Consider the following 54,319-nt stretch of genomic DNA (forward strand, 5'->3'; position numbering starts at 1 on the left):
CCGGCATGCCGCGGGAGTCGCCGTCATCACCGCGCGGGGGGCCCGGCCGGCCGGCTTCACCGCCACCTCGCTGACCTCGGTGGCCGCCACGCCCCCGCTGGTCTCCTTCGGGGTGGGCACCGGCTCCTCCAGCTGGCCGGTGCTCGCCGGGGCGAGCCATGTCGGGGTGCACATACTCGGTGAGCACCAGCGGGAGCTGGCGGCCACCTTCGCGCTCAGCGGCGCCGACCGCTTCGCCCCGCCCACCCGCTGGCGCACCGGCCCGGAGGGGGTCCCGCTGCTGGAGGGCGTGCTGGCCTGGATGGTGTGCCGGGTGGTGGCCCGGGTGCCCGCCGGGGACCACCGGGTGGTGCTCGCCGAGGTGGTGGCCGGAGACCCCACCGGCGACGGCCGGCCCCTCCTCTACCACCAGGGGCGCTTCAACGGTCTGCGGGACTGATATGTCCCTGCTCCCCGCGTTGGGCAGATCACAGCTCACCGGCCTTGCAATCGACGTACCGGCTGTATGTACTGACGAGTAACATTCCGCTCGGGGCCGAGCCCTCCCCCAAGGGAAATCACCCACCGGAATCCGCCCCCAAGGCGCCTATGCTGCCTGCCAAGGCAGCTACGAAGAGACGATGCAGTAGGAGAGCCGGCGTGAGCTTGAGGATCGTTGTCTGTGTGAAGTACGTGCCCGACGCCACCGGCGACCGGCACTTCGCCGAAGACCTGACCGTCGATCGTGACGACGTGGACGGCCTGCTCTCGGAGCTCGACGAGTACGCGGTCGAGCAGGCGCTGCAGATCGCCGAGGAGGCGGACGACGCCGAGATCACGGTGCTGACCGTCGGCCCCGAGGACGCCAAGGACGCGCTGCGCAAGGCGCTGTCCATGGGCGCCGACAAGGCCGTCCATGTGGAGGACGACGACCTGCACGGCACCGACGCGCTGGGCACTTCCCTGGTGCTGGCCAAGGCCGTTGAGCACATCGGCTACGACCTGGTCATCTCCGGCATGGCGTCCACCGACGGCGGCATGGGCGTGGTCCCGGCGATGCTGGCCGAGCGCCTGGGCGTCCCCCAGGTCACCCTGCTCTCCGAGGTCGCGGTGGCGGACGGCAAGGTCACCGGCCGGCGGGACGGCGACGCGGCCAGCGAGCAGCTGGAGGCCTCGCTTCCGGCGGTGGTCTCGGTCACCGACCAGTCCGGGGAGGCCCGTTACCCCTCCTTCAAGGGGATCATGGCCGCCAAGAAGAAGCCGGTGCAGACCCTCGACCTGTCCGACCTCGGCATCGAGGCCGAGGAGGTCGGCCTGGAGGGCTCCTGGACCAAGGTTGACGAGGCCGCGGAGCGCCCGGCCCGTACGGCAGGCACCGTCGTCAAGGACGAGGGCGAGGGCGGCAAGCAGCTCGCCGCCTTCCTCGCGGAGCGCAAGTTCGTCTGAAGCGCCTCGCGGGCCAGAAGTTCATCTAAGGCCCGTTTCCCAACCGCCCTCAAAATTCCCGCAGGAGAGCAACGCCATGGCTGAAGTCCTCGTCTACGTCGACCACGTGGACGGTGCCGTCCGCAAGCCCACCCTCGAACTGCTCACCCTCGCCCGCCGCATCGGCGAGCCGGTCGCGGTGCACCTCGGCGCCAACGCCGAGGAGGCCGCCAAGGTGCTCGGCGAGTACGGCGCGGTGAAGGTACTGGCCGCCGATGCCGCCGAGTTCGCCGACTACCTGGTGGCGCCCAAGGTGGACGCCCTCCAGGCCGCCTTCGAGGCCGTCTCCCCGGCCGCCGTGCTGGTCCCCTCCTCCGCGGAGGGCAAGGAGATCGCGGCCCGCCTGGCGGTCCGTATCGGCTCCGGCATCATCACCGACGCGGTTGACCTGGAGGCCGGTGACGAGGGCCCGGTGGCCTCGCAGTCCGTCTTCGCGGCCTCGTACACCACCAAGTCCCGGGTCACCAAGGGCACTCCGGTGATCACCGTCAAGCCCAACTCCGCCGCCCCCGAGGCCGCTCCGGCCGCCGGCACCGTGGAGCAGCTGGCCGTCACCTTCGGTGAGAAGTCCACCGGTACCAAGGTCGTCTCCCGCACCCCGCGCGAGTCCACCGGCCGTCCCGAGCTGACCGAGGCCGCCATTGTGGTCTCCGGCGGCCGTGGTGTCGGCGGCGCCGAGAACTTCCCGCTGATCGAGTCCCTGGCCGACTCCCTCGGCGCGGCCGTGGGCGCCTCCCGCGCCGCGGTGGACGCCGGCTGGTACCCGCACACCAACCAGGTGGGCCAGACCGGCAAGTCGGTCTCCCCGCAGCTCTACATCGCGGCGGGCATCTCCGGTGCCATCCAGCACCGGGCCGGCATGCAGACCTCGAAGACCATCGTGGCCATCAACAAGGACGCCGAGGCCCCGATCTTCGAGCTGGTCGACTACGGCGTGGTGGGCGACCTGTTCACGGTCGTCCCGCAGCTGACCGAGGAGATCAAGTCCCGCAAGGGCTGACCCCGTTCGAACATTGCGGCCCCTGCCTCCGGCGGGGGCCGCGGTGCGTTGTGGGGGTGTTGACCGCCCGCCACGCCGCTCGCTAGCTTCCTTCAACGAATTGTTGATTCCAGGACACTTGAACGGCGGTGGCCATGGGCACGGCGAGGCGGACCCTGGACAGCATGGTGGCCGAGCGCATAGGCGTCTTCCTGGCCCCGGCGGACGCCGAACTGGCCCGCCGCTACCCGGGCGAGACGGGCGGCCGCCAGCCGGTGCACACCGTCTATGTCCCCGCCGATGCGGTGCACGCCGGCACCGTCCGCTCCTGGGGCGAGCAGGCACTGGCGGCGCTCGACCAACATGCCCCGAGCGCGGGCGAGTTCGCCGCCGTCCTGGGCATCCCGGCCGGACTGGCCGAACCGGTCTGGCAGCGGGTACGCGCCAAACTGGCCGCCGAACCGGTGGAGGACCTGCGCATCGACTTCGAGGACGGCTACGGCAGCCGCCCCGGCGCCGAGGAGGACCAGGCCGCCCTGCACGCCGCGGAACTGGTGGCCACAACGGCTGTGCCCTTCGCGGGAATTCGCGTCAAAAGCCTGGAGGCACCGGTCCGTGACCGCGCCATCCGCACCCTGGACATCTTCCTCACCGCCCTGCTCACCGCCGGCGGACTCCCGGCCGGACTGCGGCTCACCCTGCCCAAGGTCAGCCACCCGGACCAGGTGACCGCGATGGCCCGCCTCACCGAGGAGTTCGAGAGGGCGTACCACCTGCCCGGCGGCCGGATCCGCTTCGAGGTGCAGATCGAGACCACCCAGGCCATCCTGGGCGCCGACGGACGGGCCACCGTGGCCCGCCTGATCGAGGCGGGCGAAGGGCGGGTCTCCGCCCTGCACTACGGCACCTACGACTACAGCGCCGCCTGTGGCGTCGCCCCCGACCGGCAGTCGGCCGACCATCCGGTGGCGGACCACGCCAAGGCGGTGATGCAGGTGGCGGCGGCCGGCACGGGGGTGTGGCTCTCGGACGGTTCCAGCAATGTCCTGCCGGCTGGTGACACCGCGCAGGTGCACCACGCCTGGCGGCTCCACCACCGCCTGGTGCGGCGGGCCCTGGCCCGCGCCTACCACCAGGGCTGGGATATGCACCCCGCCCAGCTGCCCACCCGCTATGCGGCCGTATTCGCCTTCTACCGCGAGGGACTTGACCGGACGACGGCCCGGCTCGCCGCCTACACCGGCGGCCGCGGCGGCACGGTCCTGGACGAACCCGCCACCGCCCGCGCCCTCAGCGCCCACTTGCTGCGCGGCCTGGACTGCGGCGCCCTCACCCCCGCCGAGGTCCCCCTGCCCCGCCCCACCCTGGAACAACTCGCCGGCCACCGCACACTTCCCTGACGGCTCCGGGCGCCCCAGCCAGCGGCCGACCGGCCCGCACTCGAACTCGAAGCGGAGCGCCCCACCAGGGGCGCGGGGAACTGCGCGACCGGCCCAGACCGGCCCGCACCCGGAATCGAGGCGGAACGCCCCACCGCGCGAACGACCGCCGGCGGCCCGCAGCCGAAAGGAACCCCCCGCCGCGCATCATGACTTGGCGCGGGCCGCCTTGGGCTGGTCGCGCAGTGCCCCGCGCCCCCAAGGGGGCACCCCCAGCAGAACGCTACGGCGGCAACTCCCCGGACCCCCGCACAATCAGCTGCGTCGGCAACTCCACCCGCCGGGGTACCCGTTCCGCCCCGCCCAGCCGGCGAAACAGCAACCGTGCCGCGGTACGGCCCAGCCGCGCCGGATCCTGGGCGACCACCGTGATCGCGGGCGAGAGCAGATCGGCCAGCTCCAGGTCGTCGAAGCCCACCAGGGCCACCCGCCGCGGGAGTCCGGCCAGGACCCGTATCACCGTGACGGTCACCCGGTTGTTGCCGGTGAACAGCGCCGTCACCGGCCGCTCGCCGCCGAGCATCCGCTCCGCCTCCGCCCGTACCCGCTCCGCGCCCGTCCCGCCCAGGGACACCCAGGACTCGTCCACCGGCAGCCCGGCGGCCGCCATCGCGGCGCGGTAGCCGCGCAACCGCTCCACCGCCGTATGGATATGCGGCTGGTCGCCGATGAAACCGATCCGGCGATGGCCATGGGCGATCAGATGGGCCACACCCTCCCGCGCACCGCCGAAGCCGTCCGAGAGCACCGCGTCGGCGGCTATCAGCCCGGCCGGCCGGTCCACGAAGACGGTGGCCACCCCGGCCGCCATCTCCGGTTCCAGATAGCGGTGGTCGGCACCGGCCGGGATGACCACCAGCCCGTCCACCCGGCGGGCACAGAAAGCCAGCGCCAACTCCCGTTCCCGCTCCGGGTCCTCCGCGCTGGAGCCGTTGATCAGCAGGGCCCCGTGCTCCCGGGCCACCTCCTCCACGGCCCGGGCCAGCGGGGCGTAGAAAGGGTCGGCCAGGTCCTCCAGGATCAGGCCGATGGAGGCGGTGCGCCCCTTGCGCAGCATCCGCGCGCTGTCATTGCGCCGGAAGCCCAGCGCGGTGATGGCCTCCTGGACCCGGCGCTCGGTGTCCGGGGTGACGCCCGGTTCGCCGTTGACCACCCGGGAGACGGTCTTCAAGCCGACTCCGGCGCGGGCGGCGACATCCTTCATGGTGGGACGGGTGCCATAACGGCCCTGCGGACGGCGGGAGTTCTGGGGCACGGCGGTAAGTCCTCTGCGGTCCGGGCGCGTTGTGGGGCGCGGTGTACGGGGACGGAACGCGCGGGGCGTGAACTTCGAGCATAGGCCCTGGACAACGTTGTCATCGCTAGGGAGACTGGCGGAAAACGACCACCCCGAACAGGAGAGACCGCACCCATGCACACCGAGGTGGACGCCCTGGTCGCCGCACTGGACATCGGCGGTACCAAGATCGCCGGAGCGCTGGTGGACGCGCGTGGCCGGCTGCTGGCCCGCGCCCGGCGGGCCACTCCGGCGCAGGGCGACGCGGCGGATGTGATGGACGCGGTGGCCGAGACACTGGCGGAGCTGGCCGGCTCCGCCCACTGGCCGCGGACCGTCGCCGTGGGCATCGGCAGCGCTGGCCCGGTGGACGCCGCCGCCGGCACCGTCTCCCCGGTCAATGTCCCTGCCTGGCGCGGCTTTCCGCTGGTCGCCGAGGTGGCCGCGCGGGCCGGCGGACGGCCGGTGACCCTGGTCGGCGACGGGGTGGCCATGGCCGCCGCCGAACACTGGCAGGGCGCAGCCCGCGGCCGGGCCAACGCCCTGGGCATGGTGGTCTCCACCGGAGTGGGCGGAGGACTGGTACTGGACGGCCGGCTGCACCCCGGCCCCACCGGCAACGCGGGCCATATCGGCCACATCACGGTGGACCTGGACGGAGATCCATGCCCCTGTGGTGGCCGGGGCTGTGTGGAGCGCATCGCCAGCGGTCCCAATATCGCCGCGCGGGCAAGGGAATCGGGCTGGCGCCCGGGGCCGGACGGCGAGGTGAGCGCGGCGGCGGTGGCGGCGTCCGCCCGGGCCGGGGACGAGGCCGCGCTGGCCTCCTTCGCCCGGGCCGCCCAGGCGCTGGCGGCGGGGATCGCCGCCACGGCGACCCTGGTGGAGATCGAGATCGCGGTGATCGGCGGCGGGGTGGCGGGCGCGGGCGAGGTGCTCTTCGGCCCGTTGCGCCAACGCCTCGCGGACTACGCCACGTTGTCCTTCACCGGCGGGGTGGAGATCGTCCCGGCCCGGCTGGGCTCGGACGCCGGCCTGGTGGGCGCGGCGGCAGCGGCGGCACAGGCGTCGGGGTTGTGGGGGTAGCGGGTCACCGTGTGGGCCCGCTGGCCCCGCAGCCGGTAGGACAGCGCCAGGTCGCGCACCTCCACCGAGCGCACCGGGCCCCCGTCCGGCTCATCGGGCAGATAGGCGTCGAGCAGCGCCAGCACCGCCTCGGACAGCCGGGCCTTCCGGCCGTCCGGACGCCCCCGCAGCAGACCGATGTCCACATGGACGAAGGCGGCCTCTTCCCGGCCGCCGACAAAGGTCTCGGCCGCGGGCCGGAAGAAGATCTTGCAGACGCCGGGTGAGTCAACCGCCCCGACCACCAGCGGGTGCAGCTCCTCCGCGAAGGCGCGGCGGTCGAAGACCGCGTCCAGCTGGACGGAGTAGTCGACGGTGATGTGTGGCATGGACGCTCCGGCTACCGATGGGCAATGCAACCATTTTTGCCGATGGGCGGGGAAGGCGAGCAGCCGGGGCCCCTTCGCCGGCCTGCCCCTGGTTTCGCAGGCCGTGGCAGGTGGGGCGCCATGCCGCTGGCAGGTACTTCCGTGGCAAGGTGTTCCGGGCAACTTTTGGGGCGCCTTGCGGAGAAGGGGGGAACCGTGATCGTCTGGCTGAACGGTCCATTCGGTGGCGGAAAGACCAGCACGGCAAGGGAGTTGACCGCTCTCATCCCGGACAGCCATATCTACGATCCCGAGGTCACCGGCGGGGCGCTGCGCCATCTGTTGCCGCCGGAGCGGATGGCGGGGGTGGGCGACTATCAGGACCTGCCGATCTGGCGGCGGCTGGTGGCGGACACCGCGGCGGCCATGCTGGCCGAATTGGGCGGGACACAGATCGTGCCCATGAGTCTGCTGCGGCAGGAGTACCGGGACGAGATCTTCGGAGCACTCGCGGCTCGCCGGATACGGGTGAGCCATGTGCTGTTGACCTCTGAGGAAACGATACTGCGGGCGCGGATAGAGCAGCGGGTGGAGGTGGCCGGCGACCCGGTGGCCAGTGAGCGCTGCCGACAGTGGGCGCGCGAGCACATCGCCCCCTACCGGCAGGCCCTGGACTGGCTGCGGCAGGACGCCTTCGCCGTGGACACCAGCCGGCTCACCCCCCGCCAGGTCGCCGAGCGGGTGGCGGAGGCGGTGCGCGACGGGAGCGCCGCCGCCTGCCCCATCGTCCAGACCCCGGAACCCAGGGCCGAGACCCTCGCCGCCGGGGTACTGCTCTTCGACGAGGAGGACCGGGTGCTGCTGGTGGACCCCACCTACAAGCCCGGCTGGGAGTTCCCGGGCGGAGTGGTGGAACCGGGCGAGGCCCCGGCCCGGGCCGGAATGCGTGAGGTGGCCGAGGAGACCGGCATCGAACTCACCGAGGTCCCAAGGCTGTTGGTGGTCGACTGGGAGCCGCCCAGGCCGCCCGGCTTCGGCGGGCTGCGCCTGCTCTTCGACGGCGGGAAGCTGACCCAGGCCGAGGCCCGCCGGCTGCTGCTGCCCGGTGCGGAACTGCGCGGCTGGCGCTTCGCCACCGAGGAGGAGGCGGCCACCCTGCTGCCGCCGGTCCGGCTGAACCGGCTGCGCTGGGCCCTGCGGGCCCGGGAACGGGGACGTCCGCTCAATCTTGAGGCGGGCGTCCCCGTCGGCTGACCGGTGGGCCCGGCTCAGCCCCGCTTGCCCGCATAGTCCAGCAGGAACAGGGCCTCGGCGAGCGAGAGCCGCTCCAGTTCCCGCGGGGAGACGCTCTCGTTGACCGCGTGGATCTGGGCCTCCGGCTCGCTGAGGCCGATCAGCAGGATCTCCGCCTCGGGGTAGAGCCCGGCAAGGGTGTTGCACAGCGGGATGGAGCCGCCGACCCCGGCGATCTGCATCTCCTGGCCGTCATAGGCGGTGCTCAGCGCGGCCGCCATCGATGCATAGGCGGGGCTGGAGGTGTCGGCGCGGAACGGCTGCCCCTGGCCGACCTGCTTGGTGGCCACCCGGGCACCCCAGGGCGCCGCCGACTCCAGGTGCGCGCGCAGCAGCCGGGTGGCCTCGGCGGCGTCGATGCCCGGCGGCACCCGCAGGCTCACCAGGGCCCGGGCACTGGCGTGCACCGAGGGGGTGGCGCCGACGACCGGCGGGCAGTCGATGCCCAGCACCGTCACCGCCGGGCGGGCCCAGATCCGGTCGGCGACCGTGCCGGAACCGATCAGGCCGACGCCGTCAAGCACCTTGGCGTCCGCCCGGAAGTCGTCCTCCGGATACTGCAGTCCCTCCCAGCTTCCTTCCGAATCAAGGCCGTTGACGGTGGTGGAGCCGTCCTCGGCACGCAGCGAGTCCAGGATGCGGATCAGGGCGCCCAGGGCGTCCGGCGCGGCGCCGCCGAACATTCCGGAGTGCAGATTGCCCTCCAGGGTGTCCACCTGGACCTGCACCAGGGTCATACCGCGCAGGGTGGCGGTGACGGTGGGCAGACCCAGCCGGAAGTTGCCCGCGTCGCCGATCACCACGGCGTCGGCGGCCAGCAGCTCGGGGTGCGCCTCGGCGTAGCGCTCCAGGCCGCCGGTGCCCTGCTCCTCGGAGCCCTCGACGATCACCTTGACGTTCACCGGCACTCCGCCGTGCGCCTTCAGCGCCCGCAGGGCCGTCAGATGCATGATCAGGCCGCCCTTGCAGTCGGCGGCCCCGCGCCCGAACCAACGGCCGTCCCGCTCGGTCAGCTCGAAGGGCGGCGAGATCCAGGCGGCCTCGTCCAGCGGCGGCTGCACGTCGTAGTGGGCGTAGAGGAGCACGGTCGGGGCGCCGGCCGGGCCGGGCAGCAGACCGTAGACCGACTGAGTGCCGTCCGGGGTGTCCAGCACCGCCACATCCGTGAAGCCCTCGGCGCGCAGCGCCTCGGCGACCCAGTTGGCCGCGGCCTCGCACTCACTGCGGGGGAACTGGGCCTCGTCCGCCACCGACTTGAAGGCGACCAGCTCCGCCAGCTCCGTCCTGGCCCGGGGCAGCAGCGAGGCCACGGTGGCCGCCAGCTCGGCGGAGGCCGGCTGCGGGGTGGGGGACGATTCCATAAAACGCTCCTTGGTGCGCGACTGAGCGATCCGTACATACGGCCGATTGCTCCTCCGATCCTGCCATGGACCCCCGAGCCCGCTCGCGGGGCTTCCCGCGGCCGGCGGGCCGGGGTGCGGGCCGTAGGATGCGGGCGGTAGCCGTAGCCGGTGATCGAGCGGGAGTAGAAGCACAGGTGAGCAGCGACAACGCAGCCCAGGACGCGGGCCGGGGCGCCCCTTCGGACAGCGGGCCGGAGTGGGACGTCATCGTGGTGGGGGCGGGCCCGGCCGGAGCCTCGGCGGCCCATGCCGCGGCGGTCGCCGGACGCCGCGTCCTGTTGCTGGAGAAGTCGGAACTGCCGCGCTACAAGACCTGCGGCGGCGGGATCATCGGCCCCTCCCGCGACGCCCTGCCGCCCGGCTTCCAACTGCCCCTGCGGGACCGGGTACATGCTGTCACCTTCTCTCTCAATGGAAAGCTCACCCGCACCCGCCGCTCCAAGCGGATGCTCTTCGGACTGATCAACCGGCCGGAGTTCGACGCCGCCCTGGTGGAGTCGGCCAAGGGCGCCGGCGCCGAGGTGCGCACCGGGGTGACGGTCTCCCGGGTCGAGCAGCACGGACCCGAGGTGCCCGACCGCCGCACCGTGGCCGTGGTGCTCGGTGACGGCACCGCCCTGCATGCCCGCGCCGTGGTCGGCGCCGATGGCAGCGCCGGGCGGATAGGCGCCCATGTCGGGGTCAAGCTGGAGCAGGTCGATCTCGGCCTGGAGGCGGAGATCCCGGTGCCGGCCACCGTCGCCGAGGACTGGGCGGGACGGGTGCACATCGACTGGGGCCCGCTGCCGGGCAGTTACGGCTGGGTCTTTCCCAAGGGCGACACCCTGACGGTAGGAGTGATCTCCGCACGCGGGGAGGGCGCGGAAACCAAGCGGTATCTGGAGGACTTCATCGCCCGGCTGGGGCTGTCGGGCTTCGAACCGGCCATCTCCTCGGGCCACTTGACCCGCTGCCGGGCCGCCGACTCCCCGCTGTCCCGAGGCCGGGTGATCGTCTGCGGTGACGCCGCCGGACTGCTGGAGCCCTGGACCCGGGAGGGGATCTCCTACGCACTGCGCTCGGGACGGCTGGCGGGGGAGTGGGCGGTGCGCATCGCCGAGGCCCAGGACGCCGTGGACGCCCGGCGCCAGGCCCTCAACTACGCCTTCGCCATCAAGGCCGGCCTGGGAGTGGAGATGGGCGTCGGACGGCGGGTGCTGGCCCTGTTCGAGCGCCGCCCCGGCCTCTTCCACGCCGCGGTCACCGGCTTCGGCCCGGCCTGGCGGGCCTTTGCCGAGATCACCCAGGGCAAGACCTCCCTGGCCGAGATCGTCCGTACCCACCCGGTGGCCCGGCGCGCCCTCTCGGCGATGGACCGCCGCTGATCCGCCGCCTCATCCCGCCTCCCTCGCCATCCGCCGTGCTCCCTGCCCGCCCCTGAGCGGGCCGGGTGGCGCGGCGGAACCGCTCCGCCCCTGCCGAGCCCCTCGCTCAGGCGGCATCGGATATCCGGAAGACCGGGTGCCGGGAGGCGATCCTCAGCAGCTCCGCATCGCCGGACCTGGCATCGACCCCATCGAAGAACCGCCCCACCTGGCGACCCCAGCGCTCCAGATAGGCCCGCAGCACCGCGGGCTTCTCCTCGTCCGGCAGCTCGGTGGCAGTGAACCGGCGCACCGTTGAGCCCACTTGGAGCCTGCCCTCTCCGGCCGCTCGCATATTGCGCACCCACTGCCCCTCGCCGCGGGCGGAGACCAGATAGTGGCCGCCACCGAACTCCAGCGGATTGACCGGCAGTTGCCGCCACTCCCCGCTGACCCGGCCCCGGACCGACAACTCCGCCGCGCCCGCCAGGCTCACCCCGTGCCGGGCCAGCCGGCCGACCACCGCCCCGGCGAGTCGGTCGGCGAAGCCGGGCTTGATGTAGTGCGCCATGAGGATCCCCCAAGCTTTGAGAGAGCGGTGCTCTCGACTGAGATCAGTGTGCACGGTCCGCTGCTCTCGCGCAAGAGCACCGCTCTCGTTGTTGTGCATTGCTCCGCGCACTGGCAGACTTGACGCCATGAGCGCCATCAGAGGAGCCAGGGAACGTGCCCGGGACGAGATCGTCGCGGCCATCAAGGAGGAAGCGCGCCGGCAGCTTGCGCGGGACGGGGCGGCCAAGCTGTCGCTGCGGGCCGTCGCCCGTGAGCTGGGCATGGTCTCCTCCGCGCTCTACCGCTATTTCCCCAGCCGTGACGAATTGCTGACCGCCCTGATCGTGGACGCCTATGACGCGGTGGGCGCCCGTGCCGAGGCGGCGCTGGCGGCCGCCGATCCGGCCGATCCGGCGGCCCGCTGGTCGGCGGTGTGCGGGGCGGTGCGCGAGTGGGCGCTGGCGCACCCCCATGAGTACGCGTTGATCTATGGCTCCCCGGTGCCCGGCTACCAGGCCCCGGAGGCCACCATCGAGCCGGCCGGCCGGGTGGCGCTGGCCCTGGTGGCCATCGCCCGGGACGCGCACGCCGCCGGCCGGCTCAAGGAGTTGCAGGTGCCGCCGGCGCCCCCGGTGGTCTGCACCGATCTGGAGCGGCTGACCGCCGAATACGCCCTGGGCCTGCCCGCCCCCGTGGCGGCCGCGCTGGTCGCCTCCTGGGCGCAGCTCTTCGGCTTGATCGGCTTTGAGCTCTTCGGCCAGTTCAACAATGTGGTGGAGGCCCGGGATGCCTTCTTCGCCCACTCGGTGCGGGGGCTGGCACACCAGATAGGGATCACCGACCCGGAGTCCGCGCCGGCCGGTTCCTGAGCCATGGGTGTCCACCGGGGGCCGGCGGTGCCGGGCGCCAGGGCGGCGGCCGCGGCGGGCGGCTCAGAACAGCGGCTCGGGCCCGGCCTGTTCGGGGGCGCGCACCGTGGCGGTCGTCGGGGCGTCCGGCGCGGCGGCGGTCAGCGTCCAGCCCGCCAGCAGACGGAGATCGATCAGCAGCAGCCGGCCGTCCGCCGTGTGCAGATGGAGATCCGGGCCGCAGACGGCCGCCACCCGTCCGGCCACCGTCTGCCCGGCGTCCAGCGTCACCAGGGCGCCGCCGGAGGAGAGCCCTTCCAGATGGAAGGCGCTGTCATGGTGCACCGCGTGGAACGGCCGCACGGCCAGCGAATCCGGCAACTGCGGAAGCGCACAGGCTCGTTGGTGCAGGGCGGCCAGCTGCTCGGTGCGCAGCCGCCGGCCGGGCAGCGGATGACGGGCGGCCCGCTTGGCGGCATAAGGGAAGCGGTCCGGCACGTCCAGTGCCGCACCCAGCACCGCCTCGGCCCGGCGGGCGGCCATCAGAGGTCCCCGGCCGAGCAAGGCATAGGAAAGCGCGGCCTGTTCGAGCAGCCGGGCGCCCTCCCGTTCGGCGGCGGTGATGCCCACCTTGACCAAGCCGGGCCCGAACCAGGCGAGATAGACGTCATAGGGCCGTGGATCGTCGGCCATGGTGTCGGCGGCCACCGAGCGCGAACGGTCCAGCCGGGCACAGTCGGCGCACTGCGCCGAGACGGCCGTGACGGGCACTTCCGCCTTCACCGGGCAGGGGGTGTGCCGGCCGCCGCGGCGCACTCCGGTGCAGTGCCGCCGGCCGACGGTGGTGAAGCCCACCGGCCGTCCCGCCGGCAGGGGAGAGAGGCGCTCCCCGCCGTCCGGGCCGAGCCACACCAGCGCAGGACCCTCCAGCAGCCAGCGCACCCCGGCGCACTGCCAGTCATGCCGTGTCATATCGACTCCCGTGCCCGATACCGAGTCCCCTGCCCCGGGTCTCAGCGGATACCCGCCCCCCGAGTCAACCAGGCCACCGCCGCCGCCAGTGCGGCCAGTCCGGCCACGGTGGTCAGGGCCACTGGCAGCGAGGAGTGGTCGGCCAGCAGGCCGATGGCGGGCGGGCCGAGCAGCATGCCGCCATAGCCCAGGGTGGAGGCGGCTGCGACGCCGTTCGGTCCGGCCAGCTCACCGGCCCGGCCCACCGCCACGGGGAAGATATTGGCCAGCCCCAGGCCGGTGATGACAAACCCGGCCAGGGCCGCCCACAGGGTCGGGGCCAGGGAGCCGAGCAGCATGCCCAGGGCGGCGGTGACGCCACCGGCCACCAGGGTCCGGGTCTGGCCCAGCCGGTGCAGCAGCAGCGAGCCGCCGAGCCGCCCGGCGGTCATGGCAAGGGCGAAGACCGAGTAGCCCGCGGCCGCCACACCGGCGCCGGTGCCCAGGTCCTGCTGGAGGTGGAGGGCGCCCCAGTCGGCGAGGGCTCCCTCGCCATAGGCCGTGCACAGGGCGATCACCCCGAACACGGCCACCAGGCCGTATCCGCCGCGCGCCGGACGGGCCGGGACCGCCGGGCGGGCGGCGGCCGCCCGGCGGCCCGGGACGGATTCGGTGGTGGCGGGCTCCGCCGCGGCCGGGGCCTGCGCCCGCGGTGCCGGGCGGGAGAGCAGGGCGCGTCCGGCGATCAGGCTGACCAGCAGGCCGAGGGCGGTCAGCAGCCATAGGTGCCGGGCGGCGGAGAGCCGCCCGGCGACCAGCGCGCCCAGGCCCGCGCCCAGCATGCCGCCGACGCTGAAGGCGGCGTGGAAGCTCGGCATCACCGGCCGGCGCAGCGCGGCCACCAGATCGACGGCGGCGCTGTTCATGGCCACATTGATCCCGCCATAGGCGGCGCCGAAGAGCAGCAGCACCAGGCCCAGCGCCGGTGCCGAACGGGCCAGCGGCGGCAGCGCGATGCCCAGCGACATGGCCACGCCCGACACCACCGTCACCGGATGGTTGCCAAAGCGCCGGCACAGCCGCCCGGTGAGCATCATGGTGGCCACGGCGCCCGCGGAAACCCCCAGCAGGGCCAGGCCAAGGGCGCCGGTCGAGGCGCCGGTCCGCGCTTTGACCGCGGGGATGCGTACCACCCAGCCGGCGAACAGAAAGCCGTCCAGGGCGAAGAAAACGGTCAGGGCGATACGGAGGCGGCGGAGGGCGGAATCGGCCGCCTCCGTGTGCTGTCCCCCCGAAATGGCCGTCCATGTTTTGTTTAGTGTCGGCACAAAGTCAGAATAGGGGCGTGACCCAGACTCGGACAACACGATTGGAGCGGGGCCGTGCGGCTCTCGGCCCCGCCCTGGAGCTCGTACACACCGGTCGCGCCCCCACCCGCGCCGTGCTCACCGCCGAACTCGGCGTGACCCGGGCGACCGCCGGAGCCGTGGCCGCCGAGCTGGAGGCGCTCGGACTTATCCAGGTGGACGCCCGGCCGGGCGCGGCCGCGGGCTCCCAGGGCCGTCCCTCGCACCGGCTGTCCATCGCGCCCCACGGCCCGGTGGTACTGGCCGCCCAGCTGCACGCGGACGGATTCCGGGCCGCCCTGGTGGGCCTGGGCGGCCGGATGATCGCCACCGCCCCCGCCTGCCTGGAGGTACCCCCGGACCCGGTGCAGATCATCGACGCCGTGGTGGAGGCCGGGGCCGGCCTGCTGCGGGAGACCGGCCGCCGGTGCCTGGGCGCCGGGCTGGCGATGCCCTCGGCCGTGGCCGAGCCGGAGGGCAAGGCGCTCAACCCGATCCATCTGTCCTGGCCGGCCGGAGTCCCGGTGCGTGAACTGTTCACCGAGGCCCTGGCCAAGGCCGGGGTGCGGGGGCCCGGCGGCCGCCCGCTGGCCGGCCATGCGGGCAATGACATCAACCTCGCCGCGCTGGCCGAACACCGCCATGGCGCCGGGCGCGGAGCCCGGCATCTGCTGTGCGTCGCCACCGGCCACCGGGGCGTCGGCGGGGCGCTGGTCCTCGACGGCCGTCTGCACACCGGCAGTTCGGGCCTGGCCCTGGAGGTCGGCCATCTCACCGTCAACCCGGCGGGACTGCCCTGCTTCTGCGGCAGCCGGGGCTGCCTGGACGTGGAGGCCGACCCGCTGGCCTTCCTGACCGCCGCCGGCCGCAAGCCCGGACCCGATGGGTCCCTGCTGCGCCAGTCCGCCGACCTGCTGCGCACCGAGTACACGGATCCCGCGGTACGGGCCGGGGCCGAACTCCTCGTGGACCGGCTGGGGTTGGGGCTGGCAGGGCTGGTCAACATCCTCAACCCGGACCGCATTGTGCTCGGCGGACTGCATGGCGAGCTGCTCAAGGCGGATCCCGAGCGGCTGCGGGCGGTGGTCGCCGACCGCAGTCTGTGGGGGCGCAGCGGCAGTGTGCCGATTCTGCCGAGCACGCTGGAGCACAGCAGCCTGATCGGAGCGGCGGAGGCCGCCTGGCAGCCGGTGCTGGACGATCCGCTGGCGGCGCTGGGGTGAATGTGGGTGCGCGGCGCGGGCGTTGGGCGCCCCGCGACCGGACGGGGTGCCCCCGGCGGCCGGCTGCCCGGCAGGGCGGTGCCTGAACGTGCCGTCGCCGGGTGCAGTTTCCCCGGTGAGCGGCCCCATACCCTTGGTTGTGTGTCAGGTGCGGGCTGTCGGTGGCTGGTCGCGCAGTTCCCCGCGCCCCTTACGGGGCGCCCCAGCGGTCGGCCGGGAGCCGTCAGGCAAGCGCTAGCCGGCCACGGCGGAGCGCGCGGCGGAAGGCTTGCCCAGGGGCGTCGGCCGCAGTTCACTCCCCGGTGCGCCCAACCCGCCCTCCTGGAGCGCCTGGAGCGCGGCCGGGCGCCGGCGGCCGGCGCCGGTCCGTACCGCCGGAGCCGGTCCGGCGGCCGGGGCCGCGACGGGCTCCCTGAGCGTAAACCAGACGACTTTTCCGCCCTCATGGTGCCGCTGTACGCCCCAGCGGGTGCTCAGCGCCGCGATCAGCGCCAGCCCCCGGCCGTGGGTGCCGGCCCGGCCCGGGCTGGTCAGCCGGGGCAGCCGCGGTCCATGGTCGCGCACCGAGACGGTGAGCTGGCCCTGGACCAGGGCGAGTTCCACCGTGCAGCGCTTGTCGGGGCCCGCGTGCTGGTGGACGTTGGTGAGCAGTTCGGTGACCCCGAGGGCGGCGGTGTCGATAAGGGAATCGAGGTGCCAGTAACGCAGTTGCGCGGATACGATTCTGCGGACCTGGCCGATCCGTTGCGGGAGAGCCTGGAGTTCAACGGTGCAGTGCTTGTTCACTCGGCTGATCACGGCTGCGACTCCCTGAAGAAGTAGGGCTAGCCTGATGCGGATACGCGCCGCGAGACGCGGCTGTTCCCTCCGGTCGTGACGCTTCCGGCCCGTCCGGCGGAAACCGTTCCACAACGCAACCGCCGATGAACCCTCGGTGAGGCTGTCTGAGTCAAGGTTCCGGCCGGGCCGCCGCCTTCGCAACTTGTGCGCTACCCCTCCGGCGCCGCCTCGCCGCGGGCCGAGCGCACCGCCTCCAGAAAGCCCTCCACCGTGCAGCCCCCCGGGGCCTCGTCGGTGGAGCCGCCCGGCCCCAAAGTGAGCGTATAGCGCGTGCCGTTGACCACGGCCCGGGCCCGTTCACCGGTGGTGAACCACGCCTTGCTCGCCTGAACCGTGTGCACCGGAGCGCTGTCGATCTCCCGGCCGTAACTGGTCAGCAGTTCCAGCCTGCCGTCGTGGATCTTCACCTGGCCGGCCCGGGTGAGGGAGCGGAGGAAGGGCTTGTCGATCCGCACCCCCTTCGCGGTGAACTCCGGTTCCGCCACGACGCACCGCCTTTCCGGACGAAAGGTCTTCTCTGGTGCGCAGTGTGCCCTTGAGAAGGCCACCGCACCAGGGTCCGTTTATGATCGTACGATCGAAATGTCCCGGTGATCCGCAGGGGCCCGGACGGACATCGCGAGGTGCGCCGTGAACCAGCCAGCGAACCCGGGGGCGACCGTCGATGTGGACCGCAGCGATCCCGGCTACCGGAGCTGGCTCAAGGAGTCCGTACGCAGGATCCGGGCCGAGGGCGGCCGTTCCGCCGACACCCATCTGCTGCGCTTCCCGCTGCCCGCGGAGTGGGACATCGACCTCTATCTGAAAGACGAGTCCACCCACCCCACCGGCAGTCTCAAACACCGCCTGGCCCGCTCGCTGTTCCTCTACGGGCTGTGCAACGGCTGGATCCGTCCCGGAGTCCCGGTGATCGAGGCATCCAGCGGGTCCACCGCCGTCTCCGAGGCGTACTTCGCCCGGCTGATCGGGGTGCCGTTCATCGCGGTCATGCCGCGCAGCACCAGCGCGGAGAAATCCCGCCTCATCCAACTGCAGGGAGGCCAGTGCCACTTCGTGGACGACCCGCGCGGAATGTACCAGGAGGCGGCGGTCCTGGCGGAGCGTACCGGGGGCCACTATCTGGACCAGTTCACCTACGCCGAGCGGGCCACCGACTGGCGGGGCAACAACAACATCGCCGAGTCCGTCTTCGGCCAGCTGAGCCTGGAACGCCACCCCGAGCCGGCCTGGATCGTGGCCACCGCGGGCACCGGCGGCACCTCGGCGACCATCGCCCGCTATGTGCGCTATATGCAGTACGACACCCTGCTGTGTGTCGCCGACCCGGAGAACTCCTGCTTCTTCGACGGCTGGCGGAACCACGACCCGGCCGCGCGCTGCGATCACCCCTCCCGGATCGAGGGCATCGGACGGCCCCGGATGGAGCCCAGCTTCCTGCCGGAGGTCATCGACCGGATGATGAAGGTCCCGGACGCCGCCACGGTGGCCGCGGTACGGGTCCTGGAACAGGCCCTGGGACGCAAGGCCGGCGGCTCCACCGGGACCGGGCTGTGGAGCGCCCTGAAGATCACCGCGGAGCTGCTCCAGGCGGGCCGGACGGGCAGTGTGGTCACCCTGATCTGCGACTCCGGCGACCGCTATCTGGACCGCTACTACTCCGACGTCTGGCTGGCCGCGCAGGGGCTGGACATCGAGCCCCACACCCGGACCATCACGGAGTTCCTCACGACCGGCCGGTGGACCGGCTGAGCCCGGCCAGCCGGACGTCCAGGCAGCCCACCGCCTGCCGGAAGGCGCGCCGGAACGCGGGCCTGGCCAGCCGGAGCAGCCACCGCACCGGCGGCGGGGCGTCCAGGGCCACGGTCCAGGACAGCGCCGTACCGGCCCCCGCCGGAGAGAGCCGCCAGTCCTCCAGCATGCCGCGCACCGCGGGCACATTGGTCCGGTCGATCCGGTAGGTGTACCGCCGGGAGGGCTCCGCGGCCATGATGGTCTCGGCGAACCGGACCCCGCCCGCCAGGCCGATCACCCGGCCACGGCGCCCGGCGGTCTCCGCCGGCCGGGCCAGCGTCACCGCACGGAACCACTGCGGCCAGGCCGTCACATCCTCCGCCAGTGCCCGGTAGACCGCCTCCGGACCGGCCGCCAGCACGGCGGTGAAGGTCATCCGCAACCGGGCCGTCCCGGCGAAATCAACGCCCACAGGGCGGAGTTGGCGCGCCATCTGGGTAACCCCCGGGGGTCGGCGGGTCGAGCGGGCCCGCACACCTTAGCCCCTGTACACCCCGATGTCTTCAGGGCCCCTCGGCCTTGGCCTCCTCCTCCGCCACCACCAGCCGCGGCAGCAGCTCGGCCATCTCCGCCCGGGCGTCCGGCGACAGCCCCGAGTCCGTCACCAGCGCGTCCACCTCCGCCAGCGAGGCGAAGGAACTCAGGCCCACCGTGCCCCACTTGGTGTGGTCGGCCAGCACCACCACCCGGCGGGCCGCCCTTACGAAGTGCCGGTTGGTCTCCGCCTCCGCCAGATTGGGCGTGGACAGCCCGGCCTGCGCCGATATCCCGTGCACCCCGATGAACAGCACATCGAAGTGCAGGGAACGGATGGCGGCGTCCGCCACCGGGCCCACCAGGGTGTCCGAAGGGGTACGCACCCCACCGGTGAGCACCACCGTGGCCGCCCCGGGCCGGGCGGCCGAGGGCGAACCGCCCACCGGACGACGGGCGTTGTGGAACACCTCGGCCACCCGCACCGAGTTGGTCACCACCGTCAGATCCGGCACCCCCACCAGCCGCTGCGCCAGGGCATAAACCGTGGTGCCGCCCGCCAGCGCTATCGCACTGCCCGGCGCGGCCATGGCCACCGCCGCCCGGGCTATCTCCTCCTTGGCCCGCAGCTCCAGCGCCGACTTGGCCTCGAAGCCCGGTTCATGCGCCGTGGCCTCGGGCACCGGCACCGCACCGCCGTGCACCTTCTCCACCACGCCCTGCCGGGCCAGCGCGTCCAGATCACGGCGCACCGTCATATCCGACACATTGAGCCGGCGTGTGAGCTCGTTGACCCGTACCCCGCCGCGCCGTCTGACCTCGTCCAGGATCAGGGCCCGCCGCTGCTCGGCCAGCAGGTTCTGACTGTCACCCACCACTGCCACCCCATCCTTCACCCACCACCCGGCCATCCTCGCACGAGGCACCGACAGCCCCGCCCGGCTAGCCGGGTTCCGGCAGGTCCGCGGCGTACAGCAGGGTCAGGTCCTCGGTGCTGGCCTCGGGCATCTGCGCCACCCGGCCGGCATGCCGCTCCACCATCGCCTCGAAGGTCTGCCGGGCGGTACGGCCATTGCCGAAGGCCGGGCCTTTGGGGAGGTCCCGGAAGTAGCCGAGCAGTGCCAGGGAGGCGTCCGCGGCGAGCCGGTACTCATGCTCCTCCGCCTGCTGTTCCACGATGCGCAGCAGCTCTTCCGGGGTGTAGTCGCCAAAGGTGATGGTGCGCGAGAACCGGGACGCCACCCCGGGGTTGACGGTCAGGAAGCGCTCCATCTCCGCGGTGTAGCCGGCGGCGATCACCACCACCGCGTCCCGGTGGTCCTCCATCAGCTTCACCAGGGTGTCGATGGCCTCCCGGCCGAAGTCCCGCCCGGAGTCCTCCGGGGCCAGGGCGTAGGCCTCGTCGATGAACAGCACCCCGCCACGGGCCCGGTCGAAGGCCTCCTGGGTGCGGATGGCGGTGGAACCGATGTGCTCGCCCACCAGGTCCACCCGGGAGACCTCCACCAGGTGCCCGCGCTCCAGCACCCCCAGGGAGGCCAGGATCTCGCCATAGAGCCGGGCCACGGTGGTCTTGCCGGTGCCGGGGGAGCCGGTGAAGACCAGATGCCTGCGGACCGACGCGGCCTTCAGACCGGCCAGTTGACGCCGGCGCCCCACCTCGATCATGTCGGTGAGGGCCCGCACCTCGCGCTTGACGCTCTCCAGCCCCACCAGGGCGTCCAGTTCGCCCAGGACCGAGGCCGGGGGGCGCGAGGAAGGGACCGGGGCGGCCGCGGGCGGCTCCGGGGCGCGCGGGGTGGGTACGCTCACCACCGGCACCGCGGCCGGGCGCGCGACGGTCTCCACGGCCAGCGCCCCGGGGGCGCGGACGGCACCCTCATCACTGGTGCAACGCTCGGTGAGCGGACCGCTACCGGCGCCGGCCGGTCCGCTGTCCGCGAACTCATAACCGCCGCGCGTACAGCGCTCGGTGTGGCACTCGGTCAGCAACGCCCGGCAGCCGTCGATGACATGGAAGCCATAGCCGCCGCTGCCGCTCACCCGGCAGCCGCGGAAGGTGCCCCGGCCCTCCGCCGAGACATAGAACCCCGCCTCCAGCGGTGAACTCACCGTGCAGCGCTCGATCAAGGGGTCGGCGCCCTTGGTGACGATCACGCCGGTGGCGGTCGCGTCGATCACACAGCCCGCCAGGGTGCCGCCGCTGCCGTGGTCCCGGAACCAGGCCCCGGTGGTCGCCTCCCGGATCCGGCAGTCCGCCAGCTGCGCGGCGCCGCCGCCGCTGACCGAGACGGCGGTACCGCGCACCCGGAACAGATCGCTGTCACCGACCTCCACCGCCGAGCCCCGGTCCAGGACGAACAGGGCGTCCGGTACATCGTGCACCCGGCAGGAGGTCAGCGCGGCACTGGCCCCGTCGCTCACCCAGACCGCCGGATAGTCGCCGGTGCTGTCCTGGATCTCGCAGTGGCCGGCCTCGGCCCGGGTGCCCGGATCCCACACCGACAGGCCATTGCGCCCGAAGCGGCGCACCGTGCTGCGGGTCATGGTGAGCACCGAACGGGCCCGCAGGTCAACGGCGTTCTCCGGGACGTCGTGGATGTCGCAGTCGGACAGGGCCAGTACGGCCTCGTTGTCCAGGGTCACCCCGTCCGCGGTGACCCGGTGCACCCGGCAGTCGGTCAGCCGGCCGGCCGCCCGGGCCGCCAGCTGCACCCCGGCGCCCTTGATCTCGTACACCTCGCAGCCCAGCGCCTGAAGGGTGCTGCCCTCGTCCGTCACCGACAGCCCGGCGCCCCGGGCATGGTGCACCCGGCAGCGCTCCAGGCGCGGCTGGGCACCGCCGCGCACCACCACCCCGGACTGGCCGGCCGCCACCACCTCGCACTCCTCGAAGACCCCGCCCGCCCCTTCCAACACGCTGATTCCCACGCCCGCCAGATTGTCAATGGTGCAGTGGCGCACGGTCGGACGCGCGCCCCCGCGCACCTCGATGCCCGCCGAGGAGCGCGTCACCACCCGCAGCCCGGCCAGCTCCGGGGCGCCGTCCGCCACCAGCACCGCGGGCACCGCGGCGTCATGCCCCTCGATATGCAGGTCCAGCAGCGCGGCGGCGGCCCGCACCGTCACCGCCACTCCCTCGGAGGGGGCGATCCGCACCGAGCCCAGCGAGCCATCGGCGCCGCGCAGGGTCACCGCCCGGGACACCACCAGGTTCTCCCGGTAGGTGCCGGGAGCGATGGTGAGCACATCGCCGTCCGCCGACGCCTCCAGGGCCGTCGCGAGCGAGTCGTACTCTCCCGTACGCCGCCGCCACCGCGACGTGCCGGTGTGCGTCACCTGGACCGAGCCCTGTGCCATGGTGCTGCCGTGCCCCCAGATCGTGCGTGCGTCCACCGGGACCCGTGTCCCGTCGCCCCACCGTAGCGTGCGCGGGACAGGGGAGTTGACCGGTCAGCTTCCGGCGTCCGCCCGGCCCCAGGTGTGCCGGGCCTGCTCCCAGTCGCGGTCCCAGCGGGCGTACCGGCGGCGCACCAGCCGGCGCACGGCCAGCACCCGCGCCCCCTGTATGACGCCCGCCGTGGCGGCGGCCGCACCGACTCCGGCCAGCACCGAGTGGACCTGGGCGGTGGCACCGTCCAGCGGGCGGCCCGCCGCGCCGCCCTGGTCGTCCGTCCACATCGAAAAGCGCTTCCCGGCCGCGGCGGTGCCGTGCACCGGCACCACTCCGGTGTGCAGCGTGCCGTCCGGGCCGGGCCATCGGGCTATCACCCGGTGATGGCCCTCGCGCCGGCCGTCCGCCTGGGGGTCGGTGTCCATGGGGCGGCCGGGCAGCACCTTGAGCAGCACGGCCTCCACCTGGTGCCGGTGCAGGCGCTGTTGGCGCACCATATGCCGCAGCGCGCCATGGGCGAGCGAGCCCGAGGCCCAGCCGGCCACCGGACCGGCCACCAGCATCAGCACCACCGCCACCAGCCCCAGCCACGCCTCCACCACATCGCTGCGGCGGCGCAGCGGATTGCGCCGCCAGCGCCAGGCGGGCCGGCGCAGCAGCCGGCCGAGCCATCCCCAGGACCTCGCGCGCACGGTGCTCACCCCCTATGCCTCGGTCTTTCCGCCAGGGTGGCCCGCCATGCCGGGCACCGGCGGCGGGAGAGTGAAATCACTCCCGGCGAGCGGCGGTTCGGGCCTCGCATTGACGTCGCACCCGCACTCAGCCGAGGATCTCGACCCGGTCGCCGACCCGCAGCAGCCCGGTGCTCTCCGGTATCAGCAACTGCCCGAAGACCAGCCCGGCGTCCAGGCGGCGGTGGCGGGCCAGGGTGCGCAGCGGTTCCCGGCCGCGCTCGGCGGTGCTCTGGTCGGTGGTGGTGATCACACAGCGGGCGCAGGGCTTGGCGACCCGGAAGGTCAACTCGCCTATGCTCAGCCGCCGCCAGCCGTCCTCGGCCCAGGCGGCGGTGCCGTCCACCACCAGATTGGGGCGGAAGCGGTTCATGGGCAGCGGGCCCTCTCCGGGCACATCGCCTTGCGCGATCAGGGAGTTGAGGGCGTCCAGCGAGGCGGTGGTGGTGACCAGCACCGGATATCCGTCGGCGAAACTCACCGTCTCGCCCGCCAGGGCGTACTTGGGATTGACCGCACGACGGCTCTCCGGCCGGTCCATATACACCAGCCTGGCCGGTATGCCCAGATAGCCGCTCAGCCAGGCATCGGCGGACGGAGCGGCGGGCACCGCCTCCACCTTGTCGCGGAACAGCTCCACCATGACCGTGCCATGCTCCCGCTCCGAGGGCACGGCGACCTCCAACGGCCCGGCGCCCGGCGCCGTCAGCAGCAGCCCGCCGCCCGGCGCGGGCCGCGCCGAGGCCAGGGCCAGCCGCGGCAGCTGGCGCTGGGTGAGCGCCCGGCCGTCCGCATCGACCGGCATCCACCTCCGGTCCCCGGCGAGCCCCCACGGCTCAACGGCCGCCTCGCCGGGTGCGCAGCCTGCCATCGACTTGACCGGATAGAAGTGGATGGCCTTCAGAACAGGCGGTACAGGGTCGGACATGCGGTCATCTTGCCAGTGCCCACTGACAGTTGACCCGGCCGGGCCACACGCCGCCCTGGTTCGTCAGTATCCGCCCTGGTTCGGGTACTGCCTGCCGTACGGGTCCTCGGGCTGGGCCGGACGCGGGGCCACCGGGCGCATCGCGTCATAGCCCCCCGGAGCGGCCGGCCGCTGCTGGTATTGCTGCTGCTGCGGGCCCGGGTAGCCGCGCGGGGCGCCGGCCTGCTGCGGGATATAAGGGACGGCGGCCTGCTGGAGCCCCGCGGGCTGGGGAGCGGCCTGCTGCCCGTACTGCTGGGGCTGTTGGGAGTAGCCGGTCTGCTGGGGCTGCGGTGCCTGATAGCCGGAGGGTGCTGGGGAGTGCGAGGGCCCGGAGGGCAGAGCGGGCAGCGCCGGCAGCGAACTGCCCATCGAGCCACCCATGTCATAGGGGGCCGACACCCTGATCGGGGCGATCTGAGGAGTGCCCCGCTCGGCGACGAGGCTGTCGTAAATGGGGGTGTCCTTGAAGGACGACGCGGTGTAGTAACCGCTGCCGTAGGCACTGCGCGGGGAGGTCATAGCCCATAAGGTAAGCCCCCGGTGTGCCGGTTGGGGAGTCAGGTACGGGGGTTGATTCCGGCGCCCTGGGTGCTGCCGATGAAAAATCCGGGCGAACGCGGAGAATTCTCCGGGCCGGGTGCGTTGAGCAGGTGTAACGACCGACCCGACCGGGGCTCCAGGAGCCCGACTCAGGGGTGGAACATGGGGATGCGCAAAGGCACCAACATCCGGATACCCGCACAGGCGGTACGGATCGAGCTGGGCTGGACCCCGGGGCCGGGGGTGCCCGACGTGGACGCCTCGGCGCTGCTGCTGACCGGCGGCCGAGTGCGCTCCGACGAGGACTTCGTCTTCTACAACCAGGCGGTGCATCCCTCCGGCGCGGTGCGGCACATGGGCAGGACGCCCGTTGACGCTGACGGAATCCTGACCGAGACCCTGGCGGTGGAGCTGGCCGCCGTCGAGCCCGAGATCGAGCGGGTGGTGCTGGCGGCCTCGGCGGACGGAGGCACTTTCGGCCAGGTTCCCGGGCTGCGCATCCGGGTACTCGACGCGGCCGACGGCGGCGAGCTGGCCCGCTTCGACAGCGCGGACGCCACCGTGGAGACGGCCTTTGTCCTGGGCGAGCTCTACCGCCGCCAGGGCGAGTGGAAATTCCGCGCCGTGGGCCAGGGATACGACAGAGGGCTGGCCGGGCTGGCCATGGACTTCGGCATCACGGTGGAGGACGCGGCGGCGGGGGAGCGGGGGGTTTCGGTGACGTCGGTGGGGGAGGGGGCGCGGCGGGCCTCGGGGGCGTCCGTGCCGGATGGGGTACCGGGGGCTTCGTACCCATCGGCGCCGCCGTCGTCCGGCCAACTGGACCCGGCCGGGCGGCCGTTGGCCCCGGCATGGCAGGGAGGTGCCGGGCCGGGCACCCCGGAGTCCGCCCCGCGCCCGGCGGAACCCTGGGCCCGGCCGCCCGGGACGCCGGGCGCGCAACCACCCGCGCCGGGCACCCAGCCGCCCGCGCCCGCCGCACCGGCGGCCGTACCCTCACCGCCCGCCGGACCCGCGGCCGTGCCCGCACCGCCCGCCACGGCACCGTCCACGCCCGCCCCGCGCCCCGTGTCGCTGAGCAAGGTGACGCTCACCAAGGACGCCCCCGCCGTCTCGCTCGCCAAGCAGGGCGGCACCTCCGGCACCATGCGAGTCAACCTCAACTGGCAGATGCGCCAGGCGAACCAGGCCGCCCAGGGCGGCTGGGCCCGCCGGCTGAGCAAGGCCCTGGCGCCCCAGCAGCAGGCGGATCTGGACCTGGACCTGGGCGCGCTGTACGAGATGACGGACGGCACCAAGGGCGTGGTGCAGGCGCTGGGCAACGCCTTCGGCGCCGTACACCGCCCGCCCTATATCCACCTCGACGGCGACGACCGCACCGGCGCGGTGGCCACCGGTGAGAACCTCACCATCAACCTGGACCATCGCAGCGCCTTCCGGCGGATCCTGGTGTTCGTCACCATCTACGAGGGCGCCACCAGCTTCGCCGGGCTGCACGCCACCGTCACCCTGCAACCGCAGCACGGCGCCCCCGTGGAGTTCTCGCTGGACGAGTGCACCGTGCCGTCCAATGTCTGTGCCCTGGCCCTGATCACCAACCAGGGCGGCGACCTGGTGATCCGGCGCGAGGCCCGCTATCTGGTGCCGCAGCCCGGGGTCAGCCCGCAGCGCACCCTGGACCACGCCTATGGCTGGGGGATGAACTGGCGGCCCGGCCGTAAGTGAGGCGGTCTCAGGGCGCGGCCTCGGGGCGGGCATAGGTCCGTCCCTTCCAGGCCGCGCCCCGGCCGCGATAGTGCTGCACCGCCGAGTCCACCGTCATCAGCAGATACAGCAGCGCGGTGAATGGCAGCAGCGGGGCCGTCCACAGCGGCTGCCGGTAGTAACGCAGCATCGGTGCATAGGTCCCGGCCATCACCGCCCAGGCGGCCGCCCCTGCCGCCAGGGCCACCCGGTCCCCGCCGAGCGCACCCGCCAGCACGGCGGCCGGCGGCGCCAGATAGACCACCGCCAGTCCGGCCACCGTGCCCGCCAACAGCAGCGGATTGTGCCGGAGTTGGGCATAGGCGCTGCGGGAGATCATGCGCCAGAGCTCACCCAGTCCGGGGTAGGGCCGGACGCTGTCCACCCGCTCGGCGAGCCCCAGCCAGATCCGGCCGCCGGAGCGCTTGACCGCACGGGCCAGCGAGACGTCGTCGATCACCGCCTGCCGGATGCTCTCCGGGACACCGGCCCGCTCGGCGGCGTCCCGGCGCAGCAGCACACAGCCCCCGGCCGCGGCGGCGGTCCGGGCCCCGGGCCGGCTGACCCGGCGGAAGGGATAGAGCTGGGCGAAGAAATAGACAAAGGCCGGGACGATCAGCCGCTCCCAGCGGGTGGCCACCCGCAGCCGGGCCATCTGCGACACCAGGTCCAGCCCGCCGGAGCGGGCCGCGGCCACCAGCTCCCGCAGACTGTCCGGCCGGTGGGCGATGTCCGCGTCCGTCAGCAGCAGATATTCGGCGTCGGTGCGGGCACGGGCCAGCGCCATGCCATGCCGCACCGCCCAGAGCTTGCCCGTCCAGCCGGGCCCCGGCTCGCCGGGCGTGTCAACGGTCAGCGGCAGCCCGCCGTGCCGCTCGGCCAGGGACCGGGCCAGCTCGCCGGTGCCATCGGTGCTGCCGTCGTCCACCAGGAAGACCTCGGCCCGGCCGGGATAGTCCTGGGCCAGCAGGGACGGCAGGCTCCGGGGCAGCACCGCGGCCTCGTCCCGGGCCGGGACGACCACCGCCACCGGCGGCCAGTCACCGGGCGGGGGCGCGGAGCGCGGTGGCAGACGCACATCGGTGCGCCAGAACAGGCCCTGCCCCAGCAGCAGCCAGGCCCACGCGGTCAGGGAACCCAGCGAGATCCATGTCAGCGCGTTCACCCGCCGAAGTCTGCCGCAGTGACGGCGCCCACGCCGCACTCTTCGGCTGCCGGGTGCTGCCCCTCCTCGGCCACCCCGCGCCGCTGTTCCTCCGGCTGCCCGGGAGCCGTCCAGGGGTCATCCATTAAAGTGACCGGGTGAAGATCGCGCTTATGGACTCCGGCATCGGCCTTCTGGCGGCGGCCGCCGTCGTACACCGTCTGCGGCCCGACGCCGATCTGGTCATCTCCTCCGACCCCGGCAGCATGCCCTGGGGGCCCCGGACCACCGAAGACCTCACCGAGCGCGCCCTGGGCTGCGCCCGGGCCGCCGCCGCCCAGCGGCCGGACGCGCTGATCATCGCCTGCAACACCGCCTCGGTGCACGCCCTGGCCGCGATCCGGGCCGAGCTGGAGCCCGAGCTGCCGGTGATCGGCACCGTGCCGGCCATCAAGCCCGCGGCGGCCGGCGGCGGGCCGGTGGCCATCTGGGCCACCCCGGCCACCACCGGCAGTCCCTACCAGCGCGGCCTGATCCATGACTTCGCCGCCGGGGTGGAGGTCACCGAGGTCGCCTGCCCGGGTCTGGCCGATGCCGTGGAACGGGCGGACGAGCAGGCGATCGACGCCGCGGTGGCGGACGCCGCCGCCCGTACCCCGCGCGATGTACGGGCCGTCGTCCTGGGCTGCACCCACTATGAACTGGTCGCCGAGCGCATCCGGGCCGCCGTTCAGCCGCCCGCCGCGCCGCCGGTGGTGCTGCACGGCTCCGCCGGGGCGGTGGCCGCCCAGGCGCTGCGCCGCATCGGCGCCGTTCCGCGGCCGGAGGCGGCGGCCCGCGGGCGGCTGACCGTGCTGCTCGGCGGCCGGGAGGCCATGGAGCCGGTGCCGGCCGCGCTGGCCTACCCCGAGGGCCGTTCGCTGGCCGCGCTGGTGCCCGCGGGCGCCTGAGCCCGGGCGGTTCCGCGCCCCTGCCACGGCGGCCCGGGGTGGGTAGGCTGCGCGGTATGAGCGAGAAGCCCGGAGCCCCCAGGGGCGATGAGGGCTCGCAGAGCCCCGAATCCGGCGGGCCCGGTACGGAGCCCGTGGTGTGGACCGGCCGCGCCACCAACCGAGTGCAGTGGCTGCTCGCCGCGGCGGGCGCCGCGTGTATGGCGCTGGGCATCGAGCTGGCCGTGGACAGCCCCTGGACCTCCGGGCTGGCGCCGCTGGTGATGTCGGTGGTGGGCTGTGTCGCGGCGGGGCTGCTGATGCTCTTCGGCACCCTGGCCTTTGTCCAGGTGGCGGTGCGGGTGGACAAGGACACCCTGGAGATCCGCTGCGGCCATATCGGGCTGCCGCGCACCCGGATCCCGCTGGCCCATGTGATCGGCGCGGACTTCGCCCCCCGGGTCACCCCCCGGCACTGGGGCGGCTGGGGCTACCGCTGGCGTCCGGAGAAGGGCACCGCGGTGATCGTGCGGCGTGGTGAGGGCTTTGTGGTGCGGCTGGGGGACGGCCGCTCGTACACGGTCACCGTGGACGACGCCGAGTCGGCGGTGCGGGTGATCCGCGACCGGCTGCGGCTGCCGGGCGGGCACGCCGCGTCCGCCTGAGGTCCGTCCGAGCCAACAGCAGCCGGTTCTTCGGAGGCCCGTTCAATCGCACATGAGTTCCACTGCTTGCAGGTTCCCCTGCGTGCGAGTTCTCCCGTGTGCAAGTTCTCGGGCGTGCAAGTTCCCAATGTCGAAGAAAAGAGCGGGCAAAATTCCGCAACGTCCCGGCGCTCTGGCTTGAACCGCTCGACAACCCGCTCTATGCCGAATCCCTTCGCTTTGCTAAAGTGTCTGTTGCGTATTCTTCCGAGCGCAGTCGGGAGTCGGTGAGGATGCACCGCAAAAGCATATGATCGACCGCTCGCTCAACGTCATCGAGTGCGGCTGTTCCCCTTTTGGGAAGAGCGATCCGGCGAGTCGGGCGATGACCCGCCGCGCCCCCTGACCCAGGGGTGAGCGCGGGAGAAGTACGAGGTCAGACCGGCCAACGTCCCCATCGCTTTGCGCACTTTCACCCCCCTCCGGGCCCTTGGCGCCTGCTCGACACCGGGCGTTCGCTGCCCGTTCGAGATGAATTCAGGGATGCGCATGAAAGCTTTTAGGGTGACTCGCGAGTTTCCTCTCGCATTGCGACTGCTATTGATCAACCAGTTTGGGATCGATATCGGGTTCTATATCCTGGTGCCGCTTCTGGCAGCATATCTGGGACGGGATCTGGGAATGTCCGCGGCCCTTGTCGGGCTGGTGCTGGGCATCCGTAACCTGGGCCAGCAGGGCCTGTTTCTGCTGGGCGGCTCGGCCGCCGACCGGCTGGGACCCCGAACGGTGATCATCGCCGGGTGCGCCCTGCGCACCCTGGGCTTCTCGCTCTTCGCCTTCGGCAGCACCCTGCCGGTGGTCTGCGCGGCGTCGGTGCTCAACGGGCTGGCGGCGGGGCTGTTCTACCCCTCCGCCCGCGCCTATGTCGCCCTGGCGCCGGGCGTCCGCAAGGCGGAGGCCTTCGCCCTGCTCAATGTGTACGCCACCATTGGCTCGCTGATCGGGCTGGTGCTGGGCAGTGTGCTGTATCTGACCGACTTCCGCATCTGGGCGGTGGCCGGAGCCGGGGTCTTCGCCCTGCTGACCGTGGGGCAGGCCATGGTGCTCCCGGACGGCCAGCCGGTGCCCGCGAACCGGGGCAGTGTGCTGGGCGACTGGCTGGAGGTCTTCGGCAACCGCAGGTTCCTGCTGTTCTCCTTCGCCACCACCGGCATGTTCACCGTGGAGAACCAGCTGTGCCTGCTGCTTCCGGAGGGCGCCCGGCAGGCGTCCGGCTGGGACGGGGCGGCCGGGGTGCTGCTGGGCCTGGGCGCGGTGGCCAACCTCTTCCAGCTGCCCATCACCCGGGCGCTGGAACGGCATGGCGGCGGTCCCCGCTGGGTGGGCCCGGGGCTGGTGGTGATGGGGCTGTCCTTCCTGCCCCCGCTGCTGATCTGCGCCGCGGGCGCGCCCAATGGGGCGCGGGAGATCGCCCCCCGGATGGTGATCATGATCCTGGGGTCGCTGCTGCTGTTCTTCGGGACGATGGTGGCGCACCCGGCAGTGCTGGAGATGATCCCCCGGTTCGGCCGGGAGTCGCTGGCCGGGACCTACTTCGGCCTCTTCTACGTCTTCGCCGGGCTGACCGCGGCCGGCGGCAACGCGGTGGTCGGGTGGTCCATGGACACGGCCAAACGGACCGGCCTGCCCTGGCTGCCCTGGGTGTGCTGCACCGGCTTCGGGCTGTCCTCGGCGCTGGCGGTGGCGGTGCTCTACCGGATGCGGGCGCTGCCGGACCGCCCCGGCGCCCAGGTGGTGGAGGGCACCGTGATCTCGCCCGGACTGCCGGCCGCCGCCGCCGCCGAGTCCGGCCAGGAGGCCATGGGCGGCTGGGACACCGCACGGCTGCCCGGACCGGGCCGGGCCGCGGACGACGCCGACCGGCCCCCGCGCTCCTCCCGCCCCCCGCGCTGACCCGGCCCCCGACGGGACCGGCCGTCTTGCGCCGTACCCCGGTGCGGCGCAAGGTCGAGGGGTCGGCAGCAGCGAGTTGTGAGGAAGGACGTCCATGGCCATCGCGACGGTGAACCCCACGACCGGCGAGACCCTCAAGACCTTTGAAGAACTCGGCCCTGAGGAGATCGAGCGACGGGTGGACACGGCCGCCGAAGCGGCCAGGCGCTACCGCACCACCTCCTTCGCCGAGCGGGCCCGGCTGCTGGGCGCCGCGGCGGACCTGCTGGAGGAGGACCAGCAGGACATCGCCCGCACCATGACCCTGGAGATGGGCAAGCCGCTGGCCGCCGCCCGCGCCGAGGCGGCCAAGTGCGTCAAGGCCATGCGCTGGTACGCCAAACACGCCGAGGGCCTGCTGGCCGACGAGCACCCGGCCGAGGCGGACGTCAAGGACTCCGGCGCGGTGAGCGCCCGGGTGCGCTACCGCCCGCTGGGCGTCGTCCTGGCCGTGATGCCCTGGAACTTCCCGCTCTGGCAGGTCATCAGGTTCGCCGCCCCCGCCCTGATGGCGGGCAACGTCGGCCTGCTCAAACACGCCTCCAATGTGCCGCAGACCGCGCTCTATCTGGAAGACCTCTTCCGTCGCGCGGGATACCCCCCGGGCTGCTTCCAGACCCTGCTGGTGCGTTCCAGTGCCGTGGAGGCCGTGCTACGGGACCACCGGGTCGCCGCCGCCACCCTCACCGGAAGCGAACCGGCCGGGCGCGCGGTCGCCGCCGTCGCCGGTGACGAGGTGAAGAAGACGGTCCTGGAACTGGGCGGCAGCGACCCCTTCCTGGTGCTGCCCTCGGCCGATGTGGACCGCGCGGTGCGGGTGGCGGTCACCGCCAGAGTGCAGAACAACGGCCAGTCCTGCATCGCGGCCAAACGCTTTATCGTGCACACCGACATCCATGATGTCTTCACCGAGCGCTTCACCGCCCTGATGGACTCCCTCACCGTGGGCGACCCCATGGAGGAGTCCACCGACATCGGCCCCCTCGCCACCGAGCAGGGCCGCGACGATCTGGCGGCGCTGGTGGACGACGCCCTGCGGCACGGCGCCACCGCGATGTGCGGCGGACGGCGCCCCACCGAGCCGGAAGCCCTGACCAAGGGCTGGTTCTACCCGCCCACGGTGCTCACCGGCGTCACCCCCGGAATGCGCATCCACCACGAGGAAGCCTTCGGCCCGGTGGCCACCGTCTACCGGGCACGCAACCTCGATGACGCGCTGCGGATCGCCAATGACTCGCCCTTCGGCCTGAGTTCCAACGTCTGGACCCGGGACGAGGAGGAACAGGAGCGCTGTGTAAGGGACTTGGAGGCGGGCGGCGTCTACTTCAACGGAATGACCGCCTCCCACCCGGCCTTCCCCTTCGGCGGCGTCAAACGCTCCGGCTACGGCCGGGAGCTGTCCGGTCATGGCATCCGCGAGTTCTGCAACGCCACCACCGTCTGGCACGGGGCCTGACGGGGCCCGGTACGGAGCCTCAAGGGCTCTCCGCACCCTGACAACCCCTCAGCACCCCCAGCGCAGCCCCGGCGTCCGCACCGGTGCGTCCCACAGCCGCAGCAGTTCATCATTCACCTGACAAAGCGTCACCGAGGCGCCCGCCATGTCCAGCGAGGTGACATAGTTGCCCACCAGCGTCCGGGCCACTGCCACCCCGCGCTCCCGCAGCACCCGGTGCACCTCGGCGGCGAAGCCGTAGAGCTCCAGCAGGGGAGTGCCGCCCGCGCCATTGACCAGCACCAGCACCGGGGCGCTGGGGCGCAGGTCCTCCAGCACGGCGTCCACCGAGAAGTCGGCGATCTCCCCGGCGGTCATCATCGCCCGCCGCTCCCGCCCCGGTTCCCCGTGGATGCCCACCCCCAACTCCAGCTCGCCCTCCGGCAGTTCGAAGGTGGGGCCGCCCTTGGCCGGAGTGCTGCAGGCGGACAGGGCCACCCCGAAGCTCCGCGAGGCGTCGTTCACCCGGCGGGCGATGGACTCCACCCGCTCCAGCGGCGCCCCCTGCTCGGCCGCCGCCCCCGCGATCTTCTCCACGAAGAGGGTGCCGCCGGTGCCCCGGCGGCCCGCGGTATGGGTGCTGTCCATCACCGCCACATCATCGTTGACCAGCACACTGGCCACCTGGATGCCCTCGTCCTCGGCCAGTTCGGCGGCCATATTGAAATTGAGCACATCGCCCGTGTAGTTCTTCACGATGAACAGCACCCCCCGCCCACTGTCCACCGCGGCCGCCGCCCGCACCAGCTGATCGGGCACCGGCGAGGTGAACACCTCTCCCGGACAGGCCGCGTCCAGCATCCCCGGCCCCACAAACCCCCCATGCAACGGCTCATGCCCCGACCCGCCACCGGACACCAGCGCCACCTTCCCCTCGACCGGCGCGTCCCGCCGCAGGATCACCCGCCGCTCCACATCGACGGTCAGCTCGGGATGGACGGCCGCCATACCGCGCAGAGCGTCGGAGACCACGGTCTCGGGGACATTGATCAGCATCTTCATGCGGGGCTCCTCGGGTCTGGGCGGACAGGCCGCGTTTCCGGGTCAGGGAACAGTACCGAGACCGGAGGCGGACGGGAGAGTGCCGGTACGCGCTGCCGCCGACCGTGTTGGCGCTCCATGTGCGCCGCAGGGAGCCCGCTGGGCGGTCCAGGGGAACTGACAGATCGCGATCGGGCTGCTTATGATGCGGGCGATGAAGAACTTCTCCTCGTATCGATTGGGGGAATCGTTCGCGCAAGGTGAGTGCTGATGGCACATCACATCGCGAACCCGATTCCGGCCCACCTTTTGATGTGGCAGCGCGTGCGTGAGTACGCCGTGCCACCCTCCATGATCGAGACCGCGACCGCGCGCCGTGCGGCCGGTGACTGGGCAGGGGCCTGCGCCGCCGCCCGGATCGACGTCGATCTCGATCTGCGCGCCGTACGCGACCGCCACGGCACCGAACTCGTCACTCGCCTCCGGGCAGATCTGCGCCGACTGGCGCCGGATCTGCTCCGCTGGCATATGCCGCGGATCGCCCCCCACGGTCGGCTCCGGCCCGGCCTCACCATCTCCCTGGCTCGTTACCGGAGTTACGGTGCCACACCGCTGCAACTGGTGGTGCGGACACCGCCGGCCTGGGCGGCCGCCGGGCAGCGGATGTCGCTGGCCCTGTGGGAGGGGTCCGGGGACGGCGCCCCTCGGCACCATCCGCATACGCACCCGCATCCCGGCCGGCGTTTCCGGCTCGACCTGCACCGGCACCTCTGGGATGCCGGACGGAGCGGCGAGCTGGCCCGGCGGTGCGGTGCGGACGGGGCATCGCCCGGCCGGCCCGACGTACCCGGGCGGCCGGCCGGGCAGGATGGGCGGGACCTGCCCGATCTGCTCACCGACCACAATTCTCCATGGGCGCCGGCACATTGGGCCACCGAGGCGGAGCTGCTGTTGCGGGCCGAGGGGCACCCTCGCGGGGCCTTCGCCGTGCGGCTCGGTATGCGAAGACGCGCCGTCTTCGAGCTCATTGCCCCCGACGACAGTCATGCCCCGGCGTTCCGGTCGCTGCGGGAAGCGCTGCCGCCGCAGGAGGTTGCGGCGCTTCCGGTACTGCCGGAGGCGGCGGCCCGGGTCCTGCCGGATCTGGAGCTGCTGCGAGCCGGGCTGGTCTCGGCCGGGCAGCTGCATCCGCTCGTCGCCGCGGCACTGGAGGCCGCCGGTCCGGCACCGGCGGCAGGCCCCGCTCCGGAGCCGGGCGATCCGCACCGGGTGGAATGCCGGGGCCGGGTCCACCGGATCGCGCTGCGGGACGGGGCGCTGACGGCAGTCGATCACGACCCGGCCCAACTGCGCCGAGAGGAGCTACTGGTGGCGCTCGGCGGTCCGGCGCTGCCGTGCCTGCGGGCGATCGACGCGGTGCACCGCAACCCCGAGGCACTGCCCGCGGTCCGGGAGCGGCTTGGCCACGGTGACATCACCGGGGCGCTGGCCGTGGTCGAAGGGTTGCTCGGCCCTGGTGCGGTCCTGCGCGACGGGCCGCTCCGGGACGAGCTGGAGTCGGCCGCCGCTCGCCGCATCGACCACGGGCTCTTCCGCTCGGGTCTGGTCGGCACCCACCCCGCTGCCGGTGCCGCCGGAGGCGGGAACGCCTCCGGCGCGGGGCACGCGGAGGCGGGCCACCGTCCCCGGCTCGACCGTCGTACGCCTCCCGCACTGCGCGGCAAGCGGACCAGCCGGGCCCGGCCCCGCACCGGACTGCCCCACTGACCGGCCGCCCGCCCAAATCCCCTTCCCTGCCGCGCATCTCACGCCACACGCCCCCCGACTCCCATGGCGGGCCGTCCCCTTCCCTTCTTCCACCCCAGGTGATGCCCATGACTTCCGCTGCCCTCCTGCCTGCCCCGGTTCCCGCCACCGACGTACCCGGAACCAGCGCCCAACTCGCCCTCGCCGATGACCTCCTCACCCTCCTGCGGACAACCACCACCGAGCCGCGCCCCGACGAGCAGCTCGAAGCACTCACCGTGGCCGTGGCGGCCGACCTGCCCGTGCTGCTCTGGGGCGAGCCCGGTATCGGCAAGACCTCGGCCCTGACCCAGCTCGCCGCCTCCCTCGGCCTGCCGCTGACGACCGTGATCGCCAGCGTCCATGAACCGTCCGACTTCTCCGGCCTGCCCATCCTGGGCGACGACCCCGCGGTGCAAGGCGTGCCGATGGCGCCTCCCCAGTGGGCAGTTGAGCTCGTACGGGCCGGACGGGGGCTGCTCTTCCTGGACGAACTCTCCACGGCCACCCCGGCCGTCCAGGCCGCGCTGCTCCGGGTCGTCCTGGAGCGGAGGGTCGGTACGCTGCAACTCCCGCCAGGAGTAAGGATCGTGGCCGCCGCCAATCCGCCCGCGTCGGCTGCGGACGGGTGGGAGCTGAGCCCGCCGCTGGCCAACCGGTTTGTGCATCTGCACTGGGTGCACGAGCGGGAGGTGGTGGTACGCGGACTGGGCGGGGTCTGGCCCCGTGCCGAGCTGCCCCACCTGGCGCCGGAGCGGCTGCCGGAGGCGGTGGCCTTCGCCCGGCGCGCGGTCTGCGGCTTCCTGCGAGCCCGGCCGGCGCTGATCCACCGGCTGCCCAGCACCGAGACGCGGCGCGGCGGCGCCTGGCCCTCCCCCCGCAGCTGGCAGGCCGCGCTGACCCTGCTGGCCTTCGGCACGGCGGCCGCTGTCTCCCGGGAGGTGCTGGCGCTGCTGGTGCGGGGCGCGGTGGGGGACGGCCCGGGGCTCGAACTCCTCGCTCATCTGGACCGGATGGACCTGCCGGATCCGGAGACGCTGCTGGCCGACCCGGCCTCCGCCGAACTCCCGGTGCGGGGCGATCTGCGTCAGGCGGCGCTGGACGCGGTGGTGGCCGCCGTCGGGGCACGGCCGGAGCGGGAACGGTGGGAGGCGGCCTGGGCGGTGCTGGCCCGGGCGCTGGAAACCGGCGCCCCCGACCTGCTGGCCGCCCCGGCGACCACGCTGGCCGCGCTGCGGCGCGACGACTGGGAGGTGCCGGAGGCGGTGGAGCGGCTGGCCGGGGTGGTCGGAATCGTCCGGCGGGCCGACCGGTCGGTGGCCCGGGCCACGGCGTCCGCCGAGGCCGGGCGTACGTCGGCGGTGCGCCGATGACGGGGGCCGAGAGGCGCCCGGGGCCGCACCCGCTGCCGCGACCGATGCCCCGGCCCGCGCCGCCGCGCCCGGTGCGGGCCGCCGCGCCGGGCCCACTGGACGACCACCCCGAACTCCCGCTGGACACCGAGAAGTTGCTGGCCGCCCGCCTGCACGCGGTAAAGGTCCGTCCCTACCTGGCCGACGCGCTCTTCGCGCTGCAAGTGGTGGAGGACCGGTGGGTACCGACCATGGCGGTGGACGCGCACTGGCGCTGCTATGTCTCTCCCGGCTTTGTGGCACGCACCCCGGTGGGGGAACTGGCGGGCGTCTGGGTGCACGAGGTCTCCCACCTGCTCCGCGACCACCACGGACGGGGCGAGCGGTATGCACGGGAACACGAGGAACACGGGCCGGGCGAGAGGCTGCGGCGGAACATCGCCGCCGACTTCGAGATCAACGACGACATCTACGGTGACGGTCTGCCCCTGCCCGCCGGGGCGGCGCTGCCATCGATGCTGCGACTGCCCGACGGGCTGTTGATGGAGGAGTACCTGCGCACGGCCTCGATGTCCGCCCTCGCCGCGGACCTGGCCTGGCTGGACTGCGGCAGCGGTGCCGACGGGCAGAACCGGCCGTGGGAGCTGGGGCCCGACGGGGCGCATGGGCTGAGCCGACAGCAGCGGGACGCGGTCCGCTTCCGGGTCGCCGAAGGGATCAAGGGCCGGCCGGGCGACGCACCCGAGGGGTGGCGCCGGTGGGCGGACGAGGCATTCCACCCACCGCAGCCCTGGCGGCAGTTGCTGGGTGCGGCGGTCCGCTCGGCGGTGGGTGCGCCCGGGGCGGGCGAGGACCACAACTACCGGCGTCCGTCCCGGCGCTCCGCCAGTGTCCCCGGGGTGCTGCTGCCCAGCCTGCGCCGTACGCCGCCCCGGGTCTGCGTCGTCATCGACACCTCCGCTTCGGTGAGCGACGCCGAACTGGGCAGTGCGCTGCTGGAGTTGACGGCGATCTCGCGCGCCGTGGGCGGGCAGCGCGACCTGATCTCGGTGATCTCCTGCGACGCGGCGGCCGGGATCGCCGTCCCGCTCTGCCGCGCCGAGAACATCCCGCTGACCGGCGGCGGGGGAACGGATCTGCGCTCTGGCTTCTCCCGGGCGCTCCGCACCCGGCCCCGCCCGGACGTGATCGTCGCCCTGACGGACGGCCAGACTCCATGGCCTTCGACGCAGCCTCCCTGCCGCACCGTCGTCGGCCTCTTCCCCCGCCCCGCCCGCACCGCGGACGAGGAGGACCCCGACTACGTCCCGGATGCCCCGCCGCCCTGGGCACGAGTCGTCACCATCGGCTGAGAAAGCGTGTGACGCGGCATCGCTACCCGTCCCGAGGAGCCGTGACCATCTGCCTGGCCGGGCTCCACATCGGCATCTCCCTCTGGCTCGCCCGCTGCCCGCTCAGGCGCAGGACCTGCTCATATACAGCGCCTGCTCGCCCTGCGAGGCGGTGCCCCCGTAGAGGGTGGTGTCCAGCCCGCAGAAGGTGAAGCCCATGCGCCGGTATGCGTGGATCGCCGGCGCGTTGACATTGGTGACCTCCAGCCAGAGATGCCCGGCACCCCGCTCATGGGCGAAGTCCGCCGCGAGCCCCATCAGAGCGCGGCCGACTCCCCGGCCCCGGTGTTCCGGGGCGATCTCGATGTCCTCGATGGTCAGCCGGCGGTTCCAGGCGGAGTAGGAGACGGTGACAAACCCGGCCAGGCCGCCGGCGGGCCCTTCGGCGACGAAGGTGCGGGAGTCCGGGTCGTCCTCGTTGTCACCGTCCGGCGTGTCCTCGGGAAACACTTTGGTCAGGGGCGGATCCACCGGGAGCTCCCGCAGGGTGAAACCGCCCTCGGTGACCGTCACTTGGAAGACGGTGCCGGTGGTGAAGGAACCGTCCAGGGCCTTGATGGCCCCGGTGTCCTCGGGGACGGCGGCGCGGTACCGGTAGGCCGTGTCGTCAGCAGTGGCCATGCCACGACGCTATGACCGCCCGGACCACGGCAGGACGGATTCACCGGAGCTGCAGGAAGACACCCCGGGGCTCGGTGCCGTCCGGCAGGCTCCAGGGGGCCGTGACAAAGCCCCGGGCCTCATCCCCAGGGGTCCGCTGCCCGGCTTGCAGCACGCGTGTGATGTGCACCCGCAGCGGGCGTTCGCCTGCCTCGGGCTCCACCACCAACTCGGTGCCGTCCGGCCCATCGGTGACCGCCGTCGTCCTGACCGCCACCGGGAACGCTGCCCCGCTGAAGTGCGAAGTGACCGAAGGATCGGGCGTGTTGGACTGGCTCCTCGCCTGCGGCTCGGCGCGCCCCTGGAGGAGCTCCAGCACCTGGGCCACCAGCACCGGGTCGTGCGTCCCGTCGTACACCCACCGCTTCCCCAGCACCCCGTGCCGGGAGGTGCCGATGAGTGCGTGCTCGGCGCCTTCGAGGGGCGCTCCACGGTAGGTGAGCGGCAGGTGGTACGAGACCGGTCGCTCGCCGGACTCGTCCGTGGCCACCATGAGTTCGATGCCGACCTCGCCCAGGGGATCGTCGAGACGGAAGCCGCCGGTCCTGGACAGCCGTGGCGGGCGTCCCGTGCCGAGATACCACGGCCGGTCGAGGAGCCAGGGGGCGAGAATCTCCAACTTGGTGGGTTTCATAGTGGTTTGGTAAACGATACCCATGCCCGTACAACGTTTCCCGGCGGCGCATCCTTCCGCGACCGCAAGTGATCACCGGCATACTTGACCGCAACCGGACCGGGCTGTCGGCGCCGGTGAACCGCGCCGAGCCGCGCGGGTGCGATGGGCGGCGGAGCGAGGGCGGTCGCCCGCCGCCGTGTTACCGGATCCGTGCCCGGTTCGGTTACCGGACGCCGTGGACGGCTTCCCGGTCGGTGGGCCGCAGGCCGGTCCCGGCCTTCAGGGAGGCGGCGGGCGGGTTGACATAGACCGGCGCCGGGTCGGGCTCCGGGGCGCAGGTCTTGGCGATCAAACCCTTGCCGGTGGGCAGGCTGCCGTCCCGCAGATAGGCGGTGAAGGTGTCGTCCAGGCAGGGGTTGTCATGGAAGAGGATCTCGTGGAAGCTGCCGCCCTTCTGGACGACCAGCTTGGATCCGGGCAGCGCCCGGTGCATGGCGACACCGCCCTGGTACGGCGTGGCGGCGTCCTCGGTGGCCTGGAAGAGCAGGACGGGCGGCAGTCCCTTGCCGGTGATCTTCAACCGCCCGGCCTGGTTGCCCTGATAGGGCCAGAACATGCAAGCGGCGTTGTACCACATGTTGTTATAGGTGTAGAAGGGTGCCACCGCGTTCACAGTGGCCTGGTCCTTCTTCCAGAACTCCCAGTCGCGCGGCCAGTTGTTCTCGGTGCACTGGACCGCGTTGTAGGCCGGGAAGGTGCCGTCGTCGGCGCCCGGGGCGGCGTAGTTGTTGTAGGCGATGTTCAGCGGCCGGGTGTCGTGCTTGGTGAGGTAGGCCGAGAGCACGGTGGCCATCCGCGGCCAGCGCAGGAAGTTGTAGCCGCCGCCGTAGAAGGTGTCCTCGAACTCGGCGGGGCCGATCTTGCCGGGGGCGGGGGCGGCGTCCACCGGGTTGCTCCGCAGCGCGTCCTCGACCTGGTCGTACTTCCGCTTCACCGTGGCGGCGTCGGTGCCCAGGTGGTAGACCGAGTCGGCCTTGGCGGTCCAGGCCGCGAAGGCGTCGAACCGGCGCTGGTGTTCCTTGTCCTGCAGGATGTTGTGGTCGTACCAGCTGATGGTGGGGCCTACGATGCTGTCCAGCACCATCCGGCGCACATGCGAGGGGAAGAGCTGACCGTAGGTCGAGCCGAGCGAGGTGCCCCAGGAGCCGCCATAGAAGTTGATCTTCTGGGTGCCGAGTGCACGCCGGATGCTGTCCATGTCACGGGCGTTGTCCACCGTGGTCATATGCGGAAGGAACCAGCTCCAGTTGGCCGCGCAGTCGGCCGCATACTTGGCCGACTTCTCCAGCCAGGCCTGTGAAGTGCCCTTGCTCACCCGGTAGTCCGGCCGCTCGCCGTCGAAGTAGTGGGCGTCACAGGTGACATGCGGTTCGCTGGCGTTGGTGCCGCGCGGGTCGAAGCCGATCCAGTCGTAGGTGGCGGCGACGTCCTTGGGGACCTTTCCGGAGATATAGGCGGGCATCCACAGGCCCGAGTCGCCGGGGCCGCCGGGGTTCAGCAGGATCGGGCCCTGCCGCTTGCTCTTGGGCGCGGTGGCCGGCAGCCGGTTCAGCTTGATCTTGATTTTGGTGCCCTGGGGATGTGCGTAGTCCAGGGGCACTTCGAGCATCGCGCACTGCAGCTCTGGGGTGGTGGTGTCATGACAGGAGCTCCAATTGAGCTTGCCCTGGCCGGTGTTCTGTGCGGCGGGCAGGGCGGCGGAGGCGGCTGGGGTGACACCCGCGAGGACTCCGCCGATGGCGGCGACGGCCGAGATGACGGCTCTTGCTCTTCTCATGGGGAGAATCATGTGACATGTACAATGTCACAGGTCCATATGGTGAGGGGTGCGTTATTCAACTGTGACCGTTCCGGCGGGCGTTGCGGCCGACGGTGAGTCAGCTCCGACCGCCGAAAAGGGCGGACGCCTCCTCCGCCGTGGCCCGTGCGTTGAGGAAGTAATCGGCCCAGGCCGCGGCCTGCTCGAAGGCGGAGTCCGCGGCGATACGCGCGATGGCGCGCTCCACATCCAGCGGGGTGCGGCGCAGTTGCACATCCGGGCCCAGCAGGGCCCAGTGCGCTCCGGCTCTGCCGTACGGCATCCCTACGCTGCCCGGGTTGACCACCAGCCGGCCGGCGGCGAGCCGGGTGAACGGCATATGGGTGTGGCCGCAGACAACGGTGCCGACCGCCGGGTCCACCCCGGCGAAGACCTCCGCCCACCGCTCGGCCCCGGAATCCACCAGCACCACCTCCTCGTCATCACGCGGGGTGGCATGGCAGAACAGCACCTCACCCAGTCCGCGCACCGAGAGCGTCAGGGATGTCGGCAGGGCCGCCAGGAAGTCGATGTGCTCCTCGCGCAGGCCCTCGGCGGCCGAGGGGCCGATGGGGTCGGGGATGGAGGTACGCAGCCCGCGCCGGTACTCCACCAGTTCCCGGTCCGCATTGCCCCTGATCCACCGCGCCTTGTCGCCCAGCCCGGTCAACAGGTCCATCACCTGCGCCGGTTGCGGCCCGCAGGCGATGTCCCCGGTGAGGACGATCAGATCCGCGGCGGCGACATCGGGCTCCGCCAGCACGGCCTCAACGGCGGGCAGCACGGCATGAACATCGGAGAGTACGGCCACTCGGTTCACCATGGTCCCAGTATCCGCCGCAGCCGCCAACGCCGCTCAACCCCCGCCGGAAAGCCCAACCAGCCCGGGAAACAGCAAAGGGTGGCGCGTGGGTGGGGTGAGCCCGCCGCAGGCGACAACAACGCCGCACCCGGCAACGCACCCAAACCACAGGAACCGCCCCGCCCTACGAACCCTCACCCACCACAGCGGCAAAGCGTTCCGGCCGTACCAGCAAGGACACCGCCGAGGCCAGCGCCGCCGCCACCGCCGCCCCCAGGAACGCCCGCCCCGCGGAACCGCCTCCCGCCCCGGCCAGCTGACCCGCCACGGCCGACCCCACTCCGTACCCCGCCCACATAAATGTGCTCATCCAGGCGAAGGCCTCGGTGCGGTGCTCCTCCGGCGCGGCCTTGCCCAGGACGACCTGGTGCAGGGTGTCCCGGGGGCCGCCGACCAGGCCCACCCCCAGCAGCAGCACTCCGGCCGCCCACAGCAGGGAAACCCGGCTGACGGCGATCAGCAGGACCGCCGACGCCGCGTGATACAGGGCCAGTTGGCGCTGGGGACGCCCCTTGCGCTCGCGCGCCCCGGCTCCGCCAACCGAGACCCGGCGGTCTTCCCCGACCCCGACCGCTATGATGTCTCCCGCAAATCCCCGGACAAGGTCTCCTTCGGTGCCGGCCGGCACCGCTGCCTCGGCGCCCGGCTGGCCCGCCTGCAAGCCCGGCTGGCCCTGGGAGCGATGGCCGCCGCGGTGGCGGGCTACGAGGTGGACGAGTCCGCGGCACGACGGGTGACGGCGGCTGAGGCGCGGGGGGTTTCTGTCCTTGCCGACGAGGGTGCGATGGCGCTGAGCGGCGGCGGGTGCGGCCACAACGGACGCCCCGCAGGACGCCCCCGATGAAGCCCAGGACACATGCCTGGCGGATCGAGGAGTGTGAGTACGTCCGCCAGGAGCAGCGGCGCGGCCGTCGTCATGCCTACCAGCACCTCACGCCCGCACGGACGGCGCTGGTCGTCATCGACATGGTGCCGTTCTTTGTGTCCGAGGCTCCCTATGCGCTGGGCATCGTCGCCAACATCACATGCCTGGCGACCACCTTGCGCGCGGCAGGGGGCAGGGTGGCCTGGATCCTGCCAGCGGGACTCCCCGCGCGTGAGGACTTCTTCGGCCATCGCGCCGCCGAGCTGCTCGGCCACTGCTCCGGCAACGGACCACCGCACCGGCGCCTTTGGCCCGCCTTCCAGGTCCACGACACCGACCTCGTCACCGAGAAGACCGCCGCCAGCGCGTTCTTCCCGGGGCGCTGCCTGCTTCCCCTGCTCCTCGGACAACGCGGCATCGACACCGTGCTGATCAGCGGCACGGTGACCAATGTGTGCTGCGAGTCCTCCGCACGCGATGCAAGCACCCTTGGCTACCGGGTCATCATGGTCGCCGATGCCAACGCCGCCCGCCGCGACGCCGACCACAACGCCACGCTCTACACGATCTACCGCACCTTCGGCGACGTCCGGCCCACTGCCGAGGTGCTCGAACTCATCGGGCGGCACTGACGATTGCCTACGACGACAATCGGCCATCCCGTCACCCGAGAAGGGAGGGAGCAGTACGTTCCCTCCTGATGGGGATGCGGAACTCACTGTGTCACAACGGATTCCGCATCCGTGTGATCGCTGGGGCGGCGCATGGCCAGGCAGGTGTGCAGTCACCCTTCCGGTTTCGATGCGCGTGCCATTTACATGGGCAACTTACCTTATTTTGCAACCACTTGACCAGGTGATCACTTTCGGTCGGCCCGATGGGGACTCCTTGTGAGCGGGCAGGGCGCACGAGGAGGATGTGAGGCACGAGGACGGAAGTGGCGAGAGTGACTACGGCGCGCTGCGGCCGACCCATAGAGCCGGGAATCCCGGCAAAAAGGGGAGGGACTGACATAGTGGTGAAGAAAACGGTTGTGGGTTTAGCTGTGGCAACTCTGGCCCTGCTTGGCGCCTCTCCGGCGCTGGCCCAGATTGACGCCTACTCGCCCAGCGGGAAGGCTTGGGCCTCCACGGGGTACCACGACACTGCCGTGTGGCTCAAGCAGAATGGGGACGGAAAGTCCCATGCCGACTACTACCGCACTGACGACGACTCGCCCTATCACCTGTGGAACAAGAACGGGGGAGTGACGAACAGCTCCAGAGGCGCGACCATCTACAGAATGCGTGCCTGTGACTGGGTTCCGGACAATGATGATAACTGTGGTGGCTGGAACACCAATTAACCCGTTCCAGGCTGGATGACGCAAAGCGCGGCCGGGCGGTAACTCAGCCGCTCGGCCGCTTGGCGTCTGAAACGGTCCGCTCCAGGAGCGAGAAAAAGGCATAATGGTTCAAAACGCAGCGATGTTCATGGCGGGCAAGCCCGTACTGTCCTTACGAGGCGTGCGCTATCAAATAGGTGATCGCCTGCTTCTGGACAACATCGACTTCGACTTGCGGGCCGGCGAGTCCATGGCCGTCGTCGGGCCCAGTGGAAGCGGTAAAAGCACCTTGCTCGGGTGCGTTCTTGGGCTCATGCGTCCGTCGTCGGGCTCGGTCGAGGTGGGCGGACGTGACATCGTAAGGATGCGTCGGCGCGAGTTGGAGCGGCAACGCAGCAACTATATGGGTGTCGTCTTCCAATTCGGCGAACTCCTACCCGAGCTCACACCGGTCGAGAATGTGGCGCTGGCCGCGCTGCTGGCCGGAACGAAGGCGGACGAAGCATGCCGGCGCGCAGAGAAGCTGCTGGACGAACTCGGCGTCCCCCACGGAGGAGCAGCGACGCTCCAGTTGTCCGGCGGTGAGCGGCAGCGCACCGCACTGGCCCGTGCCCTGATCAATGAGCCGGCGCTGTTGTTGGCCGACGAACCAACGGGCGCACTGGACTCGGACACCCGGGACAGCGTCGCGGATCTGCTGTTCTCACTTCCGGGGCGCTGGGGCTGCGCCTTGGTGGTGGTCACTCATGATGGCCAAGTGGCCGAACGGGCCGATCACTGCCTGGAATTGAGGGACGCCAAACTCATCCGGCGTGGTGCGGGGGTGCAGCCGTGACGGTGTCCACAGGCCCTGCGCTACACCGGCAGTTGCTTCGCCTGGGGCGCTCCGCCGGCAAGAGCTCCGCGGGCGGACGGATCAGAGCGGTGGCCTTGGCTCTGGCCGCCGCAATGCTGGCTCTGGGCTTCTCATCGGTCATCGCCGTCTACGCTTCCTACCAAGGGATCGAAGAACGTACCGCGGCACGGGCCGTCCAGTACGCCGGTGCCCCGGACCGCAAGCCGGTGGCGATGCTCCTGGACGGATTCGACGACGTGGACGGCTTGCAGCACAGCGTCGTCTACCTCCGGCCCGCGGGTCCGGGCGTTCCACCGCCGCCAGGGGTCCGCCGATGGCCCGCTCCGGGAGAGGCGGTACTTTCTCCCAAACTGGCGGAGCTGTTGGAGGCGCGGGGAGCCAAGGAGCGCTTTGGCAAGGTCGAAGGGAAGATCGCAGATTCCGGACTGGCGAGCCCCGGTGAGGAACTCGCCTATGTCAATCCCACCGAAAGCCAGTTCCGCAACGCGAAATTCCGCCAGGTATTCGGCTTCGGCAAGCCCGGGCAGGGCATCTTCGGTGACCCCTTGTTCATCAAGGAACGCAGTCGGCTGCTCAATGCGCTGTACCTGTTCCTTGTACCCGCCGCCGTGCTCGCCGTGGTGGCCGCCCGCATGGGGTCGTCCGGACGGGACAAGCGCACGGCACTGGTCAGCGCTCTTGGCGGCGGATGGCGGGCCAGACTGTGGCTGAACCTGGGTGAGTCCACGTCCCCGGTTCTGCTGGGCGCGCTCATGGGCAGCCTGCCCGGCATCGCAGTGGCTCTCACCGCCGATGTCCGGCTGCCATGGATCGACTACTGGATGTCCTCCTCCGACCTGCGTCACTGGTTGTGGGCGCTGGCCTGTGCCGGGGGCGCGGCCGTGGTGCTGCTCCTTGGTCTGGTCTGTGTGCTGCATCGGGCGGGTAGCAAGCGCGCGCCGGGTTCCACGCGGCTGAGCGCACGCAGGGGCCAGGCGCTGCGATGGGCCGCGCTGGCCTGCCCTTTGTTGGTGTTCGCCACCGTGTGGGGGCCAGAGCAACTGGACCCGGAACAGTACGGGGACCTCAGGCGCAGCCTGTACAACGCGGGTGTTGCTGCCGTGCTGCTGACCCTGCCGTGCGCGGTGGCAGTCGTGGTGATGGCTGCAGGGGGCCGGCTGGCCTCGTCGGCCCGCCGGACCGGCCAGGCGGGAGCGCTCGTGGCAGGGCGGGACGTGGCCAAGCATCCGGGAACGGTCGCACGACTGGTCGCGGGAGTGGGCATTGCCATGGTGGCGGTCAGTCAAGTGCAGCTTACGAGCGTGCAATTCAGTGCCAGTGCGGCGGCGGCGCGCCAGACCGCGGCGCGGATCGGTAAGAGCGTCCTGGTGATGGAACTGCGCCCGAACAGGGTGGAGAAGACACAACTCGATGATGTGCTGCGCCGTCTCCCTCCGGAAACCCAGACCCTCGCACTCATCCCGGCGCACGATCCGGGCACCGGCCCATTGCTCCGAGGGTCCTGCTCCGTGCTTACCGCGCTGCGGCTGGGATGTCCCGCCGAAAGGCAGACGTTCGCAGTCCCCGGGCCGAATCCGCGAGTCGCAGAAGCCGTCCGCTGGACCGGGCCCATGCTTCACAACTTTGAAGTCCAGCAGGGCGCTCCGCTGCAGGATTGGCCGAAGTCCGGCGTACAGACGCTGCTCCTGGCCTCGGCGCATGGCCGCGATCTGCCCGTGGACGACATCAAACAGTTGGTCAGGGACCGGCTTCCGGTCGCCTCGGGGCAAGTGGACGTCCCAGGGGCGAGCTGGCTCCAAGGCGCCAACCTCGGCGCGGCGCACGGCAGATGGGTCAAGTTCCTGGGTGTGCCAGGGGTATTCATTCTCGGCCTGGCTTTTGTGCTGAGCAGTCTGGCGGAATTCGTCCGGTTCAGCGCGTTCGTCGCACCGCTGAGTGTGCTGACCGGACGACGGCGGATCTTCTACTCCACCGCCTTGTGGTCCCTGCTGGCACCGATGCTGGTGGCCATCGGGGCAAGCTTCGTGGTGTCGGACTGGCTGGCCGCCCCCCAAGAAGACCCCGTCAAGGGCATTCAGCTGTCCACCTCCATGCTTGCAACAACGGCTGCTTCCCTGGCCTCGCTGGCGCTGCTGGCCTGGTGGTGGGGTGGCAGATCCGCCATACGTCTGGCGGGTCGTTGGCGACCCTATGGGGAATGACGACCAGGGGCGGTTCGTCTCATCGGCTTGGCGCTGACATCCTCCGGGAGGTGTCGCCGCGCCATCGGTTCTTGGCACTGCCCAGGTCTGTCGTGGCAGGCCCCTTCACCGCCAACGCCGGTCATGGGCCCGAAAGGTGTCGGGTCGTGGGGTGCAGTTCCTCAAGTAGCCACAATCGGACGGCTATTCCGGTTTTTCACTCATGAATTGGTCGAGCACTGTGACGCCATGCCGCCACGGAGCTTTTCCCAGACTGCCCTTGGGCACACCCGATTGAGAATTACTTCCTTGATTTCTAAATCTGAAATATGCGGCAGAGTTGTAACGTGGTCATGGGTGGTGCACGCACTGATCGCAGCCCTGATGGCAAGTCTGCTGGCCGCCGCCGCGCTATACCCTGACGCGGCCAGAACTGACGCGTCCACGACCACCATCAAGAACTGGACGGTGCCACGACTGGCGGTGATGCCTCTTGGCGACTCGATCACCTATGGCACCGGTAGCTCAACCGGGTCCGGCTACCGCGGTGAACTCTGGAAACGGTTGACCCCGCACACCGGTAACCTCCACTTCGTCGGTTCGCAGCGGAGCGGCAAACTGTCCGACCCCGCCCATGAAGGGCACTACGGCTGGAAGATCGGCGGTCTGGTCGACAATATCGATAAGTGGCTGATCGCGGCGAAGTCCAATGCGGTGCTGGTGCATATCGGCACCAATGACATGCACGACAACTATCGGGCTGACCAGGCCCCCGGCCGGCTCGGCGAGCTGATCGACAAGATCACAACGGCTGCCCCCAACATGACCGTACTGGTCTCATCCCTGGTTCCGTCGACCGACGCGGGAACTGAGAAGCGAATTGAGAAGTACAACGCCGCCGTGCCACGAGTGGTCAAGAAGCGCCGCGGCAGGGGCTTTCAGGTAGGATTTGTTGATATGGGCAAGGTCACCACTCATGACCTCCGTGACGTCCTGCACCCCAACGACAGCGGCTACTCCAAGATGGCCGCTGCCTTCTACGACGGCATCGCCCGCTCCGCAGAGGACGGTTGGATCAAGGAGCGAGTCGGCATCAAGCCCGTTCCATCCGCAAGGCATCCGTTGGCGACTGCATTCGGCCCACGGCATTGAGCACCGGATGACCGCGCGGGCCCTGCGTTCGACGGCCCAGCGCATCCAGGCTCTGCGAGCCGGGGCCAAGGACCTGGAGAACGAAATCTCGGCCCGGTCCGGCAGCTGGCGTCCGAGCCCTGCATGGTCTGACCTCTTGCCGCCGGCCGGTTCAGGTCAGCCCTGACGCTTGGTGGAAGGCGACTGCTGCCGAGTGCCGCGCCCGGTTCACACCGTCACCCCCCAGTGACCGGCAGCACTTCCCCTCTGATGAAGCCGGACTCCTCGCTCGCGAGGAAGGCGATCACCTTGGCGACTCGGATGGCCGCCCCACCCGCCGCACCGGGGTTCGCGCGGTGGCCACTCGTTGCAGGGCGGAGAGTTGGGCCCCATGGCGGGCCGCGCTGGTGCGGGACATGGCGGTGGCGCTGCTGTCGCTCGTACGGCAGCACCGCCTGGGACATCAAGAAGGGGGGCATGGAGGTTGAGCTCCAGTACCAACTCCCAGTCATCGGAAGTTATTTTCGGCGAAGGGGCGGTCACTGGTGAGGCCGGCGTTGTTGATCAGCACCGTGGGCGGGCCCAGTTGGGCGGCCACTTGGGCGACCGCAGTGCCGATCCTGGCCGGATCGGTGACATCGGCGGGGACGGCCAGGGTGAAGCCGCCGCCTTCGGTGATTTCGCGGACGGTCCGTTCGCCGGCCTCCGCGTCCTTGTCGAGGACCGCGACGGCCAGGCCGTCCCGGGACAGCCGGATGGCCGGGGCGGCGCCAATGCCGCTGCCTGCTCCGGTGACAATGGCCACGCGCTGGTTCATCACGCCCCTTCCGACTCCCGCCACAGCACCGCCGGGCGCCCCAGGCGCACCGCCTCCACCGCCGCCAGTTCGCGGTGCCGGTGCACCGGAGCGTGCCGGGTCAGGGCGAAGGGGCCGTGCACATGCACCGCCCAGGACGTGGCCTCCAGGGCGTGCTCGACCGCGTAAGCCAGGGCCCGCCGCCGCCGTTGCCGCGGGCTCGTCGCGGTCGTTCAGCCAGGCCGCGTGGCACCAGCAGGCGTACTGCTTCCTGGTGGGCGTACTGTGCGGCCAACGGAAAGGCCACTGCCTGCCGTTCGGCGAGCGCGGTGCCGAATTGGCGTCTGCGCACGGACCGTTGAACGGCCAGCCGGTGGACGCCGGTGGCCAGACCCAGGAGGTATGCCCGCCTGCCGGATGCGCCCCGGGTCCGGGCCCGGTCGGCCGGGACCAAGGCGCGGTCCCATGCCGCGGCTCGGCCGCGGTAGTCGTTGCGGGCGGCATGGCGGCCCAGTTCCTCGGCCACGATCACGCCCATGGACAGGCCGAATCCCAGTCCGTCCCGCTCCATTGGGCATTCCAGGGCGTAGAGGTCGAGGTCGGTCAGGCAGGAGGTGACGTCATCGGGGTCGGTGTCCACCAGGGCGGCACGCAGGGCCAGCGATAAGTCGCGCTGATGCTTGTCGAGTTGGCGATCCATCGTTCAGTCCACCAGGTTCGGCAGGTGCTCGGCCAGGGTTTGCAGCATCATCTCGGAGGTGCCGCCGGAGAGCCGGAGCCCCGGGGCCTCCCGTCCTCGCCGCCTTCAACGCCACCCTGGCCGGCCACACCGGACAGACCGATATCGCCGTGGGCACCCCGGTGTCCGGACGCAAGAACCCCCAACTGGAGCCGCTCATCGGGTTCTTCGTCAATACCCTGATCCTGCGCACCGACTGCGCCGGCGACCCCTCCTTCACCGAGCTCCTGGCCAGGACCCGGGAGACCGCACTGGCGGCCTACCGGCACCAGGACCTGCCCTTTGACGCGCTGGTCAGCGCCCTCAATCCGCGCCGCGCACCCGGCTACTCCCCGCTGGTCCAGGTGATGTTCTCGCTCCAGGACGCACGAGGACGCGGCCTGCGGCTGCCCGGCCTGAGCACCGAAGTGCTCGATGTCTTCAACGGCACCGCCAAGTTCGACCTGGATCTGGTGCTCACCCACCGCGAGGACGGCATCCAGGGCGCGGCCGAATACGCCCGCGACCTCCTCGACCCGCCGGTGGTCGAACACCTCTGTGCCCAGTACACGCGGCTGCTGACCATGGCGCTTCGGGCACTGCATACCCCGCTGTCCCGGCTGAACCGGACCCCCACGAAGGGAAGCACACCATGAGCGCTGGTACCGAGACCGAGAAGGCCGTGGCCGAAGCATGGTCCGTGGTGCTGAAGAAGGACGGCTTCGGCATGGACGAGGACTTCTTCGCCATCGGCGGCAACTCCATGCTGGCCACCGTGGTCACCTACCGGCTGCGGGAGCGGTTCGGCGTCGAACTGCCGCTGCTGCTGATATTCGAGCACCCCACGGTGACCGAACTGGCCACCGCCATCGACCAGATCATCGCCGGTGACGAATGATCAGCCCCGCCGACTACCCGCTGTGGAACAGCCCCGCCATGAGCGCCTACCTCAAGGAGGTCTCCCCGGAGACCATGCTGGCCGAGGGGCGGGGCGTCCGGGTGCGGGACGCCGGGGGCCGCTGGTTCCTCGACGCCCGCTCGGGGCTGTGGAATGTGACCCTCGGCTATGACCATCCGGGGGTGAAAGAAGCGATCAAGCGGCAGCTGGACACCCTCCCCTATGCCAACCTGATCGGCTATGGCAGACCCAGTGCCCTGTCCCTGACCGCGGCCGGCGCCCTGCTGCCGCATCTGCCCGGCCACCTGAGCAAGATCCGCTATTGCGGCAATGGTTCACAGGCCGTGGAGACGGCGGTACTGCTCTCCCGCTTCCTCCACCGCGCCGAGGGCGCCCCCGAACGGGAGGCGGTCTTCGGGATGTGGCGCGGCTTCCATGGGCTGGGGGCCGGAGCGGGCGCGCTCACCGGCATCCCCTATCTCCACCACCAGGCCGGTCCCTTGCTGCCCGGGGTGGCACACGCGCCCGGCCCCTTTGAGTCGCACGGCGACGGCGGTACCGAGGATCTGCGGCTGGCGATGGCCGACTACGGGCCGGAACGGATCAGCGCCGTAGTGGTGGAGCCGGTGGTCGGCGAGGGCGTACATGTGCTCACCGAGGACTATCTGAGATCACTGGCCGGCTTCTGCCGGTCGAACGGCATCCATCTGATCATTGACGAGGTCACCACCGGCATGGGCCGGACCGGCGCCTTCACCCGCACCGGACAACTCGGCCTGCGGCCCGACCTCCTCACCCTCGGCAAGGGACTCACCTCCGGCTATGCTCCGCTGTCGGCCGTGGTGCTCTCCGCGGAGTTCTATCAGCGGCTGCACCAACTGCCCCTGGAACGGCAGCTGTTCGTGGGCTCGACCCACGACGGGCATCCGCTGGCACTGGCCGCCTCCCTGGCCGTGGTGGAGGCCCTCACCACCGAAGGGGTGCTGGACAACGTCCGGGAGCGCGGCCGCGAGCTGGAACAGCGGCTCAACGATGTGGTGAAACGGCACCCTTCGGCCACCGCGGTCCGGGGCACCGGACTGATGTACGCCATCGAGGTGGACCGGCCCGATCTGCTCAGGCACGCCATGGAGGCCCGCGGAGTCCTGGTGTCCACCCTCGCCCGGTGGCCGGCCATTGTGATCATTCCGCCGCTGGTGATCTCCGCCGACGAGGTGGAGGAGATCACCCTGGTCCTGGACCAGGCACTGGGCGAACTCCCCGGACTGGCCGGATGAGTCCGGCTCCGGTCAGGTACGGCCCTCGCGCTCCTGGACCTGCTCCAGCAAGGGCTGGGGCTCCGCCCACCGCGCGTGCAGCACCCGGAACCCGGCGGCCTCATAGGCCGCGCAGACCTGCCGGTCGTCGTCCACCACGGCGGTCACCGGCCGCTGCGCGGCCAGGCCGCGCAGCAGCTCGGGTTTGAGGGTACGGGCGGGTCTGCGGTCGCCCTCGGGGCGCATCAGCAGCCGGCCGGCGGGCAGGCTGTGCCGGGCGAGCCAGTCCACGGTGTCCTCGCGGCAGCTCTCCGGGCGGCCGGTGAGGTAGGCGAGCTCACTGTGGCGGGCGCAGGCCAGCGCCAGCCGGACGCCCTCGTCCAGCGGGGGATCGGCCGGGGCCGCGGCGAAGAAGGCGTCCCAGTCCCGGGGCACGCCCCGGACCAGATGCAGCCGGTGCCGGACGTCGGCCAGCGTCCCGTCCAGGTCGAACACGGCCAACGGACGCGGACCGCCGCCCGGTTGCCCGCCGGTCTCCGGGGCCCGGCCGGCCGGGCGGACCAGGAATCCGCCCTGCCCGTCGAGCCGTACCTCGTGCACGGCGTCGAAGCCATCGGCCGGTGTGGGGCGGCGCAGGCGTCGGAGGGTGCTGTGCAGACCGGTCTCGGGCACCCGTTCCGGGCCCTCGCGTGTGGCGTTGCGCAACAGGGAGCCGATGATGTCCGGGGGGAACCAGTAGGCGAGGACCGGGACGCCATGCGAGCGGGCGGCCCCGATCAGCGGCTCCCACTCGGCGGGTGAGGGATTGGTGTTGTCCACCACCACCGGGACGTCCTGGGACAGCGCCTCGTCGATCAGCCGCATCTGACGGCGCTGGCGGTGTTTGGCGCGCCGGAAAAGGTCCTTGCTGACCAGGGCGTGGGTGTGGGCGAAGACGCGGGTGTAGAAGGTGGATTTGCCGGAGGCCTGCAGGCCGATCAGCACGATCAGTTCGGTTTGCGGCATGGGGCCATTGTGCGGCTTGGCCGATGGAGGGCGGGCGGCGCCGGGTTTGCCGGCCGCCCCGGGAATCGGGTGCCGATGGCGATTCCGGCCACCACCAGCAGGGCGGCGGCGAGGACCGGGGCGGATATGCGCTCGCCCTGCCACACCCAGGCCGCCGCCAGCCCGAAGACCGGGACCAGCAACGAGAACGGGGCCACCGTGGGGGCGTCATAGGTGCGCAGCAGATATCCCCAGGCGGCGAAGCCGAACAGGGTGGCGCCCCAGGCCACATAGAGCGCCGCCCCCGCCCCCGGCAGGGTGAGATGCCGCAGGGCATCGACGTCCCGGTGCCAGCCCTCGACGGGCACCGAGAGCAGGGCCAGCGGTATGGGCGGGATCACGCTGACCCAGACCATGAAGCGGAAGGTGTCGGGCGGACCGGCCTTGCGCATGGCGATATTGGACAGCCCCCAGCAGGCGCCCGCGCCGATCACCAGCAGCAGCCCGGCTGGTGTGGCGGTGTCCGACTCCACACCGGCCAGGACGATGCCCGCCGAGGCGATGGTCATGCCCACCAGCTGGGCCCGGCGCGGGCGTTCGCGCAGCAGTACCACCGCGAACAGCATGGTGAACACGGCCTGCCCCTGGAGCACCAGGGAGGCCAGCCCGGGCGGCATTCCCCTGTGCATTCCGATGAAGAGCATGCCGAACTTCAGGATTCCCAGGGCGACTCCGACGGCCAGTACCCAGCGCCAGGCCACCCTGGGCGGCCCGACAAAGAAAACCGCGGGCAGTGCCGCCAGCAGAAACCGCAGGGCGGAAAAGAGCAGAGGCGGAAAGTCCTTGAGACCGACGTCGATTACCACGAAATTGACGCCCCAAATGGCGGCGACCAATACCGCCAGGGCGAGGTGAACGGGTTTCATGCCGGATATCCCAGCAGCCGTGGTGCCCGGCAGCCAGCGCGGATCGCTGAAGGAGGGGCTTTAGCATCGCTGCATGATTGATCTCAGCCGGCTGCGTGCGCTGCGAGCCGTGGCCACCCATGGCTCCATCACGGGGGCGGCCGCCTCCCTGGGCTATACGCCCTCGGCCGTTTCGCAGCAGATGGCGAAGCTGGAGCGCGAGGTGGGGGCACAACTGCTGGACCGGCAGGCGGGAAGGGTGGAACTCACGCCCGCCGCCTGGCTGTTGACGGAGGCGGCCGAGGAAGTGCTGGGGGTGCTGGAGCGGGCCCGGGCACGGCTGGAGGAACAACGCGACCTGCCCGCCGGGCGGCTGGTGCTGGCGGCCTTCCCGACCGCCTGCCGAGGGTTTGTGGCCGCCGCCCTGGCCGATCTCTCCGGGCCTTATCCCGAGTTGGACTGCCGGTTGCTGGAGACCGACCCCACCCGGGCGATGGGCCAGGTGGTACGGGGCGAGGCCGACCTGGCGATAGTGCACGACTGGCACAACATCCCGCTGCGGGTGCCCCCTTCGCTGTCCGCCGTCGCTCTGGGTGAGGACCGTGCCGATGTGGTGCTGCCGCAGGGGCATCCGCTGGCGGGCCATGAGTGGCTGTCCCCGGAC

The 54,319-nt window shown here is 71.7% G+C and carries 53 protein-coding genes and 1 pseudogene (1 of these 54 cut by a window edge); 28 read left to right on the forward strand and 26 right to left on the reverse strand.

Annotation, left to right across the window (positions count from 1 at the left end):
* The 4 genes from CV755_RS00590 to CV755_RS00605 form a co-directional block, all read left to right on the forward strand.
* Positions 1-439, forward strand: the 3' portion of a protein-coding gene (locus CV755_RS00590; protein ID WP_109278108.1) for a flavin reductase family protein. Its footprint begins 59 nt before the window's first position; the window shows 439 of its 498 coding nt (coding positions 60-498); the start codon falls outside the window, past its left edge; the stop codon is at positions 437-439.
* 200 nt (positions 440-639) lie between these two features.
* On the forward strand, positions 640-1,425 hold the full coding sequence (locus CV755_RS00595) for an electron transfer flavoprotein subunit beta/FixA family protein (protein WP_109278109.1): 786 nt from the start codon (positions 640-642) through the stop codon (positions 1,423-1,425).
* Positions 1,426-1,501: 76 nt separating this feature from the next.
* Complete coding sequence (locus tag CV755_RS00600) at positions 1,502-2,464, forward strand: electron transfer flavoprotein subunit alpha/FixB family protein (RefSeq protein ID WP_109278110.1); 963 nt, start codon at positions 1,502-1,504, stop codon at positions 2,462-2,464.
* A gap of 134 nt (positions 2,465-2,598) precedes the next feature.
* Positions 2,599-3,843 (forward strand): DUF6986 family protein, encoded by a 1,245-nt coding sequence (locus CV755_RS00605; protein WP_109278111.1) that lies wholly within the window; start codon positions 2,599-2,601, stop codon positions 3,841-3,843.
* Positions 3,844-4,105: 262 nt separating this feature from the next.
* On the opposite strand, the gene CV755_RS00610 is transcribed toward CV755_RS00605, so the two are convergent.
* Positions 4,106-5,086 carry a LacI family DNA-binding transcriptional regulator gene (locus CV755_RS00610; protein ID WP_109278161.1) on the reverse strand — a complete coding sequence of 327 codons (981 nt, stop codon included), beginning with the start codon at positions 5,084-5,086 and terminating at the stop codon, positions 4,106-4,108.
* Between the two features lie 207 nt (positions 5,087-5,293).
* Between CV755_RS00610 and CV755_RS00615 the strand changes: the two genes are divergently transcribed.
* Positions 5,294-6,244: an ROK family protein gene (locus tag CV755_RS00615; RefSeq protein WP_109278112.1), complete on the forward strand. Its 951-nt coding sequence runs from the start codon at positions 5,294-5,296 to the stop codon at positions 6,242-6,244.
* Here CV755_RS00615 and CV755_RS00620 read toward each other — a convergent pair.
* Positions 6,127-6,612: a 5-carboxymethyl-2-hydroxymuconate Delta-isomerase gene (locus CV755_RS00620; RefSeq protein ID WP_241560881.1), complete on the reverse strand. Its 486-nt coding sequence runs from the start codon at positions 6,610-6,612 to the stop codon at positions 6,127-6,129. The genes CV755_RS00615 and CV755_RS00620 overlap by 118 nt on opposite strands.
* A 195-nt stretch (positions 6,613-6,807) precedes the next feature.
* Here CV755_RS00620 and CV755_RS00625 point away from each other — a divergent pair, with 195 nt between their 5' ends.
* Positions 6,808-7,845, forward strand: a complete 1,038-nt coding sequence (locus CV755_RS00625; protein WP_193553320.1) for an NUDIX hydrolase — start codon at positions 6,808-6,810, stop codon at positions 7,843-7,845.
* Positions 7,846-7,859: 14 nt separating this feature from the next.
* Here the strand turns inward: CV755_RS00625 and CV755_RS00630 are convergent, their stop codons facing one another.
* Positions 7,860-9,245, reverse strand: a complete 1,386-nt coding sequence (locus CV755_RS00630) for a dipeptidase (protein ID WP_109278114.1) — start codon at positions 9,243-9,245, stop codon at positions 7,860-7,862.
* Between the two features lie 176 nt (positions 9,246-9,421).
* Between CV755_RS00630 and CV755_RS00635 the strand changes: the two genes are divergently transcribed.
* Positions 9,422-10,651 (forward strand): geranylgeranyl reductase family protein, encoded by a 1,230-nt coding sequence (locus CV755_RS00635; protein ID WP_241560882.1) that lies wholly within the window; start codon positions 9,422-9,424, stop codon positions 10,649-10,651.
* A gap of 106 nt (positions 10,652-10,757) precedes the next feature.
* On the opposite strand, the gene CV755_RS00640 is transcribed toward CV755_RS00635, so the two are convergent.
* Entirely contained in the window at positions 10,758-11,201 is a 444-nt protein-coding gene (locus tag CV755_RS00640) for a nitroreductase family deazaflavin-dependent oxidoreductase (RefSeq protein ID WP_241560883.1), read from the reverse strand.
* A 127-nt stretch (positions 11,202-11,328) separates the two neighbouring features.
* On the opposite strand from CV755_RS00640, the gene CV755_RS00645 reads away from it, so the two are divergent.
* Positions 11,329-12,051 (forward strand): TetR/AcrR family transcriptional regulator, encoded by a 723-nt coding sequence (locus tag CV755_RS00645; protein WP_109278117.1) that lies wholly within the window; start codon positions 11,329-11,331, stop codon positions 12,049-12,051.
* A gap of 63 nt (positions 12,052-12,114) precedes the next feature.
* Here the strand turns inward: CV755_RS00645 and CV755_RS00650 are convergent, their stop codons facing one another.
* A complete protein-coding gene (locus CV755_RS00650) occupies positions 12,115-13,002 on the reverse strand; it encodes a DUF2797 domain-containing protein (RefSeq protein ID WP_109278118.1) in 888 nt (295 codons plus the stop codon).
* Positions 13,003-13,043: 41 nt separating this feature from the next.
* Positions 13,044-14,309, reverse strand: coding sequence for an MFS transporter (locus CV755_RS00655; RefSeq protein ID WP_109278119.1), 1,266 nt, complete (start codon positions 14,307-14,309; stop codon positions 13,044-13,046).
* Here CV755_RS00655 and CV755_RS00660 point away from each other — a divergent pair.
* The gene (locus tag CV755_RS00660) at positions 14,288-15,550 is read left to right on the forward strand and encodes an ROK family protein (protein WP_164503262.1); all 1,263 of its coding nucleotides are present in this window, start codon (positions 14,288-14,290) and stop codon (positions 15,548-15,550) included. The genes CV755_RS00655 and CV755_RS00660 overlap by 22 nt on opposite strands.
* A gap of 234 nt (positions 15,551-15,784) precedes the next feature.
* On the opposite strand, the gene CV755_RS00665 is transcribed toward CV755_RS00660, so the two are convergent.
* Both CV755_RS00665 and CV755_RS00670 read right to left on the reverse strand, forming a co-directional pair.
* Entirely contained in the window at positions 15,785-16,348 is a 564-nt protein-coding gene (locus CV755_RS00665) for an ATP-binding protein (protein ID WP_109278121.1), read from the reverse strand.
* A 191-nt stretch (positions 16,349-16,539) separates the two neighbouring features.
* Complete coding sequence (locus CV755_RS00670) at positions 16,540-16,875, reverse strand: hypothetical protein (protein ID WP_109278122.1); 336 nt, start codon at positions 16,873-16,875, stop codon at positions 16,540-16,542.
* Positions 16,876-17,020: 145 nt separating this feature from the next.
* Between CV755_RS00670 and CV755_RS00675 the strand changes: the two genes are divergently transcribed.
* A complete protein-coding gene (locus CV755_RS00675; RefSeq protein WP_338323612.1) occupies positions 17,021-18,139 on the forward strand; it encodes a PLP-dependent cysteine synthase family protein in 1,119 nt (372 codons plus the stop codon).
* Here CV755_RS00675 and CV755_RS00680 read toward each other — a convergent pair.
* The 6 genes from CV755_RS00680 to CV755_RS00705 all read right to left on the reverse strand — a co-directional run bounded on the left by CV755_RS00680 (position 18,114) and on the right by CV755_RS00705 (position 24,269).
* Positions 18,114-18,614: an SRPBCC family protein gene (locus CV755_RS00680; protein WP_109278124.1), complete on the reverse strand. Its 501-nt coding sequence runs from the start codon at positions 18,612-18,614 to the stop codon at positions 18,114-18,116. The genes CV755_RS00675 and CV755_RS00680 overlap by 26 nt on opposite strands.
* A 70-nt stretch (positions 18,615-18,684) precedes the next feature.
* Entirely contained in the window at positions 18,685-19,530 is an 846-nt protein-coding gene (locus CV755_RS00685; RefSeq protein WP_109278162.1) for a DeoR/GlpR family DNA-binding transcription regulator, read from the reverse strand.
* 67 nt (positions 19,531-19,597) lie between these two features.
* A complete protein-coding gene (locus tag CV755_RS00690; protein WP_109278163.1) occupies positions 19,598-22,015 on the reverse strand; it encodes a right-handed parallel beta-helix repeat-containing protein in 2,418 nt (805 codons plus the stop codon).
* 93 nt (positions 22,016-22,108) lie between these two features.
* Positions 22,109-22,741, reverse strand: coding sequence for an Rv1733c family protein (locus CV755_RS00695; RefSeq protein WP_241560884.1), 633 nt, complete (start codon positions 22,739-22,741; stop codon positions 22,109-22,111).
* 127 nt (positions 22,742-22,868) lie between these two features.
* Complete coding sequence (locus CV755_RS00700) at positions 22,869-23,708, reverse strand: MOSC domain-containing protein (protein ID WP_109278125.1); 840 nt, start codon at positions 23,706-23,708, stop codon at positions 22,869-22,871.
* 63 nt (positions 23,709-23,771) lie between these two features.
* Entirely contained in the window at positions 23,772-24,269 is a 498-nt protein-coding gene (locus tag CV755_RS00705) for a DUF6643 family protein (RefSeq protein WP_109278126.1), read from the reverse strand.
* A gap of 183 nt (positions 24,270-24,452) precedes the next feature.
* On the opposite strand from CV755_RS00705, the gene CV755_RS00710 reads away from it, so the two are divergent.
* On the forward strand, positions 24,453-26,015 hold the full coding sequence (locus CV755_RS00710) for a TerD family protein (RefSeq protein ID WP_109278127.1): 1,563 nt from the start codon (positions 24,453-24,455) through the stop codon (positions 26,013-26,015).
* A 7-nt stretch (positions 26,016-26,022) separates the two neighbouring features.
* Here the strand turns inward: CV755_RS00710 and CV755_RS00715 are convergent, their stop codons facing one another.
* Positions 26,023-27,189 carry a glycosyltransferase gene (locus CV755_RS00715; RefSeq protein ID WP_422070493.1) on the reverse strand — a complete coding sequence of 389 codons (1,167 nt, stop codon included), beginning with the start codon at positions 27,187-27,189 and terminating at the stop codon, positions 26,023-26,025.
* A 146-nt stretch (positions 27,190-27,335) separates the two neighbouring features.
* Between CV755_RS00715 and CV755_RS00720 the strand changes: the two genes are divergently transcribed.
* The 4 genes from CV755_RS00720 to CV755_RS00735 all read left to right on the forward strand — a co-directional run bounded on the left by CV755_RS00720 (position 27,336) and on the right by CV755_RS00735 (position 32,198).
* Complete coding sequence (locus CV755_RS00720; RefSeq protein WP_161968565.1) at positions 27,336-28,127, forward strand: glutamate racemase; 792 nt, start codon at positions 27,336-27,338, stop codon at positions 28,125-28,127.
* Positions 28,128-28,183: 56 nt separating this feature from the next.
* Complete coding sequence (locus tag CV755_RS00725) at positions 28,184-28,771, forward strand: hypothetical protein (protein ID WP_109278129.1); 588 nt, start codon at positions 28,184-28,186, stop codon at positions 28,769-28,771.
* 528 nt (positions 28,772-29,299) lie between these two features.
* On the forward strand, positions 29,300-30,703 hold the full coding sequence (locus CV755_RS00730; RefSeq protein ID WP_109278166.1) for an MFS transporter: 1,404 nt from the start codon (positions 29,300-29,302) through the stop codon (positions 30,701-30,703).
* Positions 30,704-30,797: 94 nt separating this feature from the next.
* Positions 30,798-32,198 carry an NADP-dependent succinic semialdehyde dehydrogenase gene (locus tag CV755_RS00735; protein ID WP_109278130.1) on the forward strand — a complete coding sequence of 467 codons (1,401 nt, stop codon included), beginning with the start codon at positions 30,798-30,800 and terminating at the stop codon, positions 32,196-32,198.
* A 48-nt stretch (positions 32,199-32,246) separates the two neighbouring features.
* Here the strand turns inward: CV755_RS00735 and dhaK are convergent, their stop codons facing one another.
* Positions 32,247-33,239, reverse strand: a complete 993-nt coding sequence (dhaK, locus tag CV755_RS00740) for a dihydroxyacetone kinase subunit DhaK (RefSeq protein WP_109278131.1) — start codon at positions 33,237-33,239, stop codon at positions 32,247-32,249.
* Between the two features lie 249 nt (positions 33,240-33,488).
* Between dhaK and CV755_RS00745 the strand changes: the two genes are divergently transcribed.
* The 3 genes from CV755_RS00745 (at position 33,489) to CV755_RS00755 (ending at position 37,707) form a co-directional block, all read left to right on the forward strand.
* On the forward strand, positions 33,489-34,985 hold the full coding sequence (locus CV755_RS00745; protein WP_109278132.1) for a hypothetical protein: 1,497 nt from the start codon (positions 33,489-33,491) through the stop codon (positions 34,983-34,985).
* 107 nt (positions 34,986-35,092) lie between these two features.
* On the forward strand, positions 35,093-36,376 hold the full coding sequence (locus CV755_RS00750) for an AAA family ATPase (protein ID WP_109278133.1): 1,284 nt from the start codon (positions 35,093-35,095) through the stop codon (positions 36,374-36,376).
* A 44-nt stretch (positions 36,377-36,420) separates the two neighbouring features.
* A complete protein-coding gene (locus tag CV755_RS00755; protein ID WP_109278134.1) occupies positions 36,421-37,707 on the forward strand; it encodes a vWA domain-containing protein in 1,287 nt (428 codons plus the stop codon).
* Positions 37,708-37,809: 102 nt separating this feature from the next.
* On the opposite strand, the gene CV755_RS00760 is transcribed toward CV755_RS00755, so the two are convergent.
* The 4 genes from CV755_RS00760 to CV755_RS00775 all read right to left on the reverse strand — a co-directional run bounded on the left by CV755_RS00760 (position 37,810) and on the right by CV755_RS00775 (position 41,703).
* A complete protein-coding gene (locus CV755_RS00760) occupies positions 37,810-38,367 on the reverse strand; it encodes a GNAT family N-acetyltransferase (protein ID WP_109278135.1) in 558 nt (185 codons plus the stop codon).
* A 40-nt stretch (positions 38,368-38,407) separates the two neighbouring features.
* On the reverse strand, positions 38,408-39,064 hold the full coding sequence (locus tag CV755_RS00765) for a maltokinase N-terminal cap-like domain-containing protein (protein ID WP_109278136.1): 657 nt from the start codon (positions 39,062-39,064) through the stop codon (positions 38,408-38,410).
* A gap of 181 nt (positions 39,065-39,245) precedes the next feature.
* On the reverse strand, positions 39,246-40,859 hold the full coding sequence (locus CV755_RS00770) for an alpha/beta hydrolase (RefSeq protein ID WP_241560885.1): 1,614 nt from the start codon (positions 40,857-40,859) through the stop codon (positions 39,246-39,248).
* Between the two features lie 100 nt (positions 40,860-40,959).
* Entirely contained in the window at positions 40,960-41,703 is a 744-nt protein-coding gene (locus CV755_RS00775; protein WP_109278137.1) for a metallophosphoesterase family protein, read from the reverse strand.
* Here CV755_RS00775 and CV755_RS35470 point away from each other — a divergent pair.
* From CV755_RS35470 to CV755_RS00805, 6 genes are all read left to right on the forward strand, one after another.
* Positions 41,702-42,586: a cytochrome P450 gene (locus CV755_RS35470; RefSeq protein ID WP_206608377.1), complete on the forward strand. Its 885-nt coding sequence runs from the start codon at positions 41,702-41,704 to the stop codon at positions 42,584-42,586. The genes CV755_RS00775 and CV755_RS35470 overlap by 2 nt on opposite strands.
* The gene (locus CV755_RS00785; RefSeq protein ID WP_109278139.1) at positions 42,583-43,239 is read left to right on the forward strand and encodes a cysteine hydrolase family protein; all 657 of its coding nucleotides are present in this window, start codon (positions 42,583-42,585) and stop codon (positions 43,237-43,239) included. Before CV755_RS35470 ends, CV755_RS00785 begins: the two co-directional genes overlap by 4 nt.
* A gap of 314 nt (positions 43,240-43,553) precedes the next feature.
* Complete coding sequence (locus CV755_RS34020) at positions 43,554-43,952, forward strand: hypothetical protein (protein ID WP_153068547.1); 399 nt, start codon at positions 43,554-43,556, stop codon at positions 43,950-43,952.
* Positions 43,953-44,073: 121 nt separating this feature from the next.
* Entirely contained in the window at positions 44,074-44,766 is a 693-nt protein-coding gene (locus tag CV755_RS00795; RefSeq protein WP_109278141.1) for an ABC transporter ATP-binding protein, read from the forward strand.
* 89 nt (positions 44,767-44,855) lie between these two features.
* On the forward strand, positions 44,856-46,988 hold the full coding sequence (locus tag CV755_RS00800; RefSeq protein ID WP_109278142.1) for a hypothetical protein: 2,133 nt from the start codon (positions 44,856-44,858) through the stop codon (positions 46,986-46,988).
* A gap of 336 nt (positions 46,989-47,324) precedes the next feature.
* Positions 47,325-48,119: an SGNH/GDSL hydrolase family protein gene (locus CV755_RS00805; protein WP_241560886.1), complete on the forward strand. Its 795-nt coding sequence runs from the start codon at positions 47,325-47,327 to the stop codon at positions 48,117-48,119.
* A gap of 487 nt (positions 48,120-48,606) precedes the next feature.
* Here the strand turns inward: CV755_RS00805 and CV755_RS00820 are convergent, their stop codons facing one another.
* Genes CV755_RS00820 through CV755_RS00825 form a run of 3 tightly spaced genes read right to left on the reverse strand, consistent with a single transcriptional unit; the run spans position 48,607 to position 49,594 of the window.
* On the reverse strand, positions 48,607-48,915 hold the full coding sequence (locus CV755_RS00820; protein WP_109278145.1) for an SDR family NAD(P)-dependent oxidoreductase: 309 nt from the start codon (positions 48,913-48,915) through the stop codon (positions 48,607-48,609).
* A complete protein-coding gene (locus tag CV755_RS36585; RefSeq protein ID WP_277751769.1) occupies positions 48,915-49,043 on the reverse strand; it encodes a hypothetical protein in 129 nt (42 codons plus the stop codon). The genes CV755_RS00820 and CV755_RS36585 overlap by 1 nt, the downstream gene beginning before the upstream one ends.
* Entirely contained in the window at positions 49,016-49,594 is a 579-nt protein-coding gene (locus CV755_RS00825) for an acyl-CoA dehydrogenase family protein (protein WP_109278146.1), read from the reverse strand. Before CV755_RS00825 ends, CV755_RS36585 begins: the two co-directional genes overlap by 28 nt.
* Here CV755_RS00825 and CV755_RS00830 point away from each other — a divergent pair.
* The 3 genes from CV755_RS00830 to CV755_RS00840 are packed head-to-tail and all read left to right on the forward strand — an operon-like array spanning position 49,558 to position 51,787.
* On the forward strand, positions 49,558-50,268 hold the full coding sequence (locus tag CV755_RS00830; protein ID WP_109278147.1) for a condensation domain-containing protein: 711 nt from the start codon (positions 49,558-49,560) through the stop codon (positions 50,266-50,268). The genes CV755_RS00825 and CV755_RS00830 overlap by 37 nt on opposite strands.
* Positions 50,265-50,510: a phosphopantetheine-binding protein gene (locus CV755_RS00835; protein WP_109278148.1), complete on the forward strand. Its 246-nt coding sequence runs from the start codon at positions 50,265-50,267 to the stop codon at positions 50,508-50,510. Before CV755_RS00830 ends, CV755_RS00835 begins: the two co-directional genes overlap by 4 nt.
* A complete protein-coding gene (locus tag CV755_RS00840; protein ID WP_109278149.1) occupies positions 50,507-51,787 on the forward strand; it encodes an aminotransferase class III-fold pyridoxal phosphate-dependent enzyme in 1,281 nt (426 codons plus the stop codon). Before CV755_RS00835 ends, CV755_RS00840 begins: the two co-directional genes overlap by 4 nt.
* Before the next feature lie 12 nt (positions 51,788-51,799).
* Here the strand turns inward: CV755_RS00840 and CV755_RS35670 are convergent, their stop codons facing one another.
* The 3 genes and pseudogenes from CV755_RS35670 to CV755_RS00850 all read right to left on the reverse strand — a co-directional run bounded on the left by CV755_RS35670 (position 51,800) and on the right by CV755_RS00850 (position 53,676).
* Positions 51,800-52,330: a phosphatase domain-containing protein gene (locus CV755_RS35670; RefSeq protein ID WP_241560890.1), complete on the reverse strand. Its 531-nt coding sequence runs from the start codon at positions 52,328-52,330 to the stop codon at positions 51,800-51,802.
* Between the two features lie 123 nt (positions 52,331-52,453).
* Positions 52,454-52,771 (reverse strand): annotated as a pseudogene (locus CV755_RS35675) (AAA family ATPase); the annotation flags it as partial.
* On the reverse strand, positions 52,753-53,676 hold the full coding sequence (locus CV755_RS00850; protein WP_109278151.1) for an EamA family transporter: 924 nt from the start codon (positions 53,674-53,676) through the stop codon (positions 52,753-52,755). The pseudogene CV755_RS35675 and the gene CV755_RS00850, both read right to left, overlap by 19 nt.
* A gap of 73 nt (positions 53,677-53,749) precedes the next feature.
* Here CV755_RS00850 and CV755_RS00855 point away from each other — a divergent pair.
* A partial coding sequence (locus tag CV755_RS00855; RefSeq protein ID WP_153068548.1) for a LysR family transcriptional regulator occupies positions 53,750-54,319 on the forward strand: 570 nt, incomplete at its 3' end.

Source organism: Streptomyces orinoci (genome assembly GCF_003121295.1).
Lineage (GTDB): Bacteria > Actinomycetota > Actinomycetes > Streptomycetales > Streptomycetaceae > Streptomyces > Streptomyces orinoci.

Coding starts and splice junctions, on each gene's coding strand:
- CV755_RS00825 (WP_109278146.1), bottom strand. CDS start 49,594: ATGGATCGCCAACTCGACAAGCATCAGCGCGACTTATCGCTGGCCCTG.
- CV755_RS00745 (WP_109278132.1), top strand. CDS start 33,489: ATGGCACATCACATCGCGAACCCGATTCCGGCCCACCTTTTGATGTGG.
- CV755_RS00750 (WP_109278133.1), top strand. CDS start 35,093: ATGACTTCCGCTGCCCTCCTGCCTGCCCCGGTTCCCGCCACCGACGTA.
- CV755_RS00605 (WP_109278111.1), top strand. CDS start 2,599: ATGGGCACGGCGAGGCGGACCCTGGACAGCATGGTGGCCGAGCGCATA.
- CV755_RS00755 (WP_109278134.1), top strand. CDS start 36,421: ATGCCCCGGCCCGCGCCGCCGCGCCCGGTGCGGGCCGCCGCGCCGGGC.
- CV755_RS00850 (WP_109278151.1), bottom strand. CDS start 53,676: ATGAAACCCGTTCACCTCGCCCTGGCGGTATTGGTCGCCGCCATTTGG.
- CV755_RS00680 (WP_109278124.1), bottom strand. CDS start 18,614: ATGGCGCGCCAACTCCGCCCTGTGGGCGTTGATTTCGCCGGGACGGCC.
- CV755_RS00640 (WP_241560883.1), bottom strand. CDS start 11,201: ATGGCGCACTACATCAAGCCCGGCTTCGCCGACCGACTCGCCGGGGCG.
- CV755_RS00725 (WP_109278129.1), top strand. CDS start 28,184: ATGAGCGAGAAGCCCGGAGCCCCCAGGGGCGATGAGGGCTCGCAGAGC.
- CV755_RS00760 (WP_109278135.1), bottom strand. CDS start 38,367: ATGGCCACTGCTGACGACACGGCCTACCGGTACCGCGCCGCCGTCCCC.
- CV755_RS00820 (WP_109278145.1), bottom strand. CDS start 48,915: ATGAACCAGCGCGTGGCCATTGTCACCGGAGCAGGCAGCGGCATTGGC.
- CV755_RS00765 (WP_109278136.1), bottom strand. CDS start 39,064: ATGGGTATCGTTTACCAAACCACTATGAAACCCACCAAGTTGGAGATT.
- CV755_RS00730 (WP_109278166.1), top strand. CDS start 29,300: ATGAAAGCTTTTAGGGTGACTCGCGAGTTTCCTCTCGCATTGCGACTG.
- CV755_RS00600 (WP_109278110.1), top strand. CDS start 1,502: ATGGCTGAAGTCCTCGTCTACGTCGACCACGTGGACGGTGCCGTCCGC.
- CV755_RS00690 (WP_109278163.1), bottom strand. CDS start 22,015: ATGGCACAGGGCTCGGTCCAGGTGACGCACACCGGCACGTCGCGGTGG.
- CV755_RS00775 (WP_109278137.1), bottom strand. CDS start 41,703: ATGGTGAACCGAGTGGCCGTACTCTCCGATGTTCATGCCGTGCTGCCC.
- CV755_RS00795 (WP_109278141.1), top strand. CDS start 44,074: ATGTTCATGGCGGGCAAGCCCGTACTGTCCTTACGAGGCGTGCGCTAT.
- CV755_RS00710 (WP_109278127.1), top strand. CDS start 24,453: ATGGGGATGCGCAAAGGCACCAACATCCGGATACCCGCACAGGCGGTA.
- CV755_RS00835 (WP_109278148.1), top strand. CDS start 50,265: ATGAGCGCTGGTACCGAGACCGAGAAGGCCGTGGCCGAAGCATGGTCC.
- CV755_RS00620 (WP_241560881.1), bottom strand. CDS start 6,612: ATGCCACACATCACCGTCGACTACTCCGTCCAGCTGGACGCGGTCTTC.
- CV755_RS00705 (WP_109278126.1), bottom strand. CDS start 24,269: ATGACCTCCCCGCGCAGTGCCTACGGCAGCGGTTACTACACCGCGTCG.
- CV755_RS00610 (WP_109278161.1), bottom strand. CDS start 5,086: ATGAAGGATGTCGCCGCCCGCGCCGGAGTCGGCTTGAAGACCGTCTCC.
- CV755_RS00770 (WP_241560885.1), bottom strand. CDS start 40,859: ATGAGAAGAGCAAGAGCCGTCATCTCGGCCGTCGCCGCCATCGGCGGA.
- CV755_RS00785 (WP_109278139.1), top strand. CDS start 42,583: ATGAAGCCCAGGACACATGCCTGGCGGATCGAGGAGTGTGAGTACGTC.
- CV755_RS35470 (WP_206608377.1), top strand. CDS start 41,702: ATGGTCCCAGTATCCGCCGCAGCCGCCAACGCCGCTCAACCCCCGCCG.
- CV755_RS00645 (WP_109278117.1), top strand. CDS start 11,329: ATGAGCGCCATCAGAGGAGCCAGGGAACGTGCCCGGGACGAGATCGTC.
- CV755_RS00650 (WP_109278118.1), bottom strand. CDS start 13,002: ATGACACGGCATGACTGGCAGTGCGCCGGGGTGCGCTGGCTGCTGGAG.
- CV755_RS00615 (WP_109278112.1), top strand. CDS start 5,294: ATGCACACCGAGGTGGACGCCCTGGTCGCCGCACTGGACATCGGCGGT.
- CV755_RS00840 (WP_109278149.1), top strand. CDS start 50,507: ATGATCAGCCCCGCCGACTACCCGCTGTGGAACAGCCCCGCCATGAGC.
- dhaK (WP_109278131.1), bottom strand. CDS start 33,239: ATGAAGATGCTGATCAATGTCCCCGAGACCGTGGTCTCCGACGCTCTG.
- CV755_RS00700 (WP_109278125.1), bottom strand. CDS start 23,708: ATGTCCGACCCTGTACCGCCTGTTCTGAAGGCCATCCACTTCTATCCG.
- CV755_RS00630 (WP_109278114.1), bottom strand. CDS start 9,245: ATGGAATCGTCCCCCACCCCGCAGCCGGCCTCCGCCGAGCTGGCGGCC.
- CV755_RS00660 (WP_164503262.1), top strand. CDS start 14,288: ATGTTTTGTTTAGTGTCGGCACAAAGTCAGAATAGGGGCGTGACCCAG.
- CV755_RS00735 (WP_109278130.1), top strand. CDS start 30,798: ATGGCCATCGCGACGGTGAACCCCACGACCGGCGAGACCCTCAAGACC.